The following is a 44,439-nucleotide window of genomic DNA, read 5'->3' as shown; positions in this document are numbered from 1 at the left end:
GACATGGCGATCGACGAAGGCATCGGCATCTGCGGCAAGGGCGGGCAAAGCGTCCCCGCGGGCGTCGGCCAGCCGACCTTGCTGGTCAGCGGGCTCACCGTCGGCGGCACCGCCTGACCCTAGGGTCAGGACCCATTAATTACGCGTTCGAGGCGTCGAAATGGCGAAGATATCGGGTCCGGGCGGGTGCAGCGGGTAGCATCGCTACCCGCAAGGCCGCACGGGCGCGAGATCGAAGCCATTTCGGCGTCCCTCCGGGATTTGACCGATTTTGTCCATTGCTTCGTCGGCAAGCCTAGAAATATCGACATATTCCGTCGCCTTGCCTCCTCGCACTGAACAAAATCGCTTCAAACCTCGTACGCGTAATTAATGGGTCCTGACCCTAGGCGGCGACGCAAAAATGCAGGTCTTTGTCGGCCTGTAGTGGGTATTCGTCGAATTTCCCTCCCCTTGTGACTGTCAGCACAGCTTGGCGACGCCGACGCCGGGCAAATAATGCTCGACAGCAGTTTTGAATCGGACAACATCCCGCACGGGAATTCCGTCCGACAAGGGAGGTTTTTCATGCGTTCGTCTTTTCGCTTTGTTTCGGTCGCGACGATTGCCGCGATGCTCGCCGCCGTTCCGGGTTCCGCACAGCGATCGACCGGTCCCAAGGAACGGTATGAAATGGATGTCGCGACGATGTCCGGCTTTGCGGCGATGACCGCTGGCGGCGGCAAGCCCGGAATGGGGAGCGCGCTCGGCATGATGTTCGGCGGCTCGCCAGAAAGCCGCGTCGCGCACACGCTCGAACTGCGGCTGGGTTCGAACCAGGCACCATCGAGCCCTCCGGTTAAAGCCGATCATTTCTTTCTTCCGCAAGCAAAGCTGGGGGCATCGGTGCCGCTCCTGCCCCACGAACCCGGCAAGCGCACCGAAACCGAATATGATGAAATCCCCAAGGACTTCGAACGTCCCAAGGGACGTTTGCTGTTGTTCTGGGGCTGCGGGGCGAAGGCCGGACCCGGCCAGCCGGTCGTCATTGACTTTTCGAAGATGGCGGCGGGCCAAATGCCGCCGAACCTCTTCACCTCGACCGTGCCGCGCGTTCGCGAAGTGATGGCGTCGAACAGCGCCTCCTACGCCGATTGGCCGAATCGGAAATCGTCAAAGCCGGTGCCCGCGGGCAGCTCGCTGCTCGGCGCGCACCGCGTCGCGAGCAATGTCGGCCCCGAGATTAATTTCACGCTGGCGCAGGATTATATGCCGGGGCTGAACGCGTCGACAACGCAGCAGGCGGACGGTTCGGTGATGATCCGCTGGAACCAGATTGCGCCTGCGACCGGCTATGTCGCGTGGGCGTTCGGCGGGATGGACCGCGGCGGCGGCAACGCCGACATGGTCTGGTGGACAAGCGCAAGCGCGCGCGAGTTCGGCGGCGGCCTGTGGGAATGGTTGCCTCCGGCGACCGTTGCGAACCTGGTCGCGAAGAAGATCGTGATGCCGCCCGCGCAGACAAGCTGCGAAATCCCGGCCGAGGCCAGGAAGGCGTCGGGCGAGATGATGTTCGGCAATCTCAACGCCTTCGGGCCAGAGGCCAATTTCTCCTACCCGCCCAAGCCCGCAGGCAATGCGGTGTGGAACATCGACTGGACGGCAAAGGTCCGGTTCCGTTCGCAGACGTCGCTGATGATCGGCGCCGATTTTGGCGGCATGGGCGGGTCGAGCCGCGGCGGAAGCGAAGCTCCCGCCGAGCCTGAAAAGAAAAAGAAGTGCAAGGGTCCGCTCGGCATTCCGCTTCCGACCTGTTGACCGGCAGCGGCGGCCTGACGGCAGCGGCGCGAGTCAGCCGCCGTTAACACCCGCTCTTCTAGGATGGCGACAGGGAGGCTATGTTGAAGCATAGGAGTCGAAACATGCGCCCATTGATCACTATCCTGCTGGCCGCTGCCGTGGCCGCGAGTCCCGCCGCCTTGGCGGCCAAAGAAAAGCTTACGCCCGAGGAAGAACTGGCAAAGCTGCTCGAAGGCCGTGTGGCGGGGGAACCGCAAAATTGCATCTCGCTCACCACGACGCAGAGTTCGCAGGTCATCGACAAGACCGCGATCGTCTATCGTTCGGGAGGGACGCTGTACGTCAACCGTCCGCGCAGCGGTGCCGACGCGCTCAATGACGACGATATCCTCGTCACCAAGCTGATCGGCAACCGGCTGTGCAGCATCGACACGGTGGAATTGCACGACCGTCAGGCCCATTTCTATCGCGGCTTTGTTTCGCTCGGCGAATTCGTCCCTTATCGGCGCCCCGCGTCCGAATAGTCGCGCGGATGAGCGATAGCATCGAACGGGAGATTCCCGCGCCGCCCGACGATTGGGCGGCGCGTTTGCTTTCCTTTTGGTTCGACGCGCACGGCATGGATGACTGGTACGGCGGCGGCGCGGACTTCGACCAGGCGGTCCGCGACCTTGCCGCCGACTGGCACGCGGCGCTGCGCTCGCTTCCCGCGGCGTCTTTCCTGACTGACCCTGAAACCGCGCTGGCCGCGACAATCCTCTTCGACCAGGTCCCGCGCAACATCTTTCGCGGATCGGCCGGAGCCTTTGCGACCGACAGCCTCGCGCGCGCGATCGCGCGCGGAATTGTCGAACGCGAATGGCATAAGGGCTGGGCCGACGACAGGCGGCAGTTCGCCTGCCTTCCTTTCCAGCATAGCGAAGACATTGGCGACCAGCGCGAATCGCTGCGCCTGTTCGCGCAGTTCGACGACCCGATGTTTCAGGATTATGCCAAGGCGCATTTCGACATCGTCGATCGCTTCGGCCGCTTCCCGCACCGCAACGCCGCGCTCGGCCGTTCGACACGGCCCGACGAACGGGCAGCGATAGAAGCGGGGAAGAATTGGTGATAGGGCCGGATCGTTAGGTTAGCCTGCGGAGTATCGATCATGGCCGAATTCACCGACACGCTGACCGCCAAGCATATCGCCTTCATCGAAAAGCAGCCGGTCTTCTTCACCGCGACCGCTGCGGCTGACGCGCGCATAAACCTGTCGCCCAAAGGCTATGGCGACTGTTTCAAGATATTGTCGGAAAATCAGGTCGCCTATCTCGACCTTGGCGGGTCGGGGAACGAGACGCACGCGCATCTCGCCGCCGACGGCCGGATCACCGTCATGTTCTGCGCCTTTGACCGCACCGCCCTGATCCTGCGCATCTATGGGCGCGGGCGCGCGGTGTTGCCGCAGGACGGCGAATGGGACGAACTCGCCGCGCGCTTCACCCTGCTGCCCGGGACCCGCCAGATTTTCGTCATCGACGTCGACAGCGTGCAGACGAGCTGCGGGTGGGGCGTGCCGATGATGGAGTTGCAGAACGAGCGCGAAACACTGCAAAAATATCACCGCCAGGCCGACCCGGCGGCGTGGGTCGAGAAGCTCCAGGGGCGGACGCGAAGCATCGACGGGCTGCCGACGCGCGCCACCGACCGCTATATCGCCGGTGAGCCGCAGGACGCCGAGGGCTGATGGCGCTCGTCGAACTGGTGCGGCTGCCCAATGGCGCCGAGGCCGAGCTGCTGCGCGGGCGCCTCGAAAGCGCCGGGGTGCATGCGGTATGTTTCGATGCGGGGATGAACATCGCCGAGAGCGTGGGGCTGATGATCCCGGTGCGCGTCATGGTGCTCGACGAGGATCTCGACGAGGCAAAGGCGCTGATGGCGGAGTTCGACATCGGGTGAATTCGCAACCTGCCCGCCTGTTCGTTCGTCCTGACCTTGTCGAAGGGCCGTCTTTGTTTTTGAACGGAGCAATGCAGCGGCTGCCCGGCAGGAGCTGCCCCCAAAGCAACAGGGTCCGTCGCATTCGATCATGGTAAAAGTCGCCAGTTACAATATGCGCAAGGCCATCGGGCTCGACCGCCGCCGCGATCCCGGGCGGGTGCTGTCGGTGCTGCGCGAACTCGACGCCGACATCATCGCATTGCAGGAAGCCGACCGCCGTTTCGGCACGCGTGCAAGCGCCATCCCCCCGCATATGTTCGACGAAAGCGACTATGTTCCCGTCGACCTGCTCGACGGGCGCCCCTATGCGATCGGCTGGCACGGCAACGCGCTGCTCGTACGGCGCGGTGCCGAGGTCGAGGAGAGTCATGCGCTCCACCTGCCGACGCTCGAGCCGCGCGGCGCCGTCGCCGCCACCGTGCGCATCGGCGACACCAGGCTGCGTGTCGTCGGGATGCACCTCGACATATCGGGGCTGCGCCGCCGCCATCAGGCGCGCGCCATCCTCGATCATGTCGCCGATGGCGAAGATCTGCCGACGGTGCTGATGGGCGACTGCAACGAGTGGCGCAGCCGCGGCGGCTGCCTCCACGATTTCGGCGAGCATCACGCGATGGTCGATACCGGCCACAGCTTTCACAGCCGCCGCCCGGTCGCGCGGCTCGACCGCATCTTTGCCTCGCGCCATCTCGAAGCCGTCGAGGCGGGGGTGCACAACAGCCCGCTCGCGGCGCGCGCGTCCGACCATCTGCCGATCTGGGCGAAGTTCAAGCCGACCGGATAGCCGCCGCCGATCGCCCTTGCATGCCTATAAAATAGGCATTCGCGCGTGCGCGCTGCCCATCGATTGAACGTTTGCATGCGTTCAGGGGCGCAAAACCGTCACAAAATGTTAACTTTCTGCCGTCCCGCGCAATCTGGCACGGCTGTTGCACTGCAACATTGTGCCATAAGCAGAAGGGGGCATCATGAAGCTGATCCTGGCTATCATCAAACCGTTCAAGCTCGACGAGGTGCGCGAGGCGCTGACCGGGCTGGGCATCGCCGGCATGACCGTGACCGAGGTCAAGGGTTTCGGCCGGCAAAAGGGACAGACCGAAATTTACCGCGGCGCCGAATATGCGACCAATATGGTGCCGAAGGTGAAGATCGAGCTCGTCTGCGACGACGCCCTCGCGGCGCGCGTTGTCGAAACACTCCAGCAAAGCGCCGGCACCGGTTCGATCGGTGACGGCAAGATTTTCGTGCTCGACGTGGGTCAGGCCGTGCGCATCCGCACCGGCGAGACCGGCGAAGCGGCGCTGTAACGATGAAGGGGGAAGCAATGAAATTCGCTAGCAAGATGGCGGCGGGCGCCGGGGCCACGGGCCTTGCGCTGTTCGCCGCGCTGCCCGCCTGGGCGCAGGAAGCCACCGAGGCGGTGGCCGAGGTCGCCGAGGAAACGGCGGCCGCGGTCGTCGACAAGGGCGACACCGCATGGATGATCACCGCGACCGTGCTCGTCATGGCAATGATCGTCCCCGGCCTCGCGCTCTTTTACGGCGGCCTTGTCCGCACCAAGAATATGGCGTCGGTGCTCACGCAGATCATCGCGGTCGCCAGCCTCGCGATGATCATGTGGGTGATGTTCGGCTACAGTCTCGCCTTTGGCGGCGATGCCAACCAGTTCATCTCGGCAGGCAAGCTTTTCCTTGCCGGGGTCACCGCCGATTCGACCGTCGCGACCTTCTCCGAGGGTTTCGAGATCCCCGAATTCGTCTTCATCGCCTTCCAGATGACCTTCTCGGCGATCACCGTCGCGCTCGTGCTCGGCGGGCTTGTCGAGCGCATGAAATTTTCGGCGGTGATGGTCTTCGCGATCATCTGGCTGACGCTCGTCTATTATCCGATCGCGCACATGGTCTGGTACGCCGGCGCCGACTCCGCGACGACCGGTCTCATCTTCGACTGGGGCGCGCTCGATTTCGCAGGCGGCACCGTCGTCCACATCAACGCGGGTGTCGCGGCGCTCGTCGGCTGCATGATCATCGGCAAGCGCAATGGCTATCAGAAGGAAATCATGGCGCCGCACTCGCTGACCATGACGCTGATCGGCACCGGCCTCCTCTGGGTGGGCTGGTTCGGCTTCAACGCCGGTTCGGCTCTCGAAGCCAATGGTTCGGCCGGCCTTGCGCTGATCAACACCTTCACCGCGACCGCCGCCGGCGTCCTTTTCTGGATGCTCGCCGAGCGCATGCTCGGTCACAAGGGCTCGCTGCTCGGGGCCTGCTCGGGCGCGATCGCCGGTCTTGTCGCGGTCACGCCGGCCGCGGGCAACTCGGGTCCGTTCGGCGCGATCCTGCTCGGCGCGATCGCGGGCATGGTCTGCTGCTGGTTCGTCATGAAGGTGAAGCCCAAGCTCGGCTTCGACGATTCGCTCGACGTGTTCGGCATCCACGGCCTCGGCGGCCTGATCGGCTCGGTGCTGACGGCGGTGACGATGTTGGCGGCGCTCGGCGGTCCGGCCGGTGACGATTACGCCCTCGGCACCCAGCTGTGGATCCAGATCAAGTCGGTCGTTGTCGCGGTCCTCTGGTCGGGCATCGGTTCGGCGATCGCTTTCTACATCGCCAAGATGGTGACCGGCGGGCGCGTCTCGGACGAAGTCGAGCGCGAAGGCCTCGACCTCGGCGAGCATGGGGAGCGCGCCTACAACTACTGATTGCACGAGACAGGACACCCGCCGCCGCACTCTCTCTCCTCTTTCAAAGGCGAGCGGCGGGGTCCTCCCCAGGTTCCTCCTGCGAACCACTGGCCGGGACTGACGTCCCGGCCATTTTTTTCGACTGTGGCCGCGAAGCAACATGCTGCGACCTTTTTTCGTCTCAACCGCAACGACCGTTGCGAAATGCCGCCCGCAAGCGCACTCCTAAGCATGACCGGGCACAGACCCGGCAATTTGGAGGAGGATTATGATGCACGCACGTTCTACGATGCTGGCCGGACTGTCGCTTTTTGCCCTGACAATCGCCACACCCGCCGCCGCACAGGACGCCCCTGCAGACCGATATGACGGCAATGCCATCGTCGTGACCGCGACGAAGCGCGATGCCAGCATCCAGGACATTCCCTTTTCGATCAACGCGCAAACGGCTGAGGACATCCAGAAGTCGGGCGCCGTGACGCTCGAGGACCTGTCGCGCAATGTCGCGGGCCTGTCGGTCCAGAACCTCGGCCCGGGCCAGAGCCAGGTATCGGTGCGCGGCGTATCGGCGGGGCAGGTCGTCCGCGACCAGCCCGGCGTCAAGGAACAGGTCGGCGTCTATCTCGACGAAAGCGTGATCTCGCTATCGCTTTTCACGCCCGACATCGACCTCTACGACCTCAACCGCGTCGAAACGCTGCGCGGTCCGCAGGGGACGTTGTTCGGTTCGGGTTCGGTCGGCGGAACGATCCGCTACATCACCAACCAGCCAAAAATCGGGGTTACGGAAGGCAGCGTCGAGGCGAACCTCAACCTCGTCGACGGCGACGACATCGGCGGCCATCTGAAAGGCGCAGTGAACGTCCCGATGGGCGACACGGCGGCGCTGCGCGCGGTCGGATATTACACGCGCTATGGCGGCTTCATCAACGCGATCGGCCCGGCGGGCGGCGACGATGTCAACAGCGGCGAGCGCTATGGCGGGCGCCTTGCGCTGACCTTCGAACCCTCCGACAATTTCTCGATCACCCCGCGCATCGTCTATCAGAAGGTCAAGGCCGACGGGTTCAACCGGCAGGAGATCTACAATCTCTATGCCAACCCGTTCACGACGACGCGTCCCGCGGTGACGTTCGACGAACGCCAGCAATATCTGCTGCTGCGCGAGGCGTTCGAGGACGAGACGCTGATCGCCGATCTCAACATCAATATCGGCCTCGGCGGCGCGTCGCTGACCTCGGTCACCAGCTATATCAACCGCGACATCCTCGTCAGCCGTGATGCCAGCGCGCTCACCGGGTCGGTGTCGGTCGACCTCGGCTTCCCCGACGCAGGCGTGCTGCTGCCGTCGAACCTTGTCGATACCACCGACCTGGAAGTCTGGACGCAGGAGGTCCGGTTGGCCTCGGACAATGACAGTCGCTTCCAATGGGTCGTCGGCGGATTCTATTCGACGATCGACCGAGTCTATATGCAGCGGCTGCCGACCCCCGGCTATGACGCGGTGACGGACGCGACGCTCGGTGCGGGCACCTCGGCGGGCGCGGCGAACGGGTTCGGACCCAATTCGCCGTACAACGCCGACCTGCCCTATGACATCAAGCAGTTCGCGATTTTCGGCGAGGTCAGCTATGATATCACCGACGCCTTCACCGCGACGGCTGGCGGACGCTATTACGACTTCAAGGAAACGCGCAGTTTCGTTTCGGGCGGCCTGTTCTCGAACGGCGACAACCGCACCGACAGCACCAAGTCCGACGGTTTCACACCGCGATTCCTGCTCTCCTATGACGTCAGCGACAATGTGTCCGTCAACGCGCAGGCGTCAAAGGGCTTCCGTCTCGGCGGCGTCAACGATCCGCTCAACCTGCCGCTTTGCTCGCCGACCGATGCGGCGCTCTTCGGCGGCTTCCAGGATTATGACGACGAGACGCTGTGGAACTATGAGCTTGGCGTGAAGTCGCAGGGGCGCGGCTTCACCTTCAACGCCGCTGGCTTCTACAACGATATCCGCAATCTGCAGGTCACGCTCGATGCGGGCACCTGTTCGTCGCGTATCGTGTTCAACGTCGACAAGGCGCATTCGATGGGGCTCGAATTCGAGCTCGGGTTGAACCCCGCACAGGGGCTCAGCTTTGACCTGTCCGGAAGCATCATCGAGGCCGAATTCGACACGACGCTTCCTGGCGCGCTGACGGCCGCGACCGGCATCCGCGACGGCAACCGCCTGCCTTCGGTCCCCAAATTCCAGCTGTCGGCTTCGGGCAGCTATGAATGGCCGATCGGTGACCGCGCGAGCGCCTATGTCGCGGCGTCGTTCCAGCATGTCGGGACGCGCTACACACAGCCTGCCGACCAGGAAAACAACCCGCGCACCTTCACGCACGGGCTGCCGTTCGGCGGCGCACCGGCGAACGCCGCGACGACGGTCGACCTTGAGCTGCCCGACTATCAGCTGGTCAACCTCAGCGCGGGCGTCGACTTTGACAGCGGGCTGTCGTTGATCGTCTATGTCAACAATGTGTTCGACGAAAATGCACTGCTGTCGTTCGACCGCGAACGCGGCGGGCGGGCGCGCCTCGGCTACAGCGTCGGGCAGCCACGAACCTTTGGCATCACGGCACGCAAGACCTTCTGATCGGGGGGCAAAGGGCCGGTCGCTTCACGCGCCGGCCCTTTTTTTGTGCATTGCTGCGCTGCACAACATTTAGGCTGCCGTGCCGCAAGTTTAGGCCTTTTCATCATGACATTAATATGGCATTCAGTCTGTCAAGAGTTTCAGGAGGGGAGAGCCTGAAAGGCTGGGCCGGGACGAAAGTTCCGGCCCTCTTTTTTTGCCCATTCCGCGAGCGGCTCCCGGAAATGCCGAAATTCAGGGATTCTTGCGATAGCGCAGCGTCGCAAAAACGCGCCAACTGCCGTCGTGTTGCAGCACCGAATCGGTAACCGTCAGCCCATCGTCGGAGTGCAGCATATAGGTCGAGCGGCCGATCTCGACGTCCGCGCTTCCCCAATGGGTCGACAGACCCTCCGGCGTCAGAATTCCCGTAACCGGCCGCATCTGTCCACGACTGTCGGACCAGCGACCGCGCACGCGTCCCTTCGCATCGATGCGATAATCGGCGTGCGCCGAATAGGCGATGGCGGGCTCGCGCTCGACGACAAGGCGGTAGGCGAGCGCCATGCCGCCGTCGTCGGCTGGACCAATGGCGAGTGTCGCGCGCGCTGGTCGGCCGAAGGCGATGCCTTCGCCTTCCCAATTCCCGCGAAACGCCGCGAGCGTCGGCGCTTCGGCGACGGCGGCGGTTGCGGTTGCGGTTGCGGTTGCGGGCATCGATGGCTGGTGCGACGCGAGCACAAGAAGCCAGGCGGCCAGCGATGGGGTCATGCAGACTGTTCCGATTGCGAAAACATGAAGCAGTTGCCGTCGGGGTCATAGAAGGTGACGAGCTTCACCAGCCCCTCGATATGGCGAATTTCGCCATCCTGTCGCACGCCCTCGGCATCGAGATGCGCCTTGGCCGCGTCGATGTCGGCGACTTCGAACACATTGGTCGCGCCGCCGCCCTGCGCAACATTTTCGACCTCGCTGAGGCCGATGTTGACCCCCTTCATTGGCGTGGCGAGCTCGCACCAGCCGATCTCGTCGACGCGATAGAGCAATGTGCAGTGCATCACGCGTTCGTACCAGGCGATCGATGCGGCCATGTCGGTGACGCCCATCGAGCAGGTCAGTTCCGATCCGATTTCGACTGTCATAATCTCTGTCCCTCCAGACTCGGTCGCGCGCGACCGTCGATCCGGCTTGCGCATTAAGTCCGTTTTGTATAGTTACTTGCAAATGCCGTCAAGCATGTCCGATCCGCTGCTCGCCCAGCTGTCCGCGCACCGCTGGCTCGTGCCCTTGCTCGCCGATCTCGCCGCGCATCGCGGCGCGCGCTTTGTCGAGCTCGTCCACCGCCTCGACCTGTCGCGCGACAGCCTGACGCGCACGCTCGCCGCCGCGGCGGCGCTGGGCTGGATCGCGCGCAACCCGGGTCACGGCCACCCGCTGCGTCCCGAATATATATTGACCGAGGCCGGCACCGCGGCCGCCGCGCGCGCGGCGACGATTGCGAAAGCGCAGGCTGCGCTCGGCCTGCCCCCCGGCGCGACGACGCGCTGGGGCCTGCCGCTGGTCGCGGGGATTGCGGCGGGACACGACCGGTTCAACGCGCTCGCGCGGCTGCTCCCGCCCGCAAGCCCGCGCGCGCTGTCGCAGGGGCTCAAGGCGCTCGGGACGCACCGGCTGGTGACGCGCGAACTGCTCGACCTTCGTCCGCCCGCCACGCGCTATGCGCTGACCGCGAGCGGACGGACGCTGGCGGAATCCTGCGCGCCCTAGGCGGCTAGCGCGGCCCTGACAAAAGCGGCGGCGCGTTCGCCGATCATGATGCTCGGCGCATTGGTGTTCCCCGACACCAGCCGCGGCATGATGCTGGCGTCGGCGACCCACAGCCCCTCGATGCCGTTGAGCTTCAGCGTCGGGTCGACCACCGCATCGGCGTCGCTGCCCATGCGGCAGGTGCCGACCGGGTGATAGACGGTGTCGGCGCGGCTGCGGATCAGCGCGTCGAGCGCGGCGTCGTCCGACAGGTCGACGGGATAGCGGTCGCGTCCGGCATAGTCGGAAAGCGGCGGCGCATCGACGATCCGGTGCATCATCCGTACCCCTGCGCGCAAGGTCGCGATGTCGCGGTCGTCGGTCAAAAAGCCGGGGTCGATCGCGGGCGCCGCCGCCGCGTCGGGCGACGCAAGGCGCACCGTGCCCCGGCTTTCGGGGCGCAGCACGCAGGCGTGGCACGAAAAGCCGTGCCCCTTCACCTTGGTGCGGCCATGATCCTCAAGCATCGCGGGGACGAAATGATATTGGATGTCGGGTGCGGGCAGGTCGGGCCGCGATTTCCAGAAGCCGCCCGCTTCGGCGAAACAGGTCGTCATGATCCCGCTGCGCCGGGTGCGATGTTCGAATATGGCTTTCAGCATCCGCCACGTTCCGCCCAGGCTGTCGCCGAAGGGGTCGGCCGAGCGCGTCTCCCAGCTCGACACATAGTCGATATGGTCCTGAAGATTGTCGCCGACGCCCGCGCGGTCGAGGGCGACGTCGACACCCTGCTCGCGAAGGTGCGCCGCGGGCCCGATCCCCGACAGCATCAATATCTGCGGACTGCCGAATGCCCCCGCCGACAGCACGACGCCGCCGCGCGCGCGCAGCGTCTCGCGCCTGCGCCCGCGCCGGATGACGACCCCCACCGCGCGCCCATGCTCGATCAGGATTTTCTCGACCAGCGCGCCGGTGCGAATGTCGAAATTCGCGCGCCCGCGCAGCGGCTCGACATAGGCGCGCGCCGCCGACCAGCGCTCGCCGCCCTTCTGCGTCACCTGATAGAGGCCGAACCCTTCATTGTCGGCGCGGTTGAAGTCGTCGGTGCGCGGCAGTTGCAGCGCGGTCGCGCTTTCGACGAAGCGCTTGCTCGTCACATTGGGCCAACGCTGGTCCATGACATTGAGCGGCCCGTCGCCGCCATGCCATTCGTCGGCGCCGCGCTCATTGCCCTCGCTGCGCTTGAACCAGGGCAGCACATCGGCATAGCTCCACCCCGTCGCGCCGAGCGCCGCCCACTGGTCGTAATCGAAGGCGTGCCCGCGGATATAGACCATAGCGTTGATCGCGCTCGACCCGCCCAGCCCGCGTCCGCGCGGCTGGTATCCGATCCGGCCACCCAGCCCCGTTTGCGGCACTGTGTCGTATCGGTAGTTCGACGATTTGGGGATGAAGGGCATCAGCCCCGGCGTCTTGACGCGCACCCGATCGTTCGACCCGCCCGCCTCGACCAGACACACCGTCCGCGACCCGTCTTCGGCAAGCCGCCCCGCCGCCGCGCTCCCCGCACTGCCGCCGCCGATGACGATGATGTCGAACTGATCCATGAAGCCGCTCCCCTCGCCGCCGGGTCGGCGGTCGCCTGAGTGCTTACATGAATGTCATTAGGGGGAGAGGCAAGACCAATCCCGTCACCCCGGGCTTGACCCGGGGTCCCGCTTCATAGCGGTGAAAGAGCGGGACCCCGGATCAAGTCCGGGGTGACGGGATAATTGTTCCGCCGCTTCCTCGACCGGCAGCCCCGCCGCCCAACGCTCCTTGATCGTCGCGCTCGTCGCGCGGCTGCCGTCGTGGCTCCAGCCGGGTTCGCGCCACAGATAGTCGAGCTTGTGCCGCCACGGCGCGTGCCACACATCCTTGGCGATGCCGACCCACTCGTGCACCGCGGCCCAGAGGATGTTGAAGCTGCCGAGCTGTTTGACGATGCCATAGCGCACCGGCTCGTCGTCGCGTTCGGCAACGAAGCTGCCGAACACCCTGTCCCAGATGATGAACACCCCCGCATAATTGGCGTCGAGGTAGCGCGGATTGACGCCGTGATGGACGCGGTGGTGCGACGGCGTGTTCATCACCGCCTCGAACCATCGCGGCATCCGCCTGATCGCCTCGGTATGGATCCAGAACTGGTAGATCAGGTTGAGCCCCGCGCAAAAGAACACCATCGCGGGCGGAAAGCCGATCAGGAACAGCGGCAGGCGAAAGATGAAGCCCAGGCTGAAAAAGCCCGTCCACGTCTGCCTGAGCGCGGTCGACAGATTATAATGCTGCGAGCTGTGGTGGATGACATGGCTCGCCCAGAACCAGCGCACCCGATGCGCGCTCCTGTGAAAGACATAATAGGCCAGATCGTCGAGGAAGAAGCAGAGGACCCACGCCCACCACCATTCGCGAAACGCAAGGCCGATGTCGAAAAGGCGGAACTGGTACACCCACACCGCCATGCCGACGACCGCCGCGCCGACGAGCGCGCCCGCGACCTGGCTGCCCGTCCCGAGCATCAGCGAGGTCAGCGTGTCGCGCGCCTCGTAGCGGCTCTTGTCGGCGCGCAGCGACACGACCATTTCGACGAGCAGCAGCAGGATGAAGGCGGGCACCGCATAGACGACCGGATCGGGAAGCTCAGGCACGCGCAATCTCCCGCATCCGGCTCGCCCACATGCCCGCCTCCTTGCCCAGGTGCAGCGTCACCGCGCCGAAGGTCCGCTCGGCCATGGTCAGCGTCAGGAAATCCTTGTCGAGCCGCCCGATGACGCTCGCATCGACCGGCCGCGCGGCAAAGAAATTGCCGTGCGCGCGCACCAGCATCATGCGCCCCTCGGCGTTGCGGACGATCGCGGCAAAGCCCGCGCGGTCGCGCGCGACCTCGACGCCGCCGAACCCCGCCTCGGCCTCTTCGGCAAGGCGGATCGCATGCTCGGCATCGGCGATGCGCGGGTCGGCGCCGAGCCCGATGCGCCCGACGAGCCAGGCGACGACGAGCACCGCGACAAGCGAACCGCCCGTCTGAATCCAGAAGGCCGTCGTCATTTCCCGCCGGCGAGCGCGTCGAGCATCGGCCGCAGTCCCGTCAAATCATAGCCCGCCTTCGCCGCCGCATTGCAGATCGCATCGACATCGTCGCCCGCACGCGCCCGCGCGAGCGCCCACAGATGCGTCGAGCGCGTGCCCGAGCGGCAATAGGCGAGGATCGGCCCCGTCGCATCGGCCATCAGGGCGTCGAGCGCGTCGATCTGCGCATGGCTGAAACCCGCATGGCCGATCGGGATGGCGGCATAGGCGAGTCCCTCGGCCGCGGCGGCATGGCCGATTTCGGCGCCCTGCGGTGCCGTCGGCTCCTCACCGTCGGGCCGATTGTTGACGATCAGCGCAAAGCCCTGCGCCCTCGCTTCGGCAATATCGTCGAGACCGATCTGCGGCGCGACGCTGAACTGGGCGGACAGGGGACGAAAATCGCTCATGCAAAGCATCTACTCCTGCCCTCCGCCCGCTGACAAGCGTGAAGCTGCGCCGGCAACCAAAGGCGTCGGCTTCGGGGTGGAAATTTGCCGTAAATCCTCCCTGTGGCGCAGCCATGGGGAGGGGGACCGCTCGCGAAGCGAGGGGTGGAGGGGCCGCGACGCCAGCGCCATCAGCCCCTCCGTCAGCCCTCCGGGCTGCCACCTCCCCATGGCTTCGCCACAGGGAGGATCAAACGGCCGCAACCGGTCGCCACCAGACCTTCGTCATCCCGGCGAAGGCCGGGATCTCACCCTCTCGGTTTACCGCACCGGCGAGATCCCGGCCTCCGCCGGGATGACGATATATGAACGTCGGCAATTGACCGCTTTCCAACATTCCAATGTTCGTTCGTGTCGAGCGAAGTCGAGACACCCATCGACACACCGCCTATCCCGATAGGCATCTCGACTTCGCTCGATGCGAACGGGATTGGGAGCGGCCGCGCAACCGGTCGAGTCCGGTCATCGCATCCAGATCGGGACTGAATGGCCAAAATGGGATGGAAAGCAGACCTAGCGTTTGGGAGCCGGGACCGAGACAAAGATCGGGTTGGGATTTTGACCGCGGCATAATTGAAAGTCGCCCGTCTCTCGATTTTTGAACCGCGTTGGCCAACCGCCCAAGCAGTCCGTTGGGGTAGTGTCTATATCATCGACGATCGCGAGTGACATGGAATTGATCCGCGCTTCTCCAATTAGGCAGTTCAAATTAGCCTTCGGCATTCCATCAATTTTGACGAACGATGATCCTGCATAGTCTAAACCGGGCGTGTCAGTTACGAACCGTTTGATCTTACAATTCCTGATGAGCTTTGCGCTCAAAGGGCCGTCCTTCGGCTGGTGGTTCGGCCCAAGGATGTAGTCAAAGTTATCGTCAATCACCCGAAGATACTGAGTTGCTGGTTCGTGTGAATACCATGCGGCCACGCCAGCACTTGCAATCGCAAATGCAGCGCCGGTCAACATTCCGATGAGAAACGATCGTCGGTTTACCACTCTCGTCATGACGTAGGCTTCTAATCATGTTTTCTGTGTCCGCAATCGGTCGCTACCAGACACTCGTCATCCCGGACTTGATCCGGGATCCATAGCAGCGCCGAAGTCATGGATCCCGGATCAAGTCCGGGATGACGGCGAAAGCAATGCTCAACGACAATCCGGCGCTCAATACTGCCGGATCACCGCCAGGAACGCATCGCCCCATGCTTCGAGCTTCTTTGCCCCCACGCCGGGGATTGCCGCCAGTTCGGCACGCGTCGCGGGCCGTTCGCTCGCCATCGCGCGCAGCACCGCATCGTGAAAGACGACATAGGGCGGCACGCCGGCTTCGGCGGCGAGGTCGCGGCGCGTGGCGCGCAATGCGTCGAACAGCGGATCGCCGACGGGGTTCGCCGCCGCGCCGACCCCGCGTTCGCGCCGCGTGCGTTTGACCGGCGGCTCGGCCATCAGCACCGGCGCCTCGCCCTTCAGCAGCGGGCGCGCCGCGCGGCCGAGCATCAGCCCGCCATGTTCGGTCGTATCGAGCGCCTCGCGCGCGACGAGCGTGCGCACGAGCGGCTTGATCAGCCGCGCCTCCTCGCCCTCGACGATGCCGAACACCGACAGCTTGTCGTGCCCGCGCGCCGCGACGCGCTCGTCGCGCTTGCCCGTCAGCACCGCCTCGACATGCCCCGCGCCAAAGCTCTGCCCGGTGCGATAGACTGCCGAGAGCAGCTTTTGCGCGAGCACCGACACGTCGAGCCGCGCGGGCGGGTCGAGGCAGGTGTCGCAATTGCCGCACCGTTCGGGCGGGTCCTCGCCGAAATGGCGCAGCAGCAGCGCGCGGCGGCACTCGACCGTCTCGACGAGCGCGGCGAGCGCGTTCAGCCGCGCGCGCTCGCCCGCGATGCGCGCCTCGGGAAGTTCGGACAGCCGCATCCGCGCGCGCGCAAAATCCTCGGCGCCCCACAGCATCAGTGCCTCGGCGGGGTCGCCGTCGCGCCCCGCGCGCCCGGTTTCCTGATAATAGCTCTCGATCGACTTCGGCAGCCCGGCATGCGCGACGAAGCGCACGTCGGGCTTGTCGATCCCCATGCCGAACGCGACCGTCGCGGTGACGATGCCGTCCTCCGACGCCACGAAGTCATGCTGCACCCGCGCGCGCCGTTCGGGGTCGAGCCCCGCGTGATAGGCGGCGACGCTGCGCCCCGTCGCGCCCGCGAGCCGCGCCGCCATCCGCTCGGTGCCGTCGCGCGTCGGGCAATAGACGATGCCGGGGCCGGGGTTGGCGGCGATGAAGTCGGCTAGCTGGCGCGCCGGGCTGATGCGCGGCGTCACGCGGTAGCGGATATTGGGCCGGTCGAACCCCGCGAGCACGAGCCCGTCGGCGGGAATGCCGAGCTGGACCAGAATATCCTCGCGCGTGTGTCGGTCGGCGGTCGCGGTGAGCGCAAGGCGCGGCACCGCAGGAAAAGCGTCGAGCAGCGGGCGCAGCAGGCGATAATCGGGGCGGAAATCATGCCCCCATTCCGACACGCAATGCGCCTCGTCGATGGCGAACAGCGCGGGCGGGCGGGCGGCGAGCAGCGCGCGAAATCCCTCGCCCGTCGCGCGTTCGGGCGCAATATAAAGAAGATCGAGCTCGCCGTCGCGATAGGCCTGCCGCGTGTCGGCGAAATCGGCATCGACGCTGGTCAGCGACGCCGCGCGAATCCCCGCAGCGCGTGCGCCGCGGAGCTGGTCGTGCATCAACGCGATCAGCGGCGAGATCACCACCACGCATCCCGAAAATGCCACCGCCGGAAGCTGATAGGTGAGCGACTTGCCCGCGCCCGTCGGCATTACGGCAAGCGTGTGCATGCCCGCCATCACCCGGTCGACGACATCGCCCTGCCGTCCGCGGAAGGCGCCGAATCCGAAGGTTGATTTCAGGAGGGGGAGGAGAGCTTCGGCCGACATTGACTAGCGCGATAGGCAGTTTGGTCGCGCGAGGGAAGCCCGCGCGCCGCGTCCGGCCGCGTCCGGCCGCTCCCCGCCGCGCCTCGCCGCGCCTCGCCGCGCCATGCAACTGCCGCGCGCCGCGAACCGTTGCAATGGTGGAGGTTTGAGGTCCGCTATGCCTTTATCGTTCCTTCTCGCGGCGCTTCTGTCCGCGACGCACCAGCCGGGAGGTCGCCCGCTGCCCGAAATTCCCGCGCGCGTCGAAACCGCGCCGGTCACCGACAGCCGCGGCGACCGCGCCGACGATCCGGCGATCTGGCGCAATCCGGCCGATCCCGCGGCAAGCCTCGTCATCTCGACCGACAAGAAGGCGGGGCTCGCGATCCACGACCTGTCGGGCCGGCTGCTCGCCTTTCAGCGATTGGGCGACATCAACAATGTCGACCTGCGCGACGATGTGCCGATCGCGGGAGCGCGCGCGACGCTCGTCGCGGCATCGGACCGGAGCGACAAGGACGACCCGCTGCTCCACCTGTTCCGACTCGACCCCGCGGCGCCCGCGCTGGTCCCGATCGGCACGGTCGCGCTTCCCGATGGCCAGGCCTATGGCCTTTGTCTCCATCGGCGGGGCGACGCGATCGACGCCTTCATGGTCTATAAGGAAGGGATCGTCGAACAGGTCGCGCTCGACCTTGCAACCCTGCCGGCGCGGGGCCGTGTCTTGCGCCGCTTCGACCTCGAGAGCCGAAGCGAAGGCTGCGTCGTCGACGACCGCAGCGGCCAGCTCTATGTCGCTGAGGACAAAGTAGCCATCTGGCGCATAAACACCGCCCCTGACCGGCCGATGGCGCCCATCAAGATCGCCGATGTCGATGGTGTCCATCTTCATAAGGACGCCGAAGGGCTAGCGCTGCTTCCTGTTGGGGCGACGCGCGGCTTTCTTTTCGCGTCGAACCAGGGCGACGACAGCTATTCGGTGTTCCATGTCCCCGACGGCGCGTTCGTCGGCAGTTTTCGGATTCGCGGCGGCGCCATCGACGGAACCGAGGAAACCGACGGCATCGCCCTGCATGCGGGCGATTTCGGACCGCGATGGCCGGGCGGGCTTTTCGTCGCGCACGACGGGAAAAATCGCGACGAAAAGGGACGCAAGGCGCCGCAGAATTTCAAGCTTGTTCCGCTGGGCGCCATCCTCGCGGCGCTTAGGATCGACCCCCGCTAATCGGCCGCGGGAGAGAAGAGCGAGCGCGCGATAGCGTAAGCCGCGACCGCCCCCGCAAGCTGTGCAGCGATAAAGGCCGGGACATCGGCGGGCGCGATGCCGGCAAAGCTGTTCGACAGGCTGCGCGCGACCGCAATCGCCGGATTGGCAAAGCTGGTCGACGAGGTGAACCAATATGCCGCGGTGATATAGAGCGCGACGCTCGGCGCGACCCATTCGGCGCGGTGACGCAGCGTGCCGATGATGGTGAGGATGAGGCCAAAGGTCGCGATGAACTCACCCGCCCATTGCCCCGCGCCGGTGCGCGCCTTTGCCGAGAATTGGACGATCGGCAGGTCGAACATCAGATGCGCCGCCCACACCCCCAAAATGCCGCCAACAATCTGCATTGTGACATAAAGGAGAGCGCGGCGCGGCGCGATTGCGCGGCCGAGCGCCATCACGAGCGTAACCGCCGGGTTGAAATGCGCGCCCGACACGGGGCCGAGCATCGCGATGAGCACGAACAGGATGGCGCCGGTCGCAAGCGCGTTGGCGAGAAGCGCGATCCCGACATTGCCGCCCGACAATTGCTCGGCCATCACGCCTGAGCCGACGACGGTCGCGAACAGGAAAAAGCTGCCGAGCCCTTCGGCGAGCAGGCTGCGCGAAAGCCCCTGCGTCATGCCGCGCCCTCCATCTTGCCGATATGCCCCAGCGCCTCGCGCAATTCGTTGCGCCCCATCGTCTCGATTGGCAGCGCAAACATTGCCGTTGCGCGCGCCTCGAGCAGGCGCCAGGTTTCGGCAAAGGCGGCATCCTCCGCTGCTTCGCCGCCCGGAGTATCGGCAGGGTCGGCGAGACCCCAATGCGCGCGCACGGGAGCGCCGACGAACAACGGGCAGGCTTCTCCCGCCGCGTTGCCGCAGACGGTGATGGCAATGTCGATTCGCGGCGCGCCGGGTGCTGCAAACTCGTCCCAGCTTTTCGACCGGAACGCCGCCATATCATAGCCCTTCGCAGCGAGCAGCCGCAGCGCCGCCGGGTGCGGCGCACCCTTGGGCTGGCTGCCCGCGCTAAAGGCGCGCACGCGGCCTTCACCCATGCGCGCGATCAGCGCTTCGCCCAAGATGCTGCGCGCCGAATTGCCCGTGCACAGCACCAAAATCCCCGGCTTCGCCCCCGCCATGGCGTCAACAGCAGGTGGCGGGAGCGGGCTTGGCCGCGGCCGGGACGCAGCAACTTCCTTCGGCCGCCGCAGGCGATGCGAGCGGCGCGAAATCGGGGCTGTCGCCATAAACGGTGGCTTCGCCATTGGTCAGAAACGCTTCCCACACGACGCCGTCGGGATCGGCGATCCAGCTTTTTTCGGACTTGGCATAGCAACAGGTCGTCGCGCCTTCCTCGAGCACCGGCGCGCCCGCATCCTTGAGCCGGCCATAGACCGCGGCGAGCTCGTCGGCATCCTCGACCTGGATCCCGACATGTTCGACCCCGCGATGCGCGCCGTCGCGCACCGAGATGGCGAAATTGATGCGCGGATCGTCGAGCATCCATTTGGCATAATCATCCTTCGTCACGCTCGGTGTCGCGCCGAAAAGTCCCGTGTAAAAGGCAATCGACTTGTCCAGGTCGGCAACGCCGACGTGCATATGAAAACGGCTCATGCGCTTTTCCTTTCTTCGTCTGTAATGGGTTCGCACGCGGTGTCGGGCGCGCAGGCCCCGCCACCGCAGCAATTTTCCATGAGGAAGCCGACGAGCGCGTTCATCGCGCGATAGTCAGCCGAATAGATCAGCGACCGGCTCTCGCGCCGCTGCACGATCAGCCCCGCATTGGTGAGCTGAGTCAGATGGTGCGACAAGGAGGATGCGGGCACCCCCAAAGCCCCGGCAATCGCCCCCGCTGCCAAGCCCTCAGGCCCCGCCTGCACCAGCAGCCGGAACAGCGCGAGGCGATGCTCCTGCGCAAGCGCGCTTAAGGCGCGAATGACGGGTTCGGACTCCATATCGGCCTCTATAATTCGATGATTGTCGAACTATGGAATTATAGAGAGGCAGTCAAGGACTATTTTTGCGAGATCGATTGGCTAAAATCGGGGCGACGATGTGCGCGTCGTTCGAACCCAGTTAAAATGTCGCGGCCAATATACTGAGAAAAGTGAAAACTGAATTGCATTGTGCGGCCGCGCTGTCCGGGCGATGGCATGGCTACAACCGTGCCAACGCGCAATCCCCCGTCGCATCACTCTTGCACATGATCTAACTCATTGAATTATATATCATTCATATTTTTCACAATTATTCAACGGCTAGGCAAAGACTGCTCCCGGCACAGCGCATATTTTCCCCATGCGAGGCGACCCAATACCTTGCACATGAACACGCACACATGCTGTCGAAGGGAGATTGATCATGAAGACAATCATTATAGCGGCCGCGGGGCTTGCAACATTGGCCCTTGCCGGTGGTGCAATGGCCAAGGACATCGAACGCAAGGCCCAAATCTATGGCGCGACAGAATCCGAGGCATGCGAAAAAACGAAGCGAAATGCGCAGAACCAGTTAGGTAGCGCCCAGCTTTTGTCTTTCGATCCGTGCACGTGCGGGATTGCTTCGTTCACCAAGCCCGGCGCTAAAAATCGCTATTGGTGTCGTACGGTGGCGCATGGTCGCTATCCCGACCGCGAACGCAAGCCCATGGGACATTCATCACCGCGGTAGCAGCAGGTCAGCAGCCTGGGCACGACCGGACGGACAAATTCTGGTCGTGCCACCTTGCGGCGCTTGTCTCAAATATTCGACGGCGCGTTTCTCGCCATAAATTTTGTCCCACAATCCGATCAAACTCGTCCGTGGCCCCAGTCGGCAAAGCGGCGCAGAAAATTATACCGTCCCCTCCTCAACCTCCGCCTGTTGCCGCGCCCACATGTCGGCGTAGAGCCCGCGCATGCGCAGCAGTTGGTCGTGCGTCCCCGTCTCCGCGACATGGCCCTTATCCAGCACGATGATCCGGTCGGCGCCCGTCACCGTCGACAGGCGGTGCGCGATCACCAGCGTCGTGCGGCGTTGCGCGATGCGGTCGAGCGTGCCCTGAATCGCCGCCTCTGTGCGGCTGTCGAGCGCGCTCGTCGCCTCGTCCAAAATCAGCACCGGCGGGTTTTTAAGCAGCGTGCGCGCAATTGCGACGCGCTGCTTCTCGCCGCCCGACAGCTTGAGACCGCGCTCGCCTACCTCGGTCTCATAACCTTGCGGCAGCGTGGCGATGAAGTCGTCGATCGCGGCGCCCTCGGCCGCGGCAGCGACTTCTTCGGCGTTCGCGTCCTCGCGGCCATAGGCGATGTTATAGCCGATGCTGTCGTTAAACAGCACCGTATCCTGCGGAACGATGCCGATCGCCGCGCGCAGGCTGGCTTGCGTCACCGCCTTGATATCCTGTCCGTCAATTGTCACGCGCCCGCCCTGCGGGTCATAGAAACGGAACAAGAGCCGCGCGATCGTCGACTTGCCCGCACCCGACGGCCCGACGATCGCCAGCGTCTCGCCCGCGCCGACAGCAAAGCTGACGCCGTTCAGGATCGTGCGGTCGGGCTCGTAGCCGAACACCACATTCTCGAACATCACTGCTCCGCCGTTCACGACGAGCGCCGCCGCGCCCGGCGTGTCGGCAATCTCGGACGGCGTGTCGATCAGGCGGAACATCGCCTCCATGTCGATCAGGCCCTGGCGGATGATGCGATAGACCATACCGAGCATGTCGAGCGGGCGGAAAAGCTGCGCGAGCAGCGTGTTGACGAGCACGACGTCGCCGACGGCAAATTCGCCGCGCGACCATCCCCACACCGTATAGGCCATCGCCCCCGCCATTGCGGCGTTGGTGATCAGGCTCTGCCCGATGTTGAGCCAGGCGAGGCTGTTCTCGCTTTTCACCGCGGCGCGGGCATATTGGTCGGCGACGTCGCGATAGCGCGCCGTCTCGCGCGCTTCGGCTCCGAAATATTTGACCGTCTCGTAATTGAGCAGGCTGTCGACGCTACGCCCGACAGTGAGCGTGTCGAGGTCGTTCATCCGCGTACGTAGCGCATTGCGCCAGTCGGTCACGCGCCGCGTGAAGATGATATAGACAACGACCATCAGCGCGGTCGCGCTTGCAAGGCCAAAACTGAACTTGGTCCAGAAGATGATGAGCACTGCCGCGAGCTCGATGATCGTCGGCGCAATGTTGAACAGCAGGAAATAGAGCATCGTGTCTATGCTCTTGGTCCCGCGCTCGATCACCTTCGTCACCTCGCCCGTTCGCCGCGCAAGGTGGAAGCGCAAGCTCAGCGCATGCAAATGCGTGAAGGTCGCGATTGCCAGCTCGCGCGTCGCATCCTGCCCGACGCGCTCGAACACAACATTGCGAAGATTGTCGAACAGCACGCCGGCAAAGCGTGCGCCCGCATAGGCGAGGACCAGCCCGATCGCGAGCGCGATCCCCTCCTCCATCCCCGGCGCCATCCGGTCGATCGCCGCACCATAGAGGAAGCCCATCGACAGCTGTACGCCCTTCGACGCGAGGACGATCAGCGCCGCGAGGACGATGCGCAGCTTGTGCCCGCCATTCCCCGCAGGCCACAGATAGGGAAGGAATCGCTTCAGCGTCGCAAGGACGGGAGGCTCGCGGCCCGTATCGGCGGAGGTGGCGGTATCGGGCGGCATGCGCGCCCCATGTAGGGGCGCGGGCGCCGAACGCCAACCAGCGATATTCCTATTGCGGCGGTCGCGGGCCGCTGTGACGAATGATCCGCTCGATCAGGCGGCGCTCGTCGCTCGTCGGCCCGGTCACCGCAGGCGCGGCAGGATCGGTCTTGCGGTGACCGAACATCGGGCGACGGCGCGGAAGGAAGGCGGAAAGGGGCATGGGGGCTGGCTTTCGCTATGCGACGCCGCCCCCCCGGAGCGCCGCAAATCATCTGGTCCCTGCGGCGATAGTCGCGCGGCGTGGTTTCAAATCTGCGAAGGAAGCTGGTTACTGCTTTCTTTCCGGAACCGTGAAGGTCCCCGTCACGCGGCCGCCCGTGCCGCCTTCGACCGGATTGCCGTCAGGTCCGCGCGCCGCGCCGCGCCCGTCGACAGTCGCGCGGCCGCTGTTGAGGTCGATGACAAGCCGTCCGCCCGACAGGCGGTTGCCGCGTTGGCGCAGCTCGACATTGCCGACCATCGTGATCAGCCGCCGGTCGAGGTCGTAAATGGCGACATTGCCCGACGCGCGCTCGTCGCCCTTCACCACCGTCACCCCGCCGGTCGCGTCGAGCCGATTGACGTCGGTGCCGCCGGCGCGCGTGTAGGCGACCGTCATGCGCGGCGCGGTGACGGTCAGACCCGCCTGCGTCACGCGGACATTGCCCGCGAGCACGACGCGGTCGGCACGGTCCTGCACCTCGATCGTCCCCGCCGCGAAATCGACCGGCGCATTGCTGTTGTGGTTGGCCAGCGCCTGCGCCTGCGCCGCATCGCCGCTGCCGACCGACAGCATCGCGAGGCCGGTCAGCGCAAAGCCGGCGCCAGCAAGCGCAAGGCTCCGGATGGACGATAGGCGGGTCATTTGATCACTCCCTGGTTGATCCGCAGCCGGGCATTGCCCGACAGCCGCACGATACGCGTATCGAGATCGGCGGTGAGTTGATTGGCCGAAAAGCGACCGATGTTCAATGTGCCGTCGACGCCGCCGCGCCCGACGAGGCTGCGCCCCTTAAGGTCGAGCGCGACATTGCTCGCGTCGATCCGATAGCCGTCGGCGCTGCGCACCTGCACCGTACCGGGAACCGCGACCGTTTCGCTTTCCATATCATAGGCGCCCTGCGCCGCGGCTATGGTTGCCGGCCCCTCGGCAAGGTTGATCGCGCCCGATAGCTGACGCATGAGCACCACTGGCTCGGTCGAGCTTTGCTGCACCGCGCTACCTGCCACGAGCGCGAAAGGCTGCCCCTTTTCGTCCTGCCCGCGATATTCGGCACGCGTGACGCGCATCCGCTCCTTGGCGACCTCGACCTTGTCCTTCGCGAGCAGAAAGCTGATCTCGGCGCGCTGGGTGAAAGGCGAAAAAACAAGGATCGCCGTAATGACGCCGATCAGCAACGGCAGACCATAGCGCAAGATGCGGATCACCCGGTCGTGACTCGACCCGCTCGCCGCCCAGATCCGGCGCATCGTGCGATCGAGGTCGGCGCGTTCGGACATGCGACTCGGAGACCTAGCTGTGCGCGAAAATATCGACCTCGGGCCAACCGGCAAGGTCGAGCGCCGCGCGCGTCGGCAGGAAATCGAAGCAGGCCTGCGCCAATTCGGCGCGCCCTTCGCGCGCGAGCCGAGCGTCGAGCACCTCCTTCATTGCATGGAGAAAGCGCACATCGCTCGCCGCATAGTCGCGCTGCGCTTCGGACAATTCGGTGGCGCCCCAGTCGCTCGACTGCTGCTGCTTCGACACCTCTTGTCCCAGCAGTTCGCGGACCAGTTCCTTCAGCCCGTGACGGTCGGTGTATGTGCGCACAAGCTTGGACGCGATCTTGGTGCAATAGACGGGTGCCGTGACGATGCCGAGCGCATGCTGCAGGGCGGCGATGTCGAATCGCGCAAAATGAAACAGTTTCAGCCGGTTAGCATCAGAAAGTATCGCCTTGAGAACCGGCGCGTCATATGTGCTTCCAGGGCCGAAGCGGACCAGATGCTCGTCGCCCGACCCGTCGCTGATCTGGACGAGACACAACCGGTCGCGCAGCGGGTTGAGCCCCATCGTCTCGGTATCGACCGCAACGGCGCCCGAACCCAGCACGCCCTCCGGCAGATCCTCTTCATGAAAATAGACTGTCATGCCAGCCGCCTTAGGCCAAGCCGCCGCGCCGCTCAATGACTGGTTTTGCGGGGCACCGCCGTCGCCGCGCTCCATCCGTGAAATGCCGTGAAAGCCGCTGGCACGGCTGTGAATTTTCTGTTCGCAGACCTGACGCAATTAGGCTATATCTTGCGCCGTTAGCGGCACGGGGCGAGTCTGTGCCCATGGTGAACTGCGTCCCCGTCCGGCGCAATGAGCCGGTTGAATGGGGTGCGGACGAACCGAAAGCGACTACTAAGCAATGAGTTTCAACAAGGATCGCCGTGGCCATCGCGGACGCGGCAAGCGCGATGATTTCGGCAATTTCGACAGCTTCGAACCCGCGCCCTACAGCGGCGACAGCTTTGGCGGCGGCAATCGCGGTGGCGGTTTTGGCGATCGCGATCGCGGAGGATTCGGCGGCGGTGATCGCGGCGGCTTCGGCGGCGGCGGAGGCGGAGGCGGCGGCTTCGGTGGTGGACGCGGCGGCGGCATGCCGGCGCAGGTCGTCGGCGAGGGCCAGGGCCAGGTAAAATTCTTCAACCCCGCGAAAGGCTTTGGCTTCATCGCACGCGATGACGGCGGCGAAGATGTCTTCGTCCACATCAGCGCCGTCGAGCAGGCGGGTCTGCAGGGTCTTGCCTCTGGGCAGCCGCTCGGCTTCACGCTCGTCGAGCGCAACGGCAAGGTGTCGGCCATCGACCTCAAGATCGAGGGCGAACCGATGCCGGTCGAAGAATTCGCCCCGCGCCCGCGCGAGGATCGACCCGCAGGCGGCGCCCGCGGTCGTCGTCAACTGACCGGCGAACGCGCGTCGGGCACCGTGAAGTTCTTTAACACGACCAAGGGCTTCGGCTTCATCGCACGCGACGATGGGCAGGCCGACGCCTTCGTCCATATCAGCGCGGTTCAGCGCGCGGGCATGGCCGGGCTCGAAGAGGGCGACCGCGTCGCGTTCGATATCGAAGTCGACGACCGCGGCAAGTTCGCTGCCGTGAATATTCAGCCCGAACAATAATTTCCGTCCAGGAATGAAATGGGGGCGGTCCTTTCGAGGGCCGCCCCTTTTTTTATCCGTCGAGCGTTGCTTTCAGGAACCAGATGCGTTGCTCGGTCTCGTCGGCCCAACCATCGACCAGGCCGCTCGTCGCAATGTCGCCTTGCTCCTCTGCGGCAGCTTTCGCCGCCTTGATCTGCGCGAGAAGCGTTTCATTGTCGGCGGCAAGGTTGCGCACCATCGTGTCGGCATCGACCTTTTCGGCGTCGTCATCGCGAATCGTCTGACGGCGACCGACCTCGCCAATCGACCGCAGCGTCACCGCGCCATTTTTGCGCACGCGCTCGGCAATCAAATCGGTGGTCGCAAGGATTTGGGCAGCCTGCTCGTCGAACAGCAGGTGCAACTGGCGGAAGCGCGGTCCCTGCACATGCCAGTGGTAATTCTTGGTCTTGAGGTAGAGCGCATAGCTGTCGGCAAGCAGCGCATTGAGCGCATCGACGACGGCAGGCTGGTTCTGCTGGGGCATGGGAGAATCCTTTCCTTTGCTTTGCCCCCATATAGGGCGTCGCAACGGATTTTTCCCACAAATGCTGCCTGCCACTATCATCGACAAACTCGATGAAACAAATGCAATCACGCGCTTTCGGCGATTAATCCAAAGGCCCGCAGCGTGGTTGCGGCCGCCCAGATCGCGAGAAGCGCAGCACTCAACAGGCGAACATAGCGAACCAGCTCCGTCGCCGCGAGCGCTGGACCAAATGCGAAAAAGGGCAAAGTCGCGAGCAGCCAGCCGACAAACCCACCTGCGGCCGCCCACAGCCCCGCCCCGCTGGTCGCCGCCAACGCGGCGATCAGGAAGTGGCTGCGATCGCCAAATTGCAGCAGCAACAAGCGCACGCCCAATCGCGCCGGCGGCACGCTGACGATCGCGCCGTCGTCGGGCATAAGCCGACCACGCCACAGGAGCGCGACTGCCGCCGTGGCCAACGCAAAGGCAACGAACAGCGCCACAACGCCCTGCCCGACCATCCGGTGGAGAAGACTTCCCCCCACCGCGGCGACCAGCGCGTTTACGATGAAGCTTGCCGCCGCAGCCACAACGACGACACGGCCGTCGTCACGGGTGGCGATCAGCCGGGACAGGAAGGAGCCGCTGCGCCCATCTGTATTGGCTAGCAACACCGCAACCAGCGCGATCATGATGGCATCCATGCCCTTATCCCGCTCGGCCGCTGCGCGTCGGCGTCAGTCGCCGAGGCGGTTCGCGACCGAAGCAAGCCAGGCTTCGTGCATCGCCGCCGATAGCGGCCCGCTCGGCACATTGGCCGCGTCGCTCATGGCATCGAGATAGGTCAGGATCGCCGCTCGCTGTCCGCCGGTCGCAACGGTCGATTCGAGCCGACTGGCAAGCGCCTCGACAGCCGCGAAACCATTGTCGCGTGCGAGGCAGCGAATATCGTCGATGCCCTGCACAATCTGCGCAAGCGCGCAATGCGGCAACGCTTCGGCCAGCGCCGCGATCTGCCCGGTGATCCGGTCGTGCATATCCTGGAAATAGTCGCCCTGCACCCGCATGACACTCACCCCCTTCGATTGGTCGAGGATGCGCGCATTTGGTTAACGGGCGGTTAGGAAACTGGTTGCGGGTCAAACGTCGCCGCAAGGATCGTCCTGGCGCTGCTTGCTGCGATACATATCGCGGTCGGCCGCCGCGAGGATTTCGGACTCGGTGGCCCCCGCAGTGAGCATCGCAACCCCGAAGCAGGCAGACAATTGGATCTCGTGTCCGTCAAAGATCGCCGGCTCGGCGCTCAAGACATGGCAGAGTCGGTTGACCTGCACACGCGCGCCATCTTCGGTCGACTGGTCGAGGATCAGGCCGAATTCGTCGCCGCCAATGCGTGCCGCTACATCGGTCGCACGAATCGACGATGCGAGCCGGTTGGCGATTTCCATCAGCGCAAAGTCGCCGGCCGCATGGCCGAGGCTGTCGTTGATGCTCTTGAGTTGGTTGACGTCGACAAAGACCACGGCGGCGGATTCGGCATGGCGCTCGAACCGCGCAAGCCGTTGATGAATGGCGGTCAGGAAATAGCGGCGGTTGAACAGTGGCGTCAGCGTGTCGCGCTCTGACACGCGCTCAAGCTCGGCGACCGCAATCTTCAGAATGCGGTTTTCGCGGCGCAGGACGTCGCGTTCGCGGCGCAGTTCGCGCACCTGGTCGTCAATGGAGTCTACGGATGCGAAGGCGGTCCGGTCGACCGCGATCCGTGCTCCCCCTACGCTGTCCATCCAAAGTCCCCGAAATGAACGCTTTTCCCCGTCGGCCCCATACCGATCGATGTTCCGTGGCTGACCCTAAACGGGACATGATACCAATAGGTAAACGCACTCCGATTTGCCGATCGACCGCAAAGCCGACGCGGTGGCGTTGCCCACGCGCGGGCGAGCCGCTAGGGGGAGCAGGATCGACGATTCATCATCGGACGTGGAGGGATTTCAATGGGCGACAGCAGACCGCTTGTCGGGGTCATCATGGGCAGCCAGTCGGACTGGCCGACGATGGCGCATGCGGTCCAGATACTCGAGGAGTTCGGAATCGCGCACGAGGTCCAGATCGTCTCGGCGCATCGCACGCCCGACAGGCTCGTCGCCTATGCGAAGGGAGCGGCCGACCGCGGGCTTCGTGCCGTCATCGCTGGCGCTGGCGGCGCGGCGCACCTGCCCGGGATGGTCGCTTCGATGACGCGCGTGCCGGTGCTCGGCGTGCCCGTCCAGTCGGCGGCGCTGAGCGGATTGGACAGCCTTTTGTCGATCGTCCAGATGCCGGGCGGCGTTCCCGTCGCGACCTTTGCTATCGGCAAGGCGGGCGCAACCAATGCGGGGCTGTTCGCCGCAGCACTTCTTGCGAACGACGACGCAGCGCTCGCGCAAAAGCTCGACGCCTGGCGCTCCGCGCAAAGCGATAGCGTCGCTGCCATTCCGGTTCGCGAGGGGCAATAGCTTGCTGCCACCCGGATCGACGATCGGTATCCTCGGCGGTGGGCAGCTCGGGCGAATGCTGTCCGTCGCGGCGGCGCAGCTCGGCTATCGCACCCATATCTATGCACCCGACTCCAAAAGCGTCGCCGCCGATGTCGCGGCGCATCACACGCAGGCTGCGTGGGACGACGAGCCGCGTCTCGCTGCCTTTGCCGCTGCCAGCGACGTCGTCACTTTCGAGTTCGAGAATGTTCCTGTCGACACCGTCCGCTTTCTGTCGGGCCATGTCGCGGTGCGCCCCGGTGTCGCGGCGCTCGAAGTCGCGCAGGATCGGCTGGCCGAGAAGAATTTCGTCGTGTCGGTCGGCGGGCGACCCGCGCCCTTCGCGCCCGCTCCCGACCGGACGGCGCTCGATGCCGCCATCGAAATGGTCGGCACTCCCGCGATCCTCAAGACCGTGCGGATGGGCTATGACGGCAAGGGTCAGGCGCAGCTCGCGGCGCCTGCCGACGCCGATGCGGCATGGGACGCCATCGGATGCCACCCGGCGGTCCTCGAAGGCTTCGTCGATTTTGCCCATGAATTTTCGGTTCTGCTCGTGCGCGGCATCGACGGCGAGGTGCGCTATTGGGATTCGCCGGTTAACGTCCATGGCGCCGGCATTCTCGCATCATCATCGCTTCCCGCTCCGGCTGCGGTCGCCGGCCAACAGGATGCGGCGCGCGCCTTGATGGCGGAGATTGCCGAAGCGCTCGACTATATCGGGGTGCTCACCGGCGAGTTTTTCGTCGGTGCCGACGGTCCGATCTTCAACGAGATGGCGCCGCGCGTCCACAACAGCGGTCATTGGACGATCGAAGGTGCGGTGACGAGCCAGTTCGAAAACCATATCCGCGCCGTCGCCGGCCTGCCGCTCGGCGACACGGCGACGACGGCGCTGCCCGTGGTGATGCGCAATCTGATCGGCGCCGATATCGCCGCGGTGCCTGCGCTGCTCGCCGACGGCCGTGCACATGTTCATCATTATGGCAAGGCCGAGGTGCGCGAAGGCCGCAAGCTCGGCCACGTCACCTGGGCCGGAGCCGAACCCGAAGCATGAACCACCCCGAAATCACGCTGATCATCGCGCGCGCCGCCAACGGCGTTATCGGGGCTGATGGCAAGATGCCGTGGCACCTTCCCACCGACCTCCGCCGCTTCAAACAGCTGACGATGGGGCGCCCGATGATCATGGGTCGCAAGACTTTCGACAGCCTGCCCGCGGTGCTCGAGGGCCGCCGCCATATCGTACTCACCCGCCATCCCGACTGGCACGATGAGGGCGCTGAACCAGTGGCAACGGTCGAAGAAGCGCTGAAACTCGCCAATGCGCCGCATGTGATGGTGATCGGCGGCGCCGAAATCTATCGCCTCTTCTTTCCGCTTGCCGACCGGATCGAGCTGACCGAGGTCGCCATGGAACCTTCGGGCGATGCGATCATCGCCTATCCCGACGCCGCCGATTGGCAGGAGGTGGCGCGCGAGGACCATCCAGCGGACGCCGCGGGCCGCCCTGCCTTCAGCTTCGTCACGCTCGCGAGGCGGCGCTGATGCGTCGCTGGCCGCTTCTTGTCCTACTCCTTCTGGTCGTCGGCGCCGCTGCCTTTTTCGTACTCGCGCCCGGGATCGTCGAGCGCGGCCTCAACCAGATCGACGGCAAGCCGCTGCCGCAAGTGAGCGAACGCGCCAAGGCGTTGCACAGGACGCTGACGATCGTCGACCTGCACAGCGACAGCTTGTTGTGGAGCCGCGACTTTACCGACCGCGCCGAGCGCGGCCATATGGACCTGCCGCGGCTGAGCGATGGCAATGTTGCCTTGCAGATTCTGTCGAGCGTCACGAAGACACCGAAGAACCAGAATTACGACGCCAACGGCGCCGACAGCGACAATATCACCAGCCTTGCCATCGCCCAGCTCCAGCCGCTGCGGACGTGGGATTCGCTCCTCGAACGCTCGCTTTGGCACGCGGAAAAGCTTCACCGCGCCGCCGCGGGCGAACCGGGCGCGCTCCGTACCGTCGCGGTGCCCGCCGACATCGACGCGCTGCTCGCCACGCGCGAAGGCCGTGACGTTCCCGTCGGCGCGATGCTCAGCATCGAGGGGCTGCAGAACCTCGAAGGCGAGATTGCCAATCTCGACAAGCTTTATGCCGCCGGCTTCCGCATGGCGGGACTGACGCATTTCTTCGACAATGATCTCGCCGGCTCGATGCACGGCCTCGAAAAGGGCGGTCTCACTCTCTTGGGCCGCCGCATCGTCGAGCGCATGGAAGCCAAGGGCATGATCGTCGACATCGCGCATTGCTCGCGCGCCTGCGTCGCCGACGTCCTGAAAATGGCGCGCCGCCCGGTCGTGTCGAGCCACGGCGGAGTGCAGGCGACGTGCCGCGTCAACCGCAACCTGTCGGACGAACAGATTCGCGGCGTCGCGGCGACCGGCGGGCTGATCGGGATCGGCTATTGGGATGCGGCGATCTGCGACACCTCGCCCGCGAGCATTGCCAAGGCGATGAAGCATGTCCGCGACCTCGTCGGCATCGCGCATGTCGCGCTCGGCAGCGACTATGACGGCGCGACCACGGTGCGCTTCGACACGTCGCAGCTCGTGCAGGTGACGCAGGCGCTGATCGACGCGGGCTTCACCACCGACGAGATTCGCGCCGCGATGGGCGGCAATGCGCTTCGCGTGTTGAGGGCGGGGCTGGTTCCCTTGGGCCCGCCCGCGCCATGACCATGCCACACATCGGCTCGACCACCATGAAGCCCCTCCCCTTCAGGGGTGGGGGTGGGGTGGAGGCCAGCAGCCTTGCACATTGCGCGCAGCCTACCCCGCTGCGACCAGCGAACCAGTTCGCAAGTCTCTCTGCCCCTCTCCTGAATGGGAGCGGTAGCAGATGATCCGCCTCGACGGCCACCAACGCATCGAAGAGCCGCTGCGCGGCGGGGTGATCGCGCTCGGCAATTTCGACGGATTCCACGGCGGCCATCAGGCGGTCGTGGGCCGCGCCGTGCGCCATGCGCGCGACGAGGGGCGACCGTGCATCGTCGCGACTTTCGACCCGCATCCGGTCCGCTTTTTCAAGCCCGACGTCGCGCCCTTTCGCCTGACCACGCTCAACCAGCGGCAAGAGCTGTTCGGAGCGGCGGGCGCCGACGCGATGCTCGTGCTGCCCTTTGACGCCGTGCTCGCGGCGACAAGCGCCCAGGATTTCATCACCGCGCTGCTCCTCGACCGGTTCGGCGCGGCGGGCGTCGTCACCGGCGCCGACTTCGTCTTCGGCAAGGGGCGCGGCGGGAATGTCGTCACGCTCGCCGACCATGCCCGCCGCCTCGGCTTTTTCACCGAAATGGTCGCGCCGGTCGACGATGCCGATACCGTCATTTCGTCGAGCCGCATCCGCGAAGCCTTGCAGGCGGGCGATTGCGCGACCGCCGAACGCCTGCTCACGCGCCCCTTCACAATCCGCGGCACGGTGCAGCATGGCGACAAGAACGGGCGCCTGCTCGGCTTTCCCACCGCTAATCTCGAACTCGGCACCTATTTGCGCCCGCGCTACGGCATCTATGCCGTTACCGGCCGCCTGCTGAGCGAAGGTCCGGAAGGCCGCATCCTGAAGGGCGCGGCGAATATCGGCATCCGTCCGAGCTTCGACCCGCCCAAGGAATTGCTCGAACCGCATTTCTTCGATTTCGACGGCGATCTGTATGGCCAGGAAATCGACGTTGCCTTCCACGCCTTCATCCGCGGCGAAGCGAAGTTCAACGATATGGCTGCATTAATGGAACAAATCGCAGTGGATTGCGACGCAGCAAAAGCGCTACTCGCCGACATATAGCGGCATCGTCGCCCCGGACTGATCCCGGGGTCATACGGCGGCGTAGAAGTGGGTTCCGGAACATGTCCGGAATGACGAAGGGGGCGCATGACGGACGAACAGGATTGGGCCGCGGGGCTCGAAGGCCCGCCCAAGAAGCCGATGAAACGCAGCACCAGGATCATGCTCTGGTTGTTCGCTGCGCTCGTCGCGTGGCTGACCTTGTCGAACGCGAGTTTCCTCGCGCCCGATCCCGAAGGAAAAGCCCGCCTGATCGCGCATCGCGGCGTTTATCATCTCTATGACAAGCGCGCCGCGATCGGTCGCGACACCTGCACGGCGGCGCATGCGTTGCCGCCCGATCATGAGGTTTTCGAGAATACCCCGGATTCGATGCGCTGGGCGGTCGGGCTCGGCGCGAACATGGTCGAGATCGACGTCGCGCCGACGAAGGACGGGCGCATGGTGCTGTTCCACGACTGGACGGTCGATTGCCGCACCGATGGTCATGGCAACACGCGCGACCTGACGCTTGCCCAGCTCAAGCGGCTCGACATCGGCCATGGCTATACCGCCGACGGGGGCAAGAGCTTTCCGCTGCGCGGAAAGGGTATCGGCAAGATACCAACGGTCGAGGAAGGCCTCGCCGCGCTTCCGGTCCACCCGATCCTGTTCAACTTCAAATCGAAGGATGCGGGCGAAGCCGACCAGCTTTTCGCGATACTGAAAGCGTCGGGCCGCGACAGCGTCAAACTGGGCGACGCCTTTTATGGCGGCGCCGCACCGGTCAAGCGAATGCGCGAATTGATGCCCGGCAGCTGGTCCTTCGACCTCCAGCGCGACGCGCGCGCGTGCAGCAAGGACTATATCACCTATGGCTGGACCGGCTTTGTTCCCGAAAGCTGCCGGAACGGCGCGCTCGCCATCCCGATCAACTATCAATGGGCGTTCTGGGGCTGGCCCGACCGGCTGATCGCGCGCATGGACAGCGTCGGTGCGCGCGTCATCGTCTTTGGTCCGTATGAAAGCGGCAAGTCGAACGAGGGGCTGACCGATCCCCGCCAGCTCGCCAAGGTTCCCGCGAGCTTCAACGGCTATATCTGGGTCGACAATATCCGCGAAGTCGGCCCGGCGCTGCGGCCTCGACAGAAGTAACAACCCTGCGAGCTGCCCGCTCAATCCGCTTTCCGGACAGGGTGAACCCCGGCGAAAGCGGGGCCCATTTTAGCGGCGCGCCATGAAACAGGGCTGGGTCTATATCCTCACCAACAAGCGCAACGGCACTCTCTATATCGGCGCGACCAGCAACCTTGCCCAACGGATAAGACAGCACCGCGAAGACTTGATCGAGGGCTTTGCCAGCAAATACGGACTTAAGATGCTCGTCTGGCATCAGCATTTCGACAATCTCCACGACGCCCGCCGCCGCGAGGTTCAGATGAAGGAGTGGAAACGGGCGTGGAAGATCGAATTGATCGAATCCGCCAACCCCGACTGGCGCGATCTCTATTTTGAGCTTTTGCGCTGACCATCTGGGCCCCGGCTTTCGCCGGGGATCACAAAGCGGGACTGCCAATTCGTGATCCCCGGCGAAAGCCGGGGCCCAGACGCCCGTGGTGTTCCTCGAAAGGTGATCCATCAACTTAAACGTGACTATTCCGCCCCACTTGCGCTAAGCGCCGCGCACCATGACCGACACGCCTGCGACCGAAGCCCGCGACTATCGCGACACCGTCTTCCTGCCCAAGACCGACTTTCCGATGAAAGCCGGCCTGCCGCAGAAGGAACCGGCGATTCTGGCGAAGTGGCTCGAAGCCAACCTCGAAGGACAGATCCGCGCGGCGCGGCAGGGCCGCGAGCAGTTCATCCTCCACGACGGCCCGCCCTATGCCAATGGCGACATGCACATCGGCCATGCGCTCAACCATATCCTGAAGGACATGGTCGTCCGCACCCAGACGCTCAAGGGCAAGGACGCGCCCTACGTCCCCGGCTGGGACTGCCACGGCCTGCCGATCGAATGGAAGGTCGAGGAGCAGTATCGCAAGAAAAAGCTCAACAAGGACGAGGTCCCGGTCGAGGAATTCCGCGCCGAATGCCGCGCCTATGCGCAGCATTGGGTCGACGTCCAGCGCGAGCAGTTGAAGCGCCTCGGCATCGGCGGCGACTGGGACAATCCGTACCTGACGATGGATTATGAGGCCGAGGCAACGATCGTCCGCGAGCTGATGAAGTTCGCGGAGAGCGGCCAGCTCTATCGCGGCGCCAAGCCGGTGATGTGGTCGCCGGTCGAAAAAACCGCACTCGCCGAGGCCGAGGTCGAATATGAGGATATCACGAGCACGCAGATCGATGTGGCGTTCGAGATCACAGAAGCGCCTGAGGTCCCGAAGTTGGTCGGCGCTTTCGCGATAATCTGGACCACAACCCCTTGGACCATCCCCGTAAACCAAGCGATAGCCTACAATCCTGCGCTTGAGCAGATCGACTATTCAGCATGTTACGGAGTATTTAACGCCTCTGACGGGCGGCGCTATGTTTTGTCTCAGACGTTGGCACCGGCTTTTGCGGCCCGTTCAGGCCTTGAGCTGACTTTGGAGTCGGCGCTATCCAACGACGCACTACGGGGTGCCATCGCGCGCCACCCGATGCACGCGCTCGGCGGCTTCTTCGCGCGCCCGCGCCCCTTCCTCGCGGGCGATTTCGTCACCACCGACAGCGGCACCGGGCTCGTCCATATGGCGCCCGACCATGGCGAAGACGACTTCGACCTGTGCAAGGCGAACGGGCTAGACCCCGTGTTCGCGGTCGAGGGCGACGGCAAATATCGCGACGACTGGGGCTGGCTCGGCGGTCAGGGCAGCGTCATCAACCCCAAGTTCAACGCCCCCGACGGCCCGATCTGCACCGACCTGCGCGACGCCGGCGGCCTGCTCGCCGCCAGCGCCGACTATAAGCACAGCTATCCGCACAGCTGGCGCTCGAAGGCAAAGATCATCTTCCGCTGCACCCCGCAATGGTTCGTGCCGATGGACAAAGTCATCGACCGCGACACCCCGCGCTGCGCCGACGAAGCGCAAATCCGCGCCGCCCAAGGCGACGGCGAAACGCTGCGCCAGACCGCGATGCGTGCGATCGCCGACACGCGCTTCGTCCCCGCCAAGGGGCGCAACCGCATCGGGTCGATGGTCGAGGGGCGCCCCGACTGGGTTCTGTCGCGCCAGCGCGCGTGGGGGGTGCCGATCACGCTTTTCGTCCACCGCCAAACCGGCCAATATCTCGTCGACGCGGCGGTCAACGCGCGCATCGTCGCCGCGGTGAAGGAGGGCGGCGTCGACGCGTGGAGTGACGCGCGCGCGCAGGAGTATCTTGGGCCGGACTATGACGCCGCCGATTATGAGCGCATCACTGACATCCTCGACGTCTGGTTCGATTCGGGCTGCACCCACGCCTTTGTGCTCGAAAGCGGCAAATGGCCGGCGCTCGTCCGCCGCGACGGCGGCACCCACAGCGCCGACCTTTACCTCGAAGGCAGCGACCAGCATCGCGGCTGGTTCCAGTCCTCGCTGCTCGAAAGCTGCGGCACGCGCGGCCGCGCGCCGTACAAGGCGGTGCTGACCCACGGCTTCACCATGGATGCCAAGGGCATGAAAATGTCGAAGTCGCTTGGCAACACGATCAGCCCGATCAAGGTGATGGAAACCAACGGCGCCGACATCATCCGCCTGTGGGCGCTGTCGGTCGATTTCACCGAGGATCACCGCATCGGCGACGAGATTCTGAAGGGCGTCGCCGACCAGTATCGCAAGCTGCGCAACACCTTCCGCTACCTCTTGGGCGCGCTCGACGGCTTTACCGAAGAAGAACGCGTCACCGACGTCGCGGCAATGCCCGAGCTCGAACGCTATATGCTCTCGCTGCTCGCCGACCTCGACGCAAAGCTCGCGCGCGCGGTCGATGATTTCGACTTCAACGCCTATACGCGCGCGCTCGCCGATTTCTGCAACGAGGATCTGTCGGCCTTTTACTTCGATATCCGCAAGGACCGGCTCTATTGCGACGTCAATGTCGCGACCGGATACCAGACCCCCGAACGCGCCGCCTATCGCAGCGTACTCGACACGCTGTTCCACGCGCTGATCCGCTACGCGGCGCCGGTGCTCGTGTTCACCGCCGAAGAGGTTTGGAGCACGCGCTATCCCGATGCGGGTAGCGTGCATTTGCTGGAGTGGCCGACGCTCCCGTCGTTCGAACGAGACAAAGATCTCGTCATTCGGAATGCGGAACTTCGGGAGTTGCGCGGCAAGGTGACCGAAGCGATTGAGCCTGTCCGCCGCGAAAAGATCGTGCGTTCCAGCCTCGAAGCGGAAGTCACCATGAGTGACTTGGAAGTTATTCTCCGCAATCTTGACCGCGCCTATCTGGCCGAAATCTTCATTTCCGGAATCGTACATCTCGAGGCCGGCCACGAGGGCATTTCAATCAAGCCAACCACCCACCACAAATGCGGTCGCTGCTGGCGCCATCTGCCCGAGGTCGAGAGCGACGGCGCCTTGTGCAATCGCTGCGAGACGGTATTGGACGCCTGATGAGCAGCACCCGTTCGCCGTACCTGCGCTTTGGCCTGATCGTCGCCGCGCTCGCCTTCATTCTCGACCAGACCAGCAAATGGGTCGTCATCGTCCCCCTGTCGCTCGAGACCAAGCCCTATGGGATGATCGAGCTGACCAGTTTCTTCAACCTGACCTGGGCGGAAAATTGCGGGATTTCGCTGTCGATGTTCGCCAGTTGCACCGACACGACACGCTGGACGCTCGTCGCGGTGACCGCGCTCGTCGCGGGGGCAGTCGCCTTCTGGATGGCGCGCGAAAAGGCGCGCGGCGACGTCCTCGCGCTCGCGCTGATCCTCGGCGGGGCGATCGGCAATATCCTCGACCGGGTGCGGTTCGGCTATGTCGTCGATTTCGCCGACCTGCATTTCGGCGATTTTCGCCCTTTCATGATCTTCAACGTCGCCGATGCCTGCATCAGCGTCGGCGTGCTTTTGCTGGTTGCGCGCGCGCTGCTCTTGGGCGAAAAGGCCCCTCCGGCAGCCGAGCAGGCCGCCAAAGAATAAACGGGGCGCATAGGAGTATTTTTGACGTGAACCGGACCACCGCCTTCCTAGCCGCCACGATTTTCGCGACCACGCTGTCGGCGTGCGGGTCGAACAGCCTGTTCAACCGCGACCGTCCCGACGAAATGCGCGTGTCGCGCCAGGCGCCGCTCGTCGTACCGCCCGATTTCTCGCTCACCCCGCCGGCACCCGGCGCGGCGCGTCCCGGCGGCGAATCGACCGCCGAGCAGACGCTGCGCGCGCTCTTCGGCGGCGCCGCACCGCGCAGCGCGACCGAAGCCGCGATCATCGGCAGCGCCGACGGCACCCGCGCCGATCCCGGCATCCGCAGCCAGATCGGTAGCCCCGACACGCAGGTCGTCGACAAGGGGCTGACCGTCCGCGACATCATCGCCGCCCCCGAAGGCGACGGCCGCGACGCGAGCGCGGCAATACCGGGCGCGTAAGGCAACCGGCCATTTCCAATCGCGATTATGGCTCTCTGCCGCCAAGGCCGATGACGGCTTTGGGGTGGGGAGCTGTTATTCCCAAGGTTCGTCATCCCGGACTTGATCCGGGATCCATTTATGCAATGTCGGGAAAATGGATCCCGGATCAAGTCCGGGATGACGATGACGTGAGGCTCTGCCCCCCGCCCCCTCCGTCCCCGGCACGCGGCAGCCATTCGTCGCCCCACGCCCTGATCGCCTCATAGGTTGGCCGCAGTGCCTCGCCCGCAGGAGTGAGGCGATAGCGCGCGCGGCGGCCCTCGGGCGGTACGCGCTCGATCACTCCCGCCTCGATCATCCAGCCGAGCCGCGAGGTCAGCGCTGCGCGCGAAATGCCGAGCCGCTCGACGAAATCCTCGAACCGGTCGCGCCCGACAAAGGCTTCGCGCAGGATCAGCAGCACCCAGCGATCGCCGAGCAGGCGCGAGGCGCGCCCGATCGGACAAGGCGACCGCGAGGCGACATATTCCTTCATAAGTCTTCTTTTAAGACTTGACGCGGCACGGGGGCAAGCGGCATTTGGTCTGCATATCAGACTAAATAAGGATTCTCCCCATGCACGGTCCCCGCTTTGCCGACAATGACGAGGCCGTCGCCTATATGAAGCGCGTCGGGGTCGAGGGGTCGGGCTTCACCGCCTTCCTCGGCGTCGAGCCGCTGCGCGTCTTCGATGGCGAGGCCGAACTGCGGCTCGCGATGCGCCCCGACCTCACCCAACATCACGGCTTTGCGCACGGCGCGGTCGTCGGCGCGATGGCCGACAATGCCTGCGCCTGGGCCGCTAGCAGCGTCGTTGGCGATGTCGTGACCGGCAGCTACACGATCAACTTCCTCGCGCCCGCCAAGGGTACGCATCTGCTGGCGACAGCCAAGGTCGTCCGCGCCGGCCAGCGCCAGGCCGTCGTCCGCGCCGAGGTCTGGGCCGAGAATGAAGGTGTAGAACCCAAGCTCTGCGCCATCGCGCAAGCGACGATCGTTCCGGTGGGCTAAGCAGGCGTTACGCCCGCGCGCCCGCCTCCTCGACGCCCGCGCTGTTGTGGCGCAGCGCTTTCAGCACCGTGTCGACGATTGCGGGGGCGTTGAGCCCGGCGGCTTCATATTGCAGCTCGGGCTTATCCTGATCCTGGAACATGTCGGGCAGCCGCATCGTGCGCAGTTTCAGCCCGGCATCGATCAGCCCCTCGTCGCTCGCGAGCGTCAGCACATGCGCGCCGAGACCGCCGATGCTGCCTTCCTCGATCGTCACGCACACTTCATGCGCAGCGAGCGTCTTGCGGATCAGTTCGTCGTCGAGCGGCTTGGCAAAGCGCAGGTCGATGACGCTCGTCGAAAGCCCGCGCGCTTCGAGCGTGTCGGCGGCTTTGAGCGCTTCGGCAAGGCGCGTACCCAGTGAAAAGATCGCAACGGTCTTGCCCTGCCGCACGACGCGCCCCTTGCCGATTTCGAGCTTTTGCGGAACGTCGGGCAGCGGCACGCCGGTGCCATTGCCGCGCGGATAGCGGAACGCGATCGGGCCATCGTCATATTCGGCCGCAGTATAGGTCATGTGGACGAGTTCGGCCTCGTCGGCGGCGGCCATGACCACCATGTTCGGCAGCGTCGCCAAATAGGTGACGTCGAAGCTGCCCGCATGGGTCGATCCGTCGGCGCCGACGAGCCCCGCACGGTCGATCGCGAAACGCACCGGCAGGTTCTGGATGGCGACATCGTGGACGACCTGGTCATAGGCGCGCTGGAGGAAGGTCGAATAGATGGCGGCGAAGGGCCGCATCCCCTGCGCCGCGAGCCCCGCGGCAAAGGTGACCGCATGCTGCTCGGCGATCCCGACGTCGAACGCGCGGTCCGGATGCGCCTTTGCGAACTTGTCGACGCCGGTGCCCGACGGCATCGCCGCGGTGATCGCGACGATGCGCGGATCACTGTCCGCAAGCTTGGCAAGCGTCTCGCCAAAGACATTCTGGTAAGCGGGCGGCCCCGGCGGCGCCTTCGCCTGCTCGCCGGTGATGACGTCGAATTTCTGGACACCGTGATATTTGTCGGCGGACGCCTCGGCGGGGGCATAGCCCTTGCCCTTCTTGGTCACCGCATGGATCAGCACCGGGCCGTGGTCGCTGTCGCGCACATTTTCGAGCACCGGGATCAGATGGTCGAGATTATGACCGTCGATCGGCCCGACATAATAAAAGCCCAGTTCTTCGAACAGGGTGCCGCCCATCGCCATGCCGCGTGCATATTCGTCGGTCTTGCGCGCCGCCTTGTGGAGCGGCTCGGGCAGCTTGCGCGCGAAGCGTCGCGCAATCTCGCGCAGTTCGAGGAAGGGGCGCGAAGAGACGAGCTTGGCGAGATAGGCCGACAGCCCTCCCACTGGCGGCGCGATCGACATGTCATTGTCGTTGAGGATGACGACCAGCCGGTTGCCCGCCTGCTTCGCATTGTTCATCGCCTCATAGGCCATGCCCGCCGACATCGACCCGTCGCCGATCACCGCGATCGCGCGGCCGGGTTCATTCTTCAGCTTGTTGGCGATCGCAAAGCCCAGCGCCGCGCTGATCGAGGTCGACGAATGCGCCGCGCCGAACGGGTCATATTCGCTCTCGCTGCGCTTGGTGAAGCCCGAAAGGCCGCCGCCCTGGCGCAGCGTGCGGATGCGGTCGCGGCGTCCGGTGACGATCTTGTGCGGATAGCATTGGTGCCCGACGTCCCACACGAGCTTGTCGCGCGGGGTGTCGAACACATAGTGGATTGCGGTGGTCAGTTCGACAACGCCAAGGCCCGATCCCAGATGGCCGCCCGTCGTCCCGACGGCCGAAATCATCTCCGAACGCAGTTCGTCGGCGAACTGGCGGAGCTGTTCGGGCTTGAGCTTGCGGAGGTCGGCGGGGACATCCACCGTGTCGAGCAGCGGCGTATGCGGAACGTCGGTCATCCCGCGGTCATAAAGGTTGCCGCCGATACTGTCGAACGAAAAGGGGTCATTCGCGCGTTGCGTTTTCATCCGCGTCACGGCGTTTGGCGGCGTCGATCTGTGCATAAAGGCCGCGCACCATCAGGTCGGTGAAGACGAGCATCACGCCGATCATTCCGACAAACAGCGCGACCGCCACGACGGGAAAGGGACCAAGGTCGCCGATCACCCCGCGCCGCGCCGCTACCGCGAGCAGGCCTGCCACCGCCATCATGGCATAGCCCGCAAAACGCCCTGCCCGGGTCATCGTGGGGAACCAACCGGCATGCAGCGGCATTGAGGAGCAACGAGCGAAAGCAACGGCATCGCAGCACGATGCGGCGAAATGGTCCGCACCGCAAGCCGAAGTCGTTGCATCGTGCCGCCAATGACATACAACTTCTTCCCAGAGGGATGACGACAGGAAACCCATGCGCCGCGCGGTACTGCTTTCCCATCTGCGTTTTGATCCCATGCGCCTCGTCGCGGTTGCGGCTTGCGCCTTCTCGGCGTCGGCGTCGGCCGGCGAACCGGCGGCCCTGGCCCCAAATCCCCTGCTCGATGACACACGCGCTTTGCGCGAAGATGCCGCGGCAAGCGGCAGCGCTTCGGCGACTATGCTGGCGCAGGAAAGCGGAACGATCGACGAAGCGATTCTGCTCCCCCCCATCCCCCCGAACGGCGAGAATGGCGAGCGCAAATGGGCGCGCGACTATTTTTCGATCGCGGCAGGGATCGTCAGCGTCCCGAGCTACAGCGGGTCGGACGAGCGCAACATACTGCCCGGCTTCTACCTGCGCGGCCGTGTCAGCGGCTTTGCCTTTTCAACCCGCGGCACCAACTTGCAGGTTGATCTCGTCCGTCAACGGCGCGGCGAGAAAACCGACGTCAAATTGGGCCCGATCATCAACCTGCGCAGCGACCGCACTGGGCGCATCAAGGATCCGCAGGTCGAGGCGCTGGGTGAAAAGAAGCTAGCGATCGAAGCGGGCGTAATGGCCGGTGTCACGCATACCGGCCTCGTCACCAGCGGCTACGACCAGCTGGGTTTCCGCGTCGTCGCACTCAAGGATATATCCGGACGCCACGGAAGCTGGGCGATCTCGCCTACCATCGACTATGGCACGCCGCTGTCAAAGCGCGCCTATGTCGGCGTTTCGGCGTCGGTCAACCTCTATGGCAAGGGCTTCGGCGGCTATTATTACGATATCGATCCGGCGGGCAGTGCCGCGAGTGGCTTGCCGGTCTATGACCGCGCCGGACGGAAGGCGACACTCGGCAAATACACCCTTGGCATGGCGGGCGCCTATGCGCTGTCGGGCGACTTGCGCAAAGGTTTCGTGCTGGTCGGCGGGGCGCAATATGGCCGGATGCTCGGCCGGTTCGGCGATTCGCCGATCGTCAGCATCGCGGGCAGCCGTAACCAGTGGCTCGCCGGCGGCGGCGTGGCGTATCAGTTCTGAAAGGCGAAACCGAGCAGCAACGCACACGAAAAAACCCGCTGCCCAATGGGTCAGCGGGTTGGTGTTGGTTGCGGGAGTAGGATTTGAACCTACGACCTTCAGGTTATGAGCCTGACGAGCTACCGGGCTGCTCCATCCCGCGTCAACCAGTCACACGAGCCCCCGATGGGAGCCGTGAAAACAGCAAAGGGCGGCCAACGCCGCCCTGACTTTGTGAATGGGTTTTCCATTTCGACCTTACGCCGGCTGCAATGCCTGGCGACGTCCTACTCTTCCGGGGCTTAAGCCACAGTACCATCGGCGCTGTCAGGTTTCACGGCCGAGTTCGAGATGGGATCGGGTGGGTCACTGACGCCATGGTCACCAAGCAATGAAGCCGGCGTAGGTCAAAAGGGTTTCAATCGATGTCCGTGCAATACTGTCTGATCAATCATCCACTATCGCGGACAAGCCCATCAGGCCTGTCGTTGATGGCGGGACTCTTAAGTGCGAATAGAGCAATTAGTATCGGTTAGCTCCACGCGTTACCGCGCTTCTACATCCGATCTATCAACGTGGTGGTCTTCCACGGCTCTGTGAAATCTTATCTTGAGGGAGGCTTCCCGCTTAGATGCTTTCAGCGGTTATCCCGTCCATACATAGCTACCCTGCTGCGCGGCTGGCGCCACGACAGGTACACCAGAGGTATGTTCAACCCGGTCCTCTCGTACTAGGGTCAACTCCTCTCAAATTTCGACGCCCACGGCAGATAGGGACCAAACTGTCTCACGACGTTCTGAACCCAGCTCACGTACCACTTTAATTGGCGAACAGCCAAACCCTTGGGACCTGCTCCAGCCCCAGGATGTGATGAGCCGACATCGAGGTGCCAAACGATTCCGTCGATATGAGCTCTTGGGAATCATCAGCCTGTTATCCCCGGCGTACCTTTTATCCGTTGAGCGATGGCCCTTCCACTCGGGACCACCGGATCACTATGACCGACTTTCGTCTCTGCTCGACTCGTCAGTCTCGCAGTCAGGCAGGCTTATGCCATTGCACTCTCGCAGACGGTTTCCAACCGTCCTGAGCCTACCATCGCGCGCCTCCGTTACTCTTTAGGAGGCGACCGCCCCAGTCAAACTACCCGCCACAGAGGGTCCCTGATCCAGTTTCATGGATCGAGGTTAGACATCAGAAAACAACAGGGTGGTATTTCACCTATGGCTCCACCAGATCTGGCGACCTGGCTTCAAAGCCTCCCACCTATGCTAC

General features: G+C 64.6%; 48 protein-coding genes, 1 tRNA gene and 2 rRNA genes (1 of these 51 only partly in view). 25 read left to right on the top strand and 26 right to left on the bottom strand.

What is annotated here, in order from left to right:
* Positions 1–567 precede the first annotated feature (567 nt).
* The 9 genes from JI743_RS13415 (at position 568) to JI743_RS13375 (ending at position 9,083) form a co-directional block, all read left to right on the top strand.
* Positions 568–1,797, top strand: coding sequence for a hypothetical protein (locus JI743_RS13415; protein WP_201928855.1), 1,230 nt, complete (start codon positions 568–570; stop codon positions 1,795–1,797).
* A 104-nt stretch (positions 1,798–1,901) separates the two neighbouring features.
* Entirely contained in the window at positions 1,902–2,303 is a 402-nt protein-coding gene (locus JI743_RS13410) for a hypothetical protein (protein ID WP_201928854.1), read from the top strand.
* A gap of 8 nt (positions 2,304–2,311) precedes the next feature.
* Positions 2,312–2,890, top strand: a complete 579-nt coding sequence (locus tag JI743_RS13405; protein WP_201928853.1) for a DUF924 family protein — start codon at positions 2,312–2,314, stop codon at positions 2,888–2,890.
* Between the two features lie 39 nt (positions 2,891–2,929).
* Positions 2,930–3,508 carry a pyridoxamine 5'-phosphate oxidase family protein gene (locus JI743_RS13400; protein ID WP_201928852.1) on the top strand — a complete coding sequence of 193 codons (579 nt, stop codon included), beginning with the start codon at positions 2,930–2,932 and terminating at the stop codon, positions 3,506–3,508.
* Entirely contained in the window at positions 3,508–3,720 is a 213-nt protein-coding gene (locus JI743_RS13395) for a putative signal transducing protein (RefSeq protein ID WP_201928851.1), read from the top strand. The genes JI743_RS13400 and JI743_RS13395 overlap by 1 nt, the downstream gene beginning before the upstream one ends.
* 130 nt (positions 3,721–3,850) lie before the next feature.
* Positions 3,851–4,546, top strand: coding sequence for an endonuclease/exonuclease/phosphatase family protein (locus tag JI743_RS13390; protein WP_201928850.1), 696 nt, complete (start codon positions 3,851–3,853; stop codon positions 4,544–4,546).
* Positions 4,547–4,730: 184 nt separating this feature from the next.
* Entirely contained in the window at positions 4,731–5,069 is a 339-nt protein-coding gene (locus JI743_RS13385; RefSeq protein ID WP_033074080.1) for a P-II family nitrogen regulator, read from the top strand.
* A 17-nt stretch (positions 5,070–5,086) separates the two neighbouring features.
* On the top strand, positions 5,087–6,463 hold the full coding sequence (locus JI743_RS13380; protein WP_201928849.1) for an ammonium transporter: 1,377 nt from the start codon (positions 5,087–5,089) through the stop codon (positions 6,461–6,463).
* 253 nt (positions 6,464–6,716) lie between these two features.
* Positions 6,717–9,083, top strand: a complete 2,367-nt coding sequence (locus JI743_RS13375; protein WP_201928848.1) for a TonB-dependent receptor — start codon at positions 6,717–6,719, stop codon at positions 9,081–9,083.
* A 234-nt stretch (positions 9,084–9,317) separates the two neighbouring features.
* Here JI743_RS13375 and JI743_RS13370 read toward each other — a convergent pair whose 3' ends face one another.
* Together JI743_RS13370 and JI743_RS13365 are read right to left on the bottom strand one after the other, a co-directional pair.
* Positions 9,318–9,833, bottom strand: coding sequence for a hypothetical protein (locus JI743_RS13370; RefSeq protein ID WP_201928847.1), 516 nt, complete (start codon positions 9,831–9,833; stop codon positions 9,318–9,320).
* Positions 9,830–10,204, bottom strand: coding sequence for a VOC family protein (locus JI743_RS13365; RefSeq protein ID WP_201928846.1), 375 nt, complete (start codon positions 10,202–10,204; stop codon positions 9,830–9,832). Before JI743_RS13365 ends, JI743_RS13370 begins: the two co-directional genes overlap by 4 nt.
* Positions 10,205–10,298: 94 nt before the next feature.
* Between JI743_RS13365 and JI743_RS13360 the strand changes: the two genes are divergently transcribed.
* The gene (locus JI743_RS13360; RefSeq protein WP_201928845.1) at positions 10,299–10,829 is read left to right on the top strand and encodes a winged helix-turn-helix transcriptional regulator; all 531 of its coding nucleotides are present in this window, start codon (positions 10,299–10,301) and stop codon (positions 10,827–10,829) included.
* Here the strand turns inward: JI743_RS13360 and JI743_RS13355 are convergent.
* The 6 genes from JI743_RS13355 to recQ all read right to left on the bottom strand — a co-directional run bounded on the left by JI743_RS13355 (position 10,826) and on the right by recQ (position 17,302).
* Complete coding sequence (locus JI743_RS13355) at positions 10,826–12,415, bottom strand: GMC family oxidoreductase (RefSeq protein ID WP_201928844.1); 1,590 nt, start codon at positions 12,413–12,415, stop codon at positions 10,826–10,828. The two genes, JI743_RS13360 and JI743_RS13355, sit on opposite strands and share 4 nt — an antisense overlap.
* Before the next feature lie 84 nt (positions 12,416–12,499).
* A complete protein-coding gene (locus JI743_RS13350) occupies positions 12,500–13,495 on the bottom strand; it encodes a sterol desaturase family protein (protein ID WP_330902851.1) in 996 nt (331 codons plus the stop codon).
* Positions 13,488–13,895 (bottom strand): hypothetical protein, encoded by a 408-nt coding sequence (locus JI743_RS13345; RefSeq protein WP_201928843.1) that lies wholly within the window; start codon positions 13,893–13,895, stop codon positions 13,488–13,490. The genes JI743_RS13350 and JI743_RS13345 overlap by 8 nt, the downstream gene beginning before the upstream one ends.
* Complete coding sequence (locus JI743_RS13340) at positions 13,892–14,326, bottom strand: TIGR01244 family sulfur transferase (protein ID WP_201928842.1); 435 nt, start codon at positions 14,324–14,326, stop codon at positions 13,892–13,894. The genes JI743_RS13345 and JI743_RS13340 overlap by 4 nt, the downstream gene beginning before the upstream one ends.
* A 552-nt stretch (positions 14,327–14,878) precedes the next feature.
* The gene (locus JI743_RS13335) at positions 14,879–15,370 is read right to left on the bottom strand and encodes a hypothetical protein (protein WP_201928841.1); all 492 of its coding nucleotides are present in this window, start codon (positions 15,368–15,370) and stop codon (positions 14,879–14,881) included.
* A gap of 159 nt (positions 15,371–15,529) precedes the next feature.
* Positions 15,530–17,302, bottom strand: coding sequence for a DNA helicase RecQ (recQ, locus tag JI743_RS13330; RefSeq protein WP_201928840.1), 1,773 nt, complete (start codon positions 17,300–17,302; stop codon positions 15,530–15,532).
* A gap of 157 nt (positions 17,303–17,459) precedes the next feature.
* On the opposite strand from recQ, the gene JI743_RS13325 reads away from it, so the two are divergent.
* Positions 17,460–18,506, top strand: coding sequence for a phytase (locus JI743_RS13325; protein WP_236660004.1), 1,047 nt, complete (start codon positions 17,460–17,462; stop codon positions 18,504–18,506).
* Here JI743_RS13325 and JI743_RS13320 read toward each other — a convergent pair.
* From JI743_RS13320 to JI743_RS13305, 4 genes are read right to left on the bottom strand one after another with little or no spacing between them, the layout of a single operon-like run.
* Positions 18,503–19,171, bottom strand: coding sequence for an aquaporin (locus tag JI743_RS13320; protein WP_201928838.1), 669 nt, complete (start codon positions 19,169–19,171; stop codon positions 18,503–18,505). The genes JI743_RS13325 and JI743_RS13320 overlap by 4 nt on opposite strands.
* The gene (locus tag JI743_RS13315) at positions 19,168–19,674 is read right to left on the bottom strand and encodes an arsenate reductase ArsC (RefSeq protein WP_201928837.1); all 507 of its coding nucleotides are present in this window, start codon (positions 19,672–19,674) and stop codon (positions 19,168–19,170) included. Before JI743_RS13315 ends, JI743_RS13320 begins: the two co-directional genes overlap by 4 nt.
* A 4-nt stretch (positions 19,675–19,678) precedes the next feature.
* The gene (locus tag JI743_RS13310; protein ID WP_201928836.1) at positions 19,679–20,152 is read right to left on the bottom strand and encodes an ArsI/CadI family heavy metal resistance metalloenzyme; all 474 of its coding nucleotides are present in this window, start codon (positions 20,150–20,152) and stop codon (positions 19,679–19,681) included.
* Complete coding sequence (locus JI743_RS13305) at positions 20,149–20,493, bottom strand: ArsR/SmtB family transcription factor (protein ID WP_201928835.1); 345 nt, start codon at positions 20,491–20,493, stop codon at positions 20,149–20,151. Before JI743_RS13305 ends, JI743_RS13310 begins: the two co-directional genes overlap by 4 nt.
* 406 nt (positions 20,494–20,899) lie before the next feature.
* Here JI743_RS13305 and JI743_RS13300 point away from each other — a divergent pair, with 406 nt between their 5' ends.
* Positions 20,900–21,208 carry a hypothetical protein gene (locus JI743_RS13300; protein ID WP_201928834.1) on the top strand — a complete coding sequence of 103 codons (309 nt, stop codon included), beginning with the start codon at positions 20,900–20,902 and terminating at the stop codon, positions 21,206–21,208.
* A 162-nt stretch (positions 21,209–21,370) separates the two neighbouring features.
* On the opposite strand, the gene JI743_RS13295 is transcribed toward JI743_RS13300, so the two are convergent.
* The 4 genes from JI743_RS13295 to JI743_RS13275 form a co-directional block, all read right to left on the bottom strand.
* Positions 21,371–23,185: an ABCB family ABC transporter ATP-binding protein/permease gene (locus JI743_RS13295; protein ID WP_201928833.1), complete on the bottom strand. Its 1,815-nt coding sequence runs from the start codon at positions 23,183–23,185 to the stop codon at positions 21,371–21,373.
* 310 nt (positions 23,186–23,495) lie between these two features.
* Positions 23,496–24,002, bottom strand: a complete 507-nt coding sequence (locus JI743_RS13285; protein WP_390881096.1) for an LptA/OstA family protein — start codon at positions 24,000–24,002, stop codon at positions 23,496–23,498.
* Between the two features lie 65 nt (positions 24,003–24,067).
* A complete protein-coding gene (lptC, locus tag JI743_RS13280; RefSeq protein ID WP_201928830.1) occupies positions 24,068–24,706 on the bottom strand; it encodes an LPS export ABC transporter periplasmic protein LptC in 639 nt (212 codons plus the stop codon).
* Positions 24,707–24,719: 13 nt separating this feature from the next.
* A complete protein-coding gene (locus JI743_RS13275; protein ID WP_201928829.1) occupies positions 24,720–25,337 on the bottom strand; it encodes a ribonuclease D in 618 nt (205 codons plus the stop codon).
* 262 nt (positions 25,338–25,599) lie between these two features.
* On the opposite strand from JI743_RS13275, the gene JI743_RS15350 reads away from it, so the two are divergent.
* Positions 25,600–26,355 carry a cold-shock protein gene (locus tag JI743_RS15350; protein WP_201928828.1) on the top strand — a complete coding sequence of 252 codons (756 nt, stop codon included), beginning with the start codon at positions 25,600–25,602 and terminating at the stop codon, positions 26,353–26,355.
* Positions 26,356–26,407: 52 nt separating this feature from the next.
* On the opposite strand, the gene JI743_RS13265 is transcribed toward JI743_RS15350, so the two are convergent.
* The 4 genes from JI743_RS13265 to JI743_RS13250 all read right to left on the bottom strand — a co-directional run bounded on the left by JI743_RS13265 (position 26,408) and on the right by JI743_RS13250 (position 28,629).
* Positions 26,408–26,863 (bottom strand): Dps family protein, encoded by a 456-nt coding sequence (locus JI743_RS13265; protein ID WP_201928827.1) that lies wholly within the window; start codon positions 26,861–26,863, stop codon positions 26,408–26,410.
* A 107-nt stretch (positions 26,864–26,970) separates the two neighbouring features.
* Positions 26,971–27,549, bottom strand: a complete 579-nt coding sequence (locus JI743_RS13260; RefSeq protein ID WP_201928826.1) for a TMEM165/GDT1 family protein — start codon at positions 27,547–27,549, stop codon at positions 26,971–26,973.
* Positions 27,550–27,582: 33 nt separating this feature from the next.
* A complete protein-coding gene (locus JI743_RS13255) occupies positions 27,583–27,912 on the bottom strand; it encodes a hypothetical protein (protein ID WP_201929092.1) in 330 nt (109 codons plus the stop codon).
* 72 nt (positions 27,913–27,984) lie between these two features.
* Positions 27,985–28,629 (bottom strand): GGDEF domain-containing protein, encoded by a 645-nt coding sequence (locus tag JI743_RS13250; protein ID WP_201928825.1) that lies wholly within the window; start codon positions 28,627–28,629, stop codon positions 27,985–27,987.
* A 210-nt stretch (positions 28,630–28,839) separates the two neighbouring features.
* On the opposite strand from JI743_RS13250, the gene purE reads away from it, so the two are divergent.
* The 10 genes from purE to JI743_RS13200 all read left to right on the top strand — a co-directional run bounded on the left by purE (position 28,840) and on the right by JI743_RS13200 (position 38,736).
* Complete coding sequence (gene purE, locus JI743_RS13245; RefSeq protein WP_201928824.1) at positions 28,840–29,340, top strand: 5-(carboxyamino)imidazole ribonucleotide mutase; 501 nt, start codon at positions 28,840–28,842, stop codon at positions 29,338–29,340.
* A gap of 1 nt (position 29,341) precedes the next feature.
* Positions 29,342–30,418, top strand: a complete 1,077-nt coding sequence (locus JI743_RS13240; protein WP_201929137.1) for a 5-(carboxyamino)imidazole ribonucleotide synthase — start codon at positions 29,342–29,344, stop codon at positions 30,416–30,418.
* Positions 30,415–30,909, top strand: coding sequence for a dihydrofolate reductase (locus tag JI743_RS13235; protein WP_201928823.1), 495 nt, complete (start codon positions 30,415–30,417; stop codon positions 30,907–30,909). The genes JI743_RS13240 and JI743_RS13235 overlap by 4 nt, the downstream gene beginning before the upstream one ends.
* Positions 30,909–32,090, top strand: a complete 1,182-nt coding sequence (locus JI743_RS13230) for a dipeptidase (RefSeq protein ID WP_201928822.1) — start codon at positions 30,909–30,911, stop codon at positions 32,088–32,090. Before JI743_RS13235 ends, JI743_RS13230 begins: the two co-directional genes overlap by 1 nt.
* 163 nt (positions 32,091–32,253) lie before the next feature.
* A complete protein-coding gene (locus JI743_RS13225) occupies positions 32,254–33,195 on the top strand; it encodes a bifunctional riboflavin kinase/FAD synthetase (RefSeq protein ID WP_201928821.1) in 942 nt (313 codons plus the stop codon).
* 87 nt (positions 33,196–33,282) lie between these two features.
* Positions 33,283–34,329 (top strand): glycerophosphodiester phosphodiesterase family protein, encoded by a 1,047-nt coding sequence (locus tag JI743_RS13220; protein ID WP_201928820.1) that lies wholly within the window; start codon positions 33,283–33,285, stop codon positions 34,327–34,329.
* Positions 34,330–34,411: 82 nt separating this feature from the next.
* Complete coding sequence (locus JI743_RS13215; RefSeq protein WP_201928819.1) at positions 34,412–34,702, top strand: GIY-YIG nuclease family protein; 291 nt, start codon at positions 34,412–34,414, stop codon at positions 34,700–34,702.
* Between the two features lie 160 nt (positions 34,703–34,862).
* Positions 34,863–37,763, top strand: a complete 2,901-nt coding sequence (gene ileS / locus JI743_RS13210; protein WP_201928818.1) for an isoleucine--tRNA ligase — start codon at positions 34,863–34,865, stop codon at positions 37,761–37,763.
* A complete protein-coding gene (gene lspA, locus JI743_RS13205) occupies positions 37,763–38,290 on the top strand; it encodes a signal peptidase II (protein ID WP_201928817.1) in 528 nt (175 codons plus the stop codon). The genes ileS and lspA overlap by 1 nt, the downstream gene beginning before the upstream one ends.
* 26 nt (positions 38,291–38,316) lie before the next feature.
* On the top strand, positions 38,317–38,736 hold the full coding sequence (locus JI743_RS13200) for a DUF3035 domain-containing protein (protein WP_201928816.1): 420 nt from the start codon (positions 38,317–38,319) through the stop codon (positions 38,734–38,736).
* A 148-nt stretch (positions 38,737–38,884) separates the two neighbouring features.
* On the opposite strand, the gene JI743_RS13195 is transcribed toward JI743_RS13200, so the two are convergent.
* Positions 38,885–39,253 carry a winged helix-turn-helix transcriptional regulator gene (locus JI743_RS13195; protein ID WP_201928815.1) on the bottom strand — a complete coding sequence of 123 codons (369 nt, stop codon included), beginning with the start codon at positions 39,251–39,253 and terminating at the stop codon, positions 38,885–38,887.
* A gap of 80 nt (positions 39,254–39,333) precedes the next feature.
* Here JI743_RS13195 and JI743_RS13190 point away from each other — a divergent pair, with 80 nt between their 5' ends.
* A complete protein-coding gene (locus JI743_RS13190) occupies positions 39,334–39,768 on the top strand; it encodes a PaaI family thioesterase (RefSeq protein ID WP_201928814.1) in 435 nt (144 codons plus the stop codon).
* A gap of 7 nt (positions 39,769–39,775) precedes the next feature.
* On the opposite strand, the gene dxs is transcribed toward JI743_RS13190, so the two are convergent.
* Positions 39,776–41,704, bottom strand: coding sequence for a 1-deoxy-D-xylulose-5-phosphate synthase (gene dxs, locus JI743_RS13185; RefSeq protein WP_201929090.1), 1,929 nt, complete (start codon positions 41,702–41,704; stop codon positions 39,776–39,778).
* 46 nt (positions 41,705–41,750) lie between these two features.
* Positions 41,751–41,990 carry a hypothetical protein gene (locus JI743_RS13180; protein WP_201928813.1) on the bottom strand — a complete coding sequence of 80 codons (240 nt, stop codon included), beginning with the start codon at positions 41,988–41,990 and terminating at the stop codon, positions 41,751–41,753.
* Positions 41,991–42,297: 307 nt separating this feature from the next.
* On the opposite strand from JI743_RS13180, the gene JI743_RS13175 reads away from it, so the two are divergent.
* On the top strand, positions 42,298–43,185 hold the full coding sequence (locus JI743_RS13175; RefSeq protein WP_201928812.1) for a MipA/OmpV family protein: 888 nt from the start codon (positions 42,298–42,300) through the stop codon (positions 43,183–43,185).
* Between the two features lie 65 nt (positions 43,186–43,250).
* On the opposite strand, the gene JI743_RS13170 is transcribed toward JI743_RS13175, so the two are convergent.
* The 3 genes from JI743_RS13170 to JI743_RS13160 form a co-directional block, all read right to left on the bottom strand.
* A tRNA-Met gene (locus JI743_RS13170) sits at positions 43,251–43,327 on the bottom strand.
* Positions 43,328–43,438: 111 nt separating this feature from the next.
* Positions 43,439–43,553: ribosomal RNA gene (gene rrf, locus JI743_RS13165) — 5S ribosomal RNA — on the bottom strand.
* A 114-nt stretch (positions 43,554–43,667) separates the two neighbouring features.
* Positions 43,668–44,439 (bottom strand): 23S ribosomal RNA (locus JI743_RS13160) (it continues 2,019 nt past the right edge of the window).

Origin of the sequence: Sphingopyxis jiangsuensis, assembly GCF_016734905.1 — a bacterium.
Taxonomy (GTDB): Bacteria; Pseudomonadota; Alphaproteobacteria; order Sphingomonadales; family Sphingomonadaceae; genus Sphingopyxis; species Sphingopyxis jiangsuensis.
Note: the sequence above shows the minus strand (reverse complement) of the source record. Positions and strands in the feature narration are given on the sequence as shown.

Bases quoted from the DNA above. Each gene is read 5' to 3' on its own strand.
- JI743_RS13415 (WP_201928855.1), top strand. From the start codon at position 568: ATGCGTTCGTCTTTTCGCTTTGTTTCGGTCGCGACGATTGCCGCGATG.
- JI743_RS13410 (WP_201928854.1), top strand. From the start codon at position 1,902: ATGCGCCCATTGATCACTATCCTGCTGGCCGCTGCCGTGGCCGCGAGT.
- JI743_RS13405 (WP_201928853.1), top strand. From the start codon at position 2,312: ATGAGCGATAGCATCGAACGGGAGATTCCCGCGCCGCCCGACGATTGG.
- JI743_RS13400 (WP_201928852.1), top strand. From the start codon at position 2,930: ATGGCCGAATTCACCGACACGCTGACCGCCAAGCATATCGCCTTCATC.
- JI743_RS13395 (WP_201928851.1), top strand. From the start codon at position 3,508: ATGGCGCTCGTCGAACTGGTGCGGCTGCCCAATGGCGCCGAGGCCGAG.
- JI743_RS13390 (WP_201928850.1), top strand. From the start codon at position 3,851: ATGGTAAAAGTCGCCAGTTACAATATGCGCAAGGCCATCGGGCTCGAC.
- JI743_RS13385 (WP_033074080.1), top strand. From the start codon at position 4,731: ATGAAGCTGATCCTGGCTATCATCAAACCGTTCAAGCTCGACGAGGTG.
- JI743_RS13380 (WP_201928849.1), top strand. From the start codon at position 5,087: ATGAAATTCGCTAGCAAGATGGCGGCGGGCGCCGGGGCCACGGGCCTT.
- JI743_RS13375 (WP_201928848.1), top strand. From the start codon at position 6,717: ATGCACGCACGTTCTACGATGCTGGCCGGACTGTCGCTTTTTGCCCTG.
- JI743_RS13370 (WP_201928847.1), bottom strand. From the start codon at position 9,833: ATGACCCCATCGCTGGCCGCCTGGCTTCTTGTGCTCGCGTCGCACCAG.
- JI743_RS13365 (WP_201928846.1), bottom strand. From the start codon at position 10,204: ATGACAGTCGAAATCGGATCGGAACTGACCTGCTCGATGGGCGTCACC.
- JI743_RS13360 (WP_201928845.1), top strand. From the start codon at position 10,299: ATGTCCGATCCGCTGCTCGCCCAGCTGTCCGCGCACCGCTGGCTCGTG.
- JI743_RS13355 (WP_201928844.1), bottom strand. From the start codon at position 12,415: ATGGATCAGTTCGACATCATCGTCATCGGCGGCGGCAGTGCGGGGAGC.
- JI743_RS13345 (WP_201928843.1), bottom strand. From the start codon at position 13,895: ATGACGACGGCCTTCTGGATTCAGACGGGCGGTTCGCTTGTCGCGGTG.
- JI743_RS13340 (WP_201928842.1), bottom strand. From the start codon at position 14,326: ATGAGCGATTTTCGTCCCCTGTCCGCCCAGTTCAGCGTCGCGCCGCAG.
- JI743_RS13335 (WP_201928841.1), bottom strand. From the start codon at position 15,370: ATGACGAGAGTGGTAAACCGACGATCGTTTCTCATCGGAATGTTGACC.
- recQ (WP_201928840.1), bottom strand. From the start codon at position 17,302: ATGTCGGCCGAAGCTCTCCTCCCCCTCCTGAAATCAACCTTCGGATTC.
- JI743_RS13325 (WP_236660004.1), top strand. From the start codon at position 17,460: ATGCCTTTATCGTTCCTTCTCGCGGCGCTTCTGTCCGCGACGCACCAG.
- JI743_RS13320 (WP_201928838.1), bottom strand. From the start codon at position 19,171: ATGACGCAGGGGCTTTCGCGCAGCCTGCTCGCCGAAGGGCTCGGCAGC.
- JI743_RS13315 (WP_201928837.1), bottom strand. From the start codon at position 19,674: ATGGCGGGGGCGAAGCCGGGGATTTTGGTGCTGTGCACGGGCAATTCG.
- JI743_RS13310 (WP_201928836.1), bottom strand. From the start codon at position 20,152: ATGAGCCGTTTTCATATGCACGTCGGCGTTGCCGACCTGGACAAGTCG.
- JI743_RS13305 (WP_201928835.1), bottom strand. From the start codon at position 20,493: ATGGAGTCCGAACCCGTCATTCGCGCCTTAAGCGCGCTTGCGCAGGAG.
- JI743_RS13300 (WP_201928834.1), top strand. From the start codon at position 20,900: ATGAAGACAATCATTATAGCGGCCGCGGGGCTTGCAACATTGGCCCTT.
- JI743_RS13295 (WP_201928833.1), bottom strand. From the start codon at position 23,185: ATGCCGCCCGATACCGCCACCTCCGCCGATACGGGCCGCGAGCCTCCC.
- JI743_RS13285 (WP_390881096.1), bottom strand. From the start codon at position 24,002: ATGCTGTCGGTCGGCAGCGGCGATGCGGCGCAGGCGCAGGCGCTGGCC.
- lptC (WP_201928830.1), bottom strand. From the start codon at position 24,706: ATGTCCGAACGCGCCGACCTCGATCGCACGATGCGCCGGATCTGGGCG.
- JI743_RS13275 (WP_201928829.1), bottom strand. From the start codon at position 25,337: ATGACAGTCTATTTTCATGAAGAGGATCTGCCGGAGGGCGTGCTGGGT.
- JI743_RS15350 (WP_201928828.1), top strand. From the start codon at position 25,600: ATGAGTTTCAACAAGGATCGCCGTGGCCATCGCGGACGCGGCAAGCGC.
- JI743_RS13265 (WP_201928827.1), bottom strand. From the start codon at position 26,863: ATGCCCCAGCAGAACCAGCCTGCCGTCGTCGATGCGCTCAATGCGCTG.
- JI743_RS13260 (WP_201928826.1), bottom strand. From the start codon at position 27,549: ATGGATGCCATCATGATCGCGCTGGTTGCGGTGTTGCTAGCCAATACA.
- JI743_RS13255 (WP_201929092.1), bottom strand. From the start codon at position 27,912: ATGCGGGTGCAGGGCGACTATTTCCAGGATATGCACGACCGGATCACC.
- JI743_RS13250 (WP_201928825.1), bottom strand. From the start codon at position 28,629: ATGGACAGCGTAGGGGGAGCACGGATCGCGGTCGACCGGACCGCCTTC.
- purE (WP_201928824.1), top strand. From the start codon at position 28,840: ATGGGCGACAGCAGACCGCTTGTCGGGGTCATCATGGGCAGCCAGTCG.
- JI743_RS13235 (WP_201928823.1), top strand. From the start codon at position 30,415: ATGAACCACCCCGAAATCACGCTGATCATCGCGCGCGCCGCCAACGGC.
- JI743_RS13230 (WP_201928822.1), top strand. From the start codon at position 30,909: ATGCGTCGCTGGCCGCTTCTTGTCCTACTCCTTCTGGTCGTCGGCGCC.
- JI743_RS13225 (WP_201928821.1), top strand. From the start codon at position 32,254: ATGATCCGCCTCGACGGCCACCAACGCATCGAAGAGCCGCTGCGCGGC.
- JI743_RS13220 (WP_201928820.1), top strand. From the start codon at position 33,283: ATGACGGACGAACAGGATTGGGCCGCGGGGCTCGAAGGCCCGCCCAAG.
- JI743_RS13215 (WP_201928819.1), top strand. From the start codon at position 34,412: ATGAAACAGGGCTGGGTCTATATCCTCACCAACAAGCGCAACGGCACT.
- ileS (WP_201928818.1), top strand. From the start codon at position 34,863: ATGACCGACACGCCTGCGACCGAAGCCCGCGACTATCGCGACACCGTC.
- lspA (WP_201928817.1), top strand. From the start codon at position 37,763: ATGAGCAGCACCCGTTCGCCGTACCTGCGCTTTGGCCTGATCGTCGCC.
- JI743_RS13195 (WP_201928815.1), bottom strand. From the start codon at position 39,253: ATGAAGGAATATGTCGCCTCGCGGTCGCCTTGTCCGATCGGGCGCGCC.
- JI743_RS13190 (WP_201928814.1), top strand. From the start codon at position 39,334: ATGCACGGTCCCCGCTTTGCCGACAATGACGAGGCCGTCGCCTATATG.
- dxs (WP_201929090.1), bottom strand. From the start codon at position 41,704: ATGACCGACGTTCCGCATACGCCGCTGCTCGACACGGTGGATGTCCCC.
- JI743_RS13180 (WP_201928813.1), bottom strand. From the start codon at position 41,990: ATGACCCGGGCAGGGCGTTTTGCGGGCTATGCCATGATGGCGGTGGCA.